At 55.7% G+C, this 56,609-nt stretch carries 52 protein-coding genes and 1 riboswitch (1 of these 53 running past the window's edge); of the genes, 27 read left to right on the top strand and 25 right to left on the bottom strand.

The genetic code is table 11. The features are described from left to right. On the top strand, positions 1 to 405 hold a 405-nt coding region (locus N902_RS19250; RefSeq protein ID WP_161635172.1), incomplete at its 5' end, for a transposase. Here N902_RS19250 and N902_RS0109905 read toward each other — a convergent pair. Next, positions 336 to 1,721 (bottom strand): TonB-dependent receptor plug domain-containing protein, encoded by a 1,386-nt coding sequence (locus N902_RS0109905; RefSeq protein WP_027370807.1) that lies wholly within the window; start codon positions 1,719 to 1,721, stop codon positions 336 to 338. The two genes, N902_RS19250 and N902_RS0109905, sit on opposite strands and share 70 nt — an antisense overlap. Positions 1,722 to 2,223: 502 nt before the next feature. Between N902_RS0109905 and N902_RS0109910 the strand changes: the two genes are divergently transcribed. Together N902_RS0109910 and N902_RS0109915 are read left to right on the top strand one after the other, a co-directional pair. Then, positions 2,224 to 4,308, top strand: a complete 2,085-nt coding sequence (locus tag N902_RS0109910) for a molybdopterin-dependent oxidoreductase (protein WP_027370808.1) — start codon at positions 2,224 to 2,226, stop codon at positions 4,306 to 4,308. 180 nt (positions 4,309 to 4,488) lie between these two features. Beyond that, positions 4,489 to 4,761, top strand: coding sequence for a hypothetical protein (locus N902_RS0109915; RefSeq protein ID WP_027370809.1), 273 nt, complete (start codon positions 4,489 to 4,491; stop codon positions 4,759 to 4,761). Between the two features lie 8 nt (positions 4,762 to 4,769). Here the strand turns inward: N902_RS0109915 and N902_RS0109920 are convergent, their stop codons facing one another. From N902_RS0109920 to wtpA, 3 genes are all read right to left on the bottom strand, one after another. Next, positions 4,770 to 5,828 carry an ABC transporter ATP-binding protein gene (locus tag N902_RS0109920; RefSeq protein ID WP_027370810.1) on the bottom strand — a complete coding sequence of 353 codons (1,059 nt, stop codon included), beginning with the start codon at positions 5,826 to 5,828 and terminating at the stop codon, positions 4,770 to 4,772. Continuing rightward, the gene (locus N902_RS0109925) at positions 5,821 to 6,615 is read right to left on the bottom strand and encodes an ABC transporter permease (RefSeq protein WP_051564493.1); all 795 of its coding nucleotides are present in this window, start codon (positions 6,613 to 6,615) and stop codon (positions 5,821 to 5,823) included. Before N902_RS0109925 ends, N902_RS0109920 begins: the two co-directional genes overlap by 8 nt. Before the next feature lie 172 nt (positions 6,616 to 6,787). Beyond that, positions 6,788 to 7,759: a tungstate ABC transporter substrate-binding protein WtpA gene (gene wtpA, locus N902_RS0109930; protein WP_027370812.1), complete on the bottom strand. Its 972-nt coding sequence runs from the start codon at positions 7,757 to 7,759 to the stop codon at positions 6,788 to 6,790. 415 nt (positions 7,760 to 8,174) lie between these two features. On the opposite strand from wtpA, the gene N902_RS0109935 reads away from it, so the two are divergent. From N902_RS0109935 to N902_RS0109970, 7 genes are all read left to right on the top strand, one after another. After that, positions 8,175 to 9,038, top strand: coding sequence for a DMT family transporter (locus N902_RS0109935; RefSeq protein WP_027370813.1), 864 nt, complete (start codon positions 8,175 to 8,177; stop codon positions 9,036 to 9,038). A gap of 65 nt (positions 9,039 to 9,103) precedes the next feature. Beyond that, a riboswitch (cobalamin riboswitch) is annotated at positions 9,104 to 9,317 on the top strand. 209 nt (positions 9,318 to 9,526) lie between these two features. After that, positions 9,527 to 10,465, top strand: coding sequence for a sirohydrochlorin cobaltochelatase (locus N902_RS0109945; RefSeq protein WP_027370814.1), 939 nt, complete (start codon positions 9,527 to 9,529; stop codon positions 10,463 to 10,465). Between the two features lie 30 nt (positions 10,466 to 10,495). Beyond that, positions 10,496 to 12,478 carry a TonB-dependent receptor plug domain-containing protein gene (locus tag N902_RS0109950; RefSeq protein ID WP_027370815.1) on the top strand — a complete coding sequence of 661 codons (1,983 nt, stop codon included), beginning with the start codon at positions 10,496 to 10,498 and terminating at the stop codon, positions 12,476 to 12,478. 141 nt (positions 12,479 to 12,619) lie between these two features. Continuing rightward, positions 12,620 to 13,357, top strand: a complete 738-nt coding sequence (locus tag N902_RS0109955; RefSeq protein ID WP_027370816.1) for a DUF2162 family putative transporter — start codon at positions 12,620 to 12,622, stop codon at positions 13,355 to 13,357. Between the two features lie 31 nt (positions 13,358 to 13,388). Beyond that, positions 13,389 to 14,066, top strand: a complete 678-nt coding sequence (locus tag N902_RS17350; protein WP_084288165.1) for a MotA/TolQ/ExbB proton channel family protein — start codon at positions 13,389 to 13,391, stop codon at positions 14,064 to 14,066. Between the two features lie 587 nt (positions 14,067 to 14,653). Then, positions 14,654 to 15,016: a DUF2149 domain-containing protein gene (locus N902_RS0109965; protein WP_027370817.1), complete on the top strand. Its 363-nt coding sequence runs from the start codon at positions 14,654 to 14,656 to the stop codon at positions 15,014 to 15,016. Between the two features lie 353 nt (positions 15,017 to 15,369). Next, positions 15,370 to 19,296 (top strand): cobaltochelatase subunit CobN, encoded by a 3,927-nt coding sequence (locus N902_RS0109970; protein ID WP_034622489.1) that lies wholly within the window; start codon positions 15,370 to 15,372, stop codon positions 19,294 to 19,296. A gap of 108 nt (positions 19,297 to 19,404) precedes the next feature. On the opposite strand, the gene N902_RS0109975 is transcribed toward N902_RS0109970, so the two are convergent. Beyond that, on the bottom strand, positions 19,405 to 19,815 hold the full coding sequence (locus N902_RS0109975) for a type II toxin-antitoxin system VapC family toxin (RefSeq protein ID WP_027370819.1): 411 nt from the start codon (positions 19,813 to 19,815) through the stop codon (positions 19,405 to 19,407). Further along, entirely contained in the window at positions 19,803 to 20,030 is a 228-nt protein-coding gene (locus N902_RS0109980; protein ID WP_027370820.1) for a type II toxin-antitoxin system Phd/YefM family antitoxin, read from the bottom strand. Before N902_RS0109980 ends, N902_RS0109975 begins: the two co-directional genes overlap by 13 nt. A gap of 128 nt (positions 20,031 to 20,158) precedes the next feature. Between N902_RS0109980 and N902_RS0109985 the strand changes: the two genes are divergently transcribed. Beyond that, complete coding sequence (locus tag N902_RS0109985) at positions 20,159 to 20,947, top strand: sirohydrochlorin cobaltochelatase (protein ID WP_027370821.1); 789 nt, start codon at positions 20,159 to 20,161, stop codon at positions 20,945 to 20,947. A 184-nt stretch (positions 20,948 to 21,131) separates the two neighbouring features. On the opposite strand, the gene N902_RS0109990 is transcribed toward N902_RS0109985, so the two are convergent. The 8 genes from N902_RS0109990 to N902_RS17355 all read right to left on the bottom strand — a co-directional run bounded on the left by N902_RS0109990 (position 21,132) and on the right by N902_RS17355 (position 28,813). Further along, positions 21,132 to 22,352, bottom strand: coding sequence for an LbtU family siderophore porin (locus N902_RS0109990; protein WP_027370822.1), 1,221 nt, complete (start codon positions 22,350 to 22,352; stop codon positions 21,132 to 21,134). A gap of 110 nt (positions 22,353 to 22,462) precedes the next feature. Next, positions 22,463 to 22,630, bottom strand: a complete 168-nt coding sequence (locus N902_RS19690; RefSeq protein WP_153304188.1) for a hypothetical protein — start codon at positions 22,628 to 22,630, stop codon at positions 22,463 to 22,465. A 95-nt stretch (positions 22,631 to 22,725) separates the two neighbouring features. Next, positions 22,726 to 23,529 (bottom strand): DUF4198 domain-containing protein, encoded by an 804-nt coding sequence (locus N902_RS0110000; RefSeq protein WP_027370823.1) that lies wholly within the window; start codon positions 23,527 to 23,529, stop codon positions 22,726 to 22,728. Between the two features lie 169 nt (positions 23,530 to 23,698). Further along, a complete protein-coding gene (locus tag N902_RS0110005) occupies positions 23,699 to 24,013 on the bottom strand; it encodes a hypothetical protein (protein ID WP_027370824.1) in 315 nt (104 codons plus the stop codon). A 407-nt stretch (positions 24,014 to 24,420) separates the two neighbouring features. Further along, positions 24,421 to 26,904: a ferrous iron transport protein B gene (gene feoB, locus N902_RS0110010; RefSeq protein WP_027370825.1), complete on the bottom strand. Its 2,484-nt coding sequence runs from the start codon at positions 26,902 to 26,904 to the stop codon at positions 24,421 to 24,423. Then, positions 26,901 to 27,128, bottom strand: coding sequence for a FeoA family protein (locus N902_RS0110015; RefSeq protein ID WP_027370826.1), 228 nt, complete (start codon positions 27,126 to 27,128; stop codon positions 26,901 to 26,903). Before N902_RS0110015 ends, feoB begins: the two co-directional genes overlap by 4 nt. Positions 27,129 to 27,607: 479 nt before the next feature. Beyond that, on the bottom strand, positions 27,608 to 27,826 hold the full coding sequence (locus N902_RS0110020; RefSeq protein ID WP_027370827.1) for a FeoA family protein: 219 nt from the start codon (positions 27,824 to 27,826) through the stop codon (positions 27,608 to 27,610). A gap of 435 nt (positions 27,827 to 28,261) precedes the next feature. Next, entirely contained in the window at positions 28,262 to 28,813 is a 552-nt protein-coding gene (locus N902_RS17355) for a metal-dependent transcriptional regulator (RefSeq protein WP_051564494.1), read from the bottom strand. A 213-nt stretch (positions 28,814 to 29,026) separates the two neighbouring features. Between N902_RS17355 and N902_RS0110030 the strand changes: the two genes are divergently transcribed. The 3 genes from N902_RS0110030 to N902_RS17360 all read left to right on the top strand — a co-directional run bounded on the left by N902_RS0110030 (position 29,027) and on the right by N902_RS17360 (position 31,047). After that, positions 29,027 to 29,650 (top strand): LysE family translocator, encoded by a 624-nt coding sequence (locus N902_RS0110030; RefSeq protein ID WP_027370828.1) that lies wholly within the window; start codon positions 29,027 to 29,029, stop codon positions 29,648 to 29,650. 57 nt (positions 29,651 to 29,707) lie between these two features. After that, the gene (locus tag N902_RS0110035; RefSeq protein ID WP_034622476.1) at positions 29,708 to 30,715 is read left to right on the top strand and encodes an AIR synthase family protein; all 1,008 of its coding nucleotides are present in this window, start codon (positions 29,708 to 29,710) and stop codon (positions 30,713 to 30,715) included. A 95-nt stretch (positions 30,716 to 30,810) separates the two neighbouring features. Next, positions 30,811 to 31,047 (top strand): 4Fe-4S binding protein, encoded by a 237-nt coding sequence (locus N902_RS17360; protein WP_034622478.1) that lies wholly within the window; start codon positions 30,811 to 30,813, stop codon positions 31,045 to 31,047. A gap of 194 nt (positions 31,048 to 31,241) precedes the next feature. Here N902_RS17360 and N902_RS0110050 read toward each other — a convergent pair whose 3' ends face one another. Both N902_RS0110050 and N902_RS17365 read right to left on the bottom strand, forming a co-directional pair. Next, positions 31,242 to 31,604, bottom strand: coding sequence for a P-II family nitrogen regulator (locus N902_RS0110050; protein WP_027370831.1), 363 nt, complete (start codon positions 31,602 to 31,604; stop codon positions 31,242 to 31,244). Continuing rightward, a complete protein-coding gene (locus N902_RS17365) occupies positions 31,597 to 32,322 on the bottom strand; it encodes a DUF1538 domain-containing protein (RefSeq protein ID WP_051564499.1) in 726 nt (241 codons plus the stop codon). The genes N902_RS0110050 and N902_RS17365 overlap by 8 nt, the downstream gene beginning before the upstream one ends. 159 nt (positions 32,323 to 32,481) lie before the next feature. Here N902_RS17365 and N902_RS0110060 point away from each other — a divergent pair, with 159 nt between their 5' ends. The 3 genes from N902_RS0110060 (at position 32,482) to N902_RS19695 (ending at position 35,849) form a co-directional block, all read left to right on the top strand. Then, entirely contained in the window at positions 32,482 to 34,446 is a 1,965-nt protein-coding gene (locus N902_RS0110060; protein ID WP_027370832.1) for a monovalent cation:proton antiporter family protein, read from the top strand. 113 nt (positions 34,447 to 34,559) lie between these two features. Beyond that, the gene (locus tag N902_RS0110065; RefSeq protein WP_034622480.1) at positions 34,560 to 35,285 is read left to right on the top strand and encodes an ATP-binding protein; all 726 of its coding nucleotides are present in this window, start codon (positions 34,560 to 34,562) and stop codon (positions 35,283 to 35,285) included. Positions 35,286 to 35,342: 57 nt separating this feature from the next. Further along, on the top strand, positions 35,343 to 35,849 hold the full coding sequence (locus N902_RS19695) for a hypothetical protein (RefSeq protein WP_153304189.1): 507 nt from the start codon (positions 35,343 to 35,345) through the stop codon (positions 35,847 to 35,849). Between the two features lie 232 nt (positions 35,850 to 36,081). On the opposite strand, the gene N902_RS20640 is transcribed toward N902_RS19695, so the two are convergent. Beyond that, on the bottom strand, positions 36,082 to 36,900 hold the full coding sequence (locus N902_RS20640) for a DUF192 domain-containing protein (RefSeq protein WP_084288180.1): 819 nt from the start codon (positions 36,898 to 36,900) through the stop codon (positions 36,082 to 36,084). Between N902_RS20640 and N902_RS0110085 the strand changes: the two genes are divergently transcribed. The 3 genes from N902_RS0110085 (at position 36,800) to N902_RS0110095 (ending at position 39,152) form a co-directional block, all read left to right on the top strand. After that, entirely contained in the window at positions 36,800 to 37,702 is a 903-nt protein-coding gene (locus tag N902_RS0110085) for a DMT family transporter (RefSeq protein WP_027370836.1), read from the top strand. The two genes, N902_RS20640 and N902_RS0110085, sit on opposite strands and share 101 nt — an antisense overlap. An 11-nt stretch (positions 37,703 to 37,713) precedes the next feature. After that, on the top strand, positions 37,714 to 38,562 hold the full coding sequence (locus N902_RS18790; RefSeq protein ID WP_051564495.1) for a DUF6930 domain-containing protein: 849 nt from the start codon (positions 37,714 to 37,716) through the stop codon (positions 38,560 to 38,562). Positions 38,563 to 38,717: 155 nt separating this feature from the next. Then, on the top strand, positions 38,718 to 39,152 hold the full coding sequence (locus N902_RS0110095; RefSeq protein ID WP_027370837.1) for an FKBP-type peptidyl-prolyl cis-trans isomerase: 435 nt from the start codon (positions 38,718 to 38,720) through the stop codon (positions 39,150 to 39,152). 328 nt (positions 39,153 to 39,480) lie between these two features. On the opposite strand, the gene N902_RS0110100 is transcribed toward N902_RS0110095, so the two are convergent. The 3 genes from N902_RS0110100 to N902_RS0110110 all read right to left on the bottom strand — a co-directional run bounded on the left by N902_RS0110100 (position 39,481) and on the right by N902_RS0110110 (position 43,043). Further along, complete coding sequence (locus N902_RS0110100; protein ID WP_027370838.1) at positions 39,481 to 41,031, bottom strand: DUF4139 domain-containing protein; 1,551 nt, start codon at positions 41,029 to 41,031, stop codon at positions 39,481 to 39,483. 61 nt (positions 41,032 to 41,092) lie between these two features. After that, entirely contained in the window at positions 41,093 to 42,679 is a 1,587-nt protein-coding gene (locus N902_RS0110105) for an imidazole glycerol phosphate synthase HisHF (protein WP_027370839.1), read from the bottom strand. 16 nt (positions 42,680 to 42,695) lie between these two features. Continuing rightward, entirely contained in the window at positions 42,696 to 43,043 is a 348-nt protein-coding gene (locus tag N902_RS0110110) for a DsrE family protein (protein ID WP_027370840.1), read from the bottom strand. Positions 43,044 to 43,340: 297 nt separating this feature from the next. Here N902_RS0110110 and N902_RS17375 point away from each other — a divergent pair, with 297 nt between their 5' ends. Genes N902_RS17375 through N902_RS0110125 form a run of 3 tightly spaced genes read left to right on the top strand, consistent with a single transcriptional unit; the run spans position 43,341 to position 46,265 of the window. Next, complete coding sequence (locus N902_RS17375; protein ID WP_244147403.1) at positions 43,341 to 44,441, top strand: iron ABC transporter substrate-binding protein; 1,101 nt, start codon at positions 43,341 to 43,343, stop codon at positions 44,439 to 44,441. Between the two features lies 1 nt (position 44,442). Beyond that, positions 44,443 to 45,510: a FecCD family ABC transporter permease gene (locus N902_RS0110120; protein ID WP_027370841.1), complete on the top strand. Its 1,068-nt coding sequence runs from the start codon at positions 44,443 to 44,445 to the stop codon at positions 45,508 to 45,510. Continuing rightward, a complete protein-coding gene (locus N902_RS0110125) occupies positions 45,507 to 46,265 on the top strand; it encodes an ABC transporter ATP-binding protein (protein ID WP_027370842.1) in 759 nt (252 codons plus the stop codon). The genes N902_RS0110120 and N902_RS0110125 overlap by 4 nt, the downstream gene beginning before the upstream one ends. Positions 46,266 to 46,283: 18 nt before the next feature. On the opposite strand, the gene N902_RS0110130 is transcribed toward N902_RS0110125, so the two are convergent. From N902_RS0110130 to N902_RS0110145, 4 genes are all read right to left on the bottom strand, one after another. Continuing rightward, positions 46,284 to 46,742 carry a hypothetical protein gene (locus N902_RS0110130; RefSeq protein ID WP_027370843.1) on the bottom strand — a complete coding sequence of 153 codons (459 nt, stop codon included), beginning with the start codon at positions 46,740 to 46,742 and terminating at the stop codon, positions 46,284 to 46,286. Next, positions 46,739 to 47,413 carry a DUF4126 domain-containing protein gene (locus N902_RS17380; protein ID WP_051564496.1) on the bottom strand — a complete coding sequence of 225 codons (675 nt, stop codon included), beginning with the start codon at positions 47,411 to 47,413 and terminating at the stop codon, positions 46,739 to 46,741. The genes N902_RS0110130 and N902_RS17380 overlap by 4 nt, the downstream gene beginning before the upstream one ends. Positions 47,414 to 47,416: 3 nt before the next feature. Beyond that, on the bottom strand, positions 47,417 to 47,794 hold the full coding sequence (locus tag N902_RS0110140; protein WP_027370844.1) for a hypothetical protein: 378 nt from the start codon (positions 47,792 to 47,794) through the stop codon (positions 47,417 to 47,419). A 265-nt stretch (positions 47,795 to 48,059) separates the two neighbouring features. Next, positions 48,060 to 49,352, bottom strand: coding sequence for a class II fructose-bisphosphate aldolase (locus N902_RS0110145; RefSeq protein ID WP_027370845.1), 1,293 nt, complete (start codon positions 49,350 to 49,352; stop codon positions 48,060 to 48,062). A gap of 245 nt (positions 49,353 to 49,597) precedes the next feature. Between N902_RS0110145 and N902_RS0110150 the strand changes: the two genes are divergently transcribed. The 4 genes from N902_RS0110150 to N902_RS0110165 all read left to right on the top strand — a co-directional run bounded on the left by N902_RS0110150 (position 49,598) and on the right by N902_RS0110165 (position 56,015). Beyond that, entirely contained in the window at positions 49,598 to 50,080 is a 483-nt protein-coding gene (locus N902_RS0110150) for an FmdB family zinc ribbon protein (protein ID WP_027370846.1), read from the top strand. A 174-nt stretch (positions 50,081 to 50,254) separates the two neighbouring features. Then, positions 50,255 to 51,724, top strand: a complete 1,470-nt coding sequence (locus tag N902_RS17385) for a sensor histidine kinase (RefSeq protein ID WP_051564497.1) — start codon at positions 50,255 to 50,257, stop codon at positions 51,722 to 51,724. Between the two features lie 12 nt (positions 51,725 to 51,736). After that, the gene (locus N902_RS0110160) at positions 51,737 to 53,113 is read left to right on the top strand and encodes a sigma-54-dependent transcriptional regulator (protein WP_027370847.1); all 1,377 of its coding nucleotides are present in this window, start codon (positions 51,737 to 51,739) and stop codon (positions 53,111 to 53,113) included. 4 nt (positions 53,114 to 53,117) lie between these two features. Then, positions 53,118 to 56,015: a DEAD/DEAH box helicase gene (locus N902_RS0110165; RefSeq protein ID WP_027370848.1), complete on the top strand. Its 2,898-nt coding sequence runs from the start codon at positions 53,118 to 53,120 to the stop codon at positions 56,013 to 56,015. A 174-nt stretch (positions 56,016 to 56,189) separates the two neighbouring features. Here N902_RS0110165 and N902_RS0110170 read toward each other — a convergent pair whose 3' ends face one another. Beyond that, a protein-coding gene (locus N902_RS0110170; protein ID WP_027370849.1) for a uroporphyrinogen decarboxylase/cobalamine-independent methonine synthase family protein crosses the window boundary here: on the bottom strand, positions 56,190 to 56,609 show its 3' end. The gene runs 660 nt beyond the window's last position; the window shows 420 of its 1,080 coding nt (coding positions 661-1,080); the start codon falls outside the window, past its right edge; the stop codon is at positions 56,190 to 56,192.

Here is a 56,609-nt window from a genome sequence, read left to right on the forward strand (position 1 = left end):
CCATGGAACCTGACTGACAAGCAGGCATCCCGGTTGAGCGCACTTGAAAAGCTCAATCTCAAAATCAACAGGGCCTATTTACTCAAGGAATCATTTCGCCGGTTCTGGTCGTATAAGCGAAGAGCCTGGGCCAAAAAATTCCTCGATAAGTGGTTCTGGTGGGCCACTCATTCCAGACTGCAGCCGATGCGAAATTTTGCCTGGATGCTGCGCCGCAAAGAAGAAAATATACTCAGCTATTTCAAGATGCCGATCAGCAACGGCTCGGTAGAAGGTCTCAACAACAAGGCCAAGATGATAAGCCACAGGGCTTACGGTTTCCGGTCAGCCAAGAACTACATCCGTAATCTATACCATTGCATGGCTGGACTGCCTGAACCCAAAATCATGCACAAATTTGTGTGAGGAGCCAAAATATAGTCTTCTGTGAACACGGTTTTTTCAGCATCAGTGACCTCAAACCAGTCATAGCTTGCGCCAATGACTGCAGTCAGCCCATAATGGGTGAAGAACTCATGCTCCGTACCGATTGAACCGGTATAGGACTTTGATTCATTAAACGGCAGGTAGGTAGCGTCTCGGTCTTCATGGGTGTCTTGTTTGTAGTGGACTGAGAAGTGTCCGGTATACCAATCGACTGGATCGATATCTGCAATCAGTGATCCGCCGGTATAAGAGTCTTCATAGGTGCTTTTGGCCAGTTCTTCATCCAGGTCAGGATTTGAATAGGAAATATAATCGTCTGTATGTTCATGATAAAAAAGTTTTCCCCGCAAGGTGAGCCAGGGCAGTACTTTTTGTTTGCCGCTGAGGTCCAGCCCCCAGTCCTGGTATTCTCCAAAGCGGGCAAAGTTAGAGAATGCCGGATCATCACCACGCTGGGTGAAGACTTTATACTCGTCGGTCTGGTATGGGATCCCTTTTTCAGCATCCAACATGTGCATGCTTAAGAAATATTCCGAATCTTGGGTTGGTGTAATCCCGATCCGACCCCAGAACGAGTCCTGTTCCAAATCGGCGTTGTTGCGAAATCCCCCGTCCTCAGTGATTATTGGATCTCCCATAAATGGGCGGCGTGGTTGTGCCTTGGCAGGATCATAATCATCGGACATCCGCCACCCCTCGGTTTCTCTGCGGCTGTAGCTCAGCCAGTAGTTGACATTGCCGACCTGGTTGCCGTGGGACAAAACGGTGCGGTAGGTATCGTTCTCCCCAATCTCCTGGGTAAAGTTGAAGCTGGGATCCTCGGTCCCCTTCTTGGTCACCACATTCACCACCGCAATCTGGGTGTTGGCTCCGTAAAGGACGGAAGGGGCGTTCTTGCTGATTTCGATCTTGGAGATCATCTCGGTGGGGATCTGGTCCAGGTTCAGCTTTCCATAGTAGGTTTCATAGTAGGGGATGCCATCGATCAGGAAAAGGGACTTTTCCGTGCCGAAGCCGTGGATGGAGATCTCCGGCTCGTTCTTGGCTCCTCGAGTCACAGTAATCCCGGGAGCAAAACGCAGGGCCTCGGCCAGGGTCTTGCTGCCGGTGGCTTCTATATCTTTGCTGCTCATTTCCGTGGTAATGCCGATGTCCTCGACCCCCGGTCGTTTCCCGCTGACCACTACCTCGCCCAGACTGAAGGCGGGTTCTGGTTCCGACTGTGCTCCTGATACGCCGGAACTGAGGAGAACCCCCAGGCACACGATCACACATGTTGTCAGCTTACCATTCATACCTTCCTCCATCTGCAGTTGGTGGGAAACATATTGCGACACCCTCCCAAGGCTTGACCGTTGTGCCCACTTCTCCTGGGCCGGCAAGACAAAATCCGTAACCTGCTGTCTTGGATATGTCAATTATAATACTTCCAAGGAAGGGATTGTGGCAGGGGAGCCGATTAAAAGCCATGAAAAATCTATTCGTGCCACTGACACAATATGCAGTGATATCCCCATAGACATAGGTGTGGCGGCATTGACATACGGGCTGGACTTGGGTAGAGCCGAAAGGGCAAATTACAACGAGAGGTCCAGCAGGGAGAGGTATCCTGGAGTTCATCCGGTACATGAAAATCGGGCCGGGCCATAGCATGAAAACAAGTCAACGGGGGTATGTAGGCCGTCATGCGGGAAAGGGATGCTGTGAAAACCGGTGCTCCGTGTCCGTGTCTGCCTGGGACAGCCGCCGTTCATGACATAGCAGGACATGACGATGAATCTTGATCAAGGAGGAAATATGGGTAAGGAGCAGGTCTACAGTATTTGCGGGATGTGCACTGTGCGCTGTCCCATCATGACCGAAGTTGAAAACGGTGAGGTCTCGTTCATACAGGGAAATCCCCATGCCTCAGGCATTGAGGGGTCGATTTGCGCTCGAGGGGCGGCTGGTCTGGGGCTGCTCAAGGACAAGGAACGTCCCCAAACCCCGCTGATTCGGGAAGGCAAGCGGGGAGAAGGGAAGTGGCGATCGGTGAGCTGGGACGAGGCGCTTGATTATGTTGCCGAGAAGCTGAACAAGGTACGGGATGAATACGGAAGCAGGAGCATCCTGCTCTCGGACCGGGGCGGCCCCTTTCGGGATTATAAGCGGGCATTTCTCCGCGGCATCGGAACCCCCAACTACTGCAACCACGATGCGTCCTGTGCCCGGAATGTACAGCACTCGGCTCTTTCCTTGTTTGGATTCGGCCGAAAAGGCGTATCCTACGATCTGAAAAACTCTCGGCACGTGGTCCTGCAGACCAGAAACCTGTTCGAGGCCATAAACGTTAAAGAAGTCAACGATATGATGACCGCCCTGGACAAGGGATGCAAGCTTACGGTCATCGATGTGCGGGCGACTGTCAGCGCGAGCAAGGCGACCCGTTATTTCCAGATCCGGCCCGGAAGCGACTATGCCTTCAATCTGGCCGTGATCAACGAGCTCTTGGCCAAGGAGCTCTACGACAAGGGATATGTGCGGCGTTGGTTTAAGGATTTCGAGGCCCTGGAGAAATTCATCGAGCCCTATACCCCGGAATGGGCCGAGGAAGAAACCGGCATTCAGGCTGAAGAGCTGCGGGCATTTGTCCAGGAGCTGAGTTCGGCCAAACCGGCTGTGCTTTGGCATCCAGGATGGAATACAGCCAGATACAAGGATTCGTTCTATGTCTGCCGCTCGATCTATATAATCAATGCCCTCTTGGGATCAGTCGGGGCCAAAGGCGGACTCCCCCTGGTCAACAAGCCGGGCGACGTGGGATACAAGGGTCTGAAAAGCTTTATGGACCTGTATCCCAAACCTGAAGAAAAGCGGGCCGACGGCGTGGGCTGGAAATATCCCCAGTTTGAAGAGGGCCCGGGGCTTGGACACCTGGCCTTCAAGGCCATGGAAACCGGAGATCCGTATCCGCTGAAGGCCTACATCGCCTACCGCCACGATCCGCTGATGGCCTATCCAGAGCCGGAGCGGCTGCAAAAGACCTTTGATCAGCTGGAGCTTATGGTCTCAGTCACCTTCAGCTGGTCGGAGACAGCCTGGTATTCCGATGTCGTCTTGCCTCTGTCCACATACCTGGAACGGGAGAGCATCATCGCCACCAAGAATGCCCTCAGTCCGTATTTCTTCCTCCGGAACAGATCGGTTGAGCCTCGTTTTGATTCCAAGGCAGACTGGGAGATCATTTCCGGGCTGGCCAAGCGCATGGGGCTTACGGAACTGGCCTATGACTCCATTGAGGACATGTGGAACTTTCAGCTGCAGGATACTGGAGTGAGCATGCAGGATTTTAAGGCCACCGGCATGGTCCCGCTCACTGACGGTCCGGTATACAGGAAGCCGGATGAACTGAAGTTCAAGACGCCTTCAGGCAAGATTGAAATAATCTCTGAGAAGTGGGAGCAGGCCGGGCAGCCGTCGCTGAAGCCATATAGTCCACCGGAGCGTCCCCCGCAGGGACGTTATCGGCTGACTTTCGGCCGCTGCGGTGTCCATACCCAGGGACATACAGTGAATAACCCCATGCTCTTTGAGCAAATGCCGGAGAATGTGCTGTGGATCCACAGCACGGAAGCCGAGAAGCTCGGCATCCACAGCGGCGATGTTGTGGAGGTGAGCAACGGACAGCATTCCGGGCGGATCAAGGCCATGGTCACGGATATGATCCATCCGGAGGCTGTGTTTATGGTCCACGGCTTTGGGCATACCCTGCCGGTGGAGACGCGCGCCTACGGCAGAGGAGTGGCTGATCACAAGCTCATGTCCAATGGGCTGGATATCTGGGACCCGGCCGGAGGTGCCGTGGCCCTGCAGGAGCATTTTGTGTCCGTATCCAAGGTCTAGACCGGCTTTATGCTCATAAGGTGCCTATAGTCCGAACCGGACCTGCCGGCACATTGCCCTGGGCTGGACGAGAATTGAGCCTCATCGCATCTGGTTCAGCCCAGGGCCAAATGCCGCAAGACTGTGTGCGCTCTAAATTTGCAGAAATCGTTTTATTACTTTAGCCGCGGAGGGAGGCCCATGAAGCTGATCGTTCAGCCCGGCCGGCTCATTCTGGTTCGGGAAAAACTGACTGAGCTGCTTTTGGGGAGTGATGCCAAAGCCCTGGGCCGCCTGATCCATGCCAGGGCAAAGGGCGATGAACATGGATTTGTCGTGGCTCCCTTCCAGGGCCGGGACACGGAAATTTACCTGGATCGGGAGACCGCCCTGAGTATAGGCGGTCTGCTCTGTGCGGACGAGGCGGATGAAGCTGACTCTCGGGCAGAGTACGAAATACTGCAGGCCGGCTAGTTCCTGACCTAGCTGCGGTCCGCATCCGGATCGGCGAATGTATGGACAGCCGAGGCCGGAAAGGCTATATTAACTTCCTGCCCTAAACATACATTTCCTTCCTCCACCTCATGCCTGGTCCAGTAGGCCTCGAACTCTGCCGCCTGAATCCGGATCTTGGCCCGGTAGTAGAATCCTTGGCAGTCCAGATGGAGAATGCGACCCTTAAAATTGTTGGCAAAGGTCGACCCTGCGGGGCCGGCCAGCCTGACTTCCTCCGGCCGGACAGCCAGATGGGTGTGCTTCGAACAGGCTTGTGGTCCGGCCTGGAGCGTAAGTCCCTTTAAATGGGCCTTTCCCTGAAAGACTCGACAAGGGAAGATATTGCTCATGCCCACAAAAGCGGCCACGAACGACGAAGCCGGACGCTCAAAAAGATCTTCAATGCTGCCAGACTGCTGCATCCTGCCTTGTTTGATGACTGCTCCTTTGTTGGCCAAAAACAGGACTTCGGAGAAGCTGTGCGAGACAAGGATGAAGGGAGTGTTCAGCTCCTGGTGCAGGGTCTTGAGCAGCCGCCGGGCATCGTCGCGGAACATTTGATCCAGGGCGGAGAGAGGCTCGTCCAAAAGCAGGGCCCGAGGGTTGAGCATTAACGCCCTGGCCAGGGCTGTGCGCTGCTTTTCGCCACCGCTTAAGGTAGTCGGGCTGCGGTGCAGGAGATCCCCGAGCTTGAGCCGGTCCACGAGCAGTTTGAACCTGGACCTGCGTGTCTCTTGGGGAATGCGGTGATATCTGGTGCCGTAGAGGATGTTTGCTTGGACACTTAAGTGGGGAAATAGGGCGTGATCCTGGTAGACGAGTCCCAGGTCCCTGGATTCCGGGGGCAGAGCGGTTATGTCCTGCCCGGATATTTTGATCTTTCCTTCGGCAACTGGCAAAAGACCCATGGCTGCTTCCAGAAGGATGGATTTTCCAGAGCCGGTGGGGCCGAGCAGAGCAAAAAAGTCGGAAGGCTGCACTGTTATGGAGATGTTCTCCAGAGAGAACCCCTGCAGGCGGACGCATAGCGAGTCTATCTCAAGCATATGCAGATTCCCGGGATCTGGAAAAAAGGCGGATGAGCACAAAGAGGCAAAAGGAAATGATGACCAGCCAAACAGCCACCGGCTGAGAGTACTTTAGCCCGTAGGCTGTGAAGCGCTCGTAGATGAGGACAGGAGCGGTCATGGGGTGGTAGGCCACGATGGCGATGGCCCCGAACTCGCTGATAGCCCTTGCTGTGCACATGATCATGCCCAGAATCATGCTCCGCCAGGCCAGAGGCAGGGTGATCCGGACAAAGGTGGAGGCCATGCCGGCCCCAAGACTTCTGGAGGCCTTTTCCAGCCGGGCGGGAATGGCCTCGAAACCGCTCTTGACCGTGTTCACGTAAAAGGGCAGACCGACAAAGGTGAGCACGGTCACGATGCCGGTATATGAGCCCATGATCTGGATTCCAAGATCGCTGAGGAAGCGGCCGAAGGGATGATATCTGCCGGCCAGACTCAGGATGGCGATCCCGATAACCGGATGGGGGATCATGATCGGCAGATCTACGAGGCCTTCCACCAGCCGTCGGCCGGGAAACTGCCGTCTGGCCAGCAGATAGCTCAAAGGGGTGCCCAGGAGCAGACAGAGCACAGCAGCCGTAAGGGATGTTCCCAGGCTGCGGCCAATGGCTTGCAGGACCTGGGGATCCTTGATCGTGTGCAGCAAGTCGCCAAGCCCCGAAGAAGTAAGCAGCTGTCCTAGTGGGGCTGTGATGAGCAAGAGAAAGGGTAGGCTCAAGAAAAATAGCAGTGGCAAGAACCATTCGCGGGTGACAAAACGCATAGATCATGACCTAATATATCAATCATACACAGGATACCGGAATGTTCAGGATGTGATGAATACGCTGAAGCAGGGCTTGTTTTTGTACTCATCTTCCAAACTGGTCAAGGCGGCAAGCTCATGAAATCTGCCTTAAGGGGAGTGCAGCAAGACGTGCTGCACTCCCCTTATCTTATTCTTTGACCACAACCAGCTCCTTGATTTCCTTCGGCAGTTTCTCCAGCATCTCCTTGTCTGGAATCCGGGCGGGGATAAACGGCGGCTGACCCATGGCTTTTAAGATGCGCAGACCGCCCTGCTTATCGAGCATGTACTGCAGGAAGGCTTTCGCCGCCTCCGGATTTTCGGCGTCATCGGTCATGGTCACACCGTAGGTGATGGACTTGCCGCTTTTGGTGATGGTTGTTCCCGGCTCCTTGCCTGAAACTTCAACTTCAGCTTGTTTGTAGAAGTTGTCGTACCTGTAGTTGCCCAGGTTGATGTGCTCATCCAGGGTCATGTACTTTAGATCGTGCTGCACGGCCACGGAGCGATACTCCCAGGCATAATCCATGTGTCCAGACTTGAGTAGGTTGACCAGCTCAACCGACTTGGGCCGGATATTCTTCTTGGGCCGATTGGCCACAAGGTCATCATATAATCCGTCAATGCCGTAGAACTTTTCGGCCAGCTGCAGGACCATCAGGGACCTATAGCCGCAGGGATCCAGATCGGGATCGGAATGCCCCCATTCGACATCCTCTCGCTGCAGGATCTTGTACCAGTTTTCTGAAGTTATTTCGTTTGCATGTCTGCTTTTGTCTGTGTATGCCAAGACCAGCTCGTTGCTGGCAAAACGGATGTTCCACGTTGCATGATCCGGGATCAGGTTGTTGTCGATAACCTTGAAGTCGGCCGAGGCCATAATATCCGCAGGCTTGCCCACCTCTGAAATCAGACGGGCCATTTTGGTGCTCCCGCCGACTTCTCTTTGCACATCGATGTTCGGATGCTTTGCCTCAAACTCCTTTTCCATCTTTTCCATGGGCACTGCAAGGCTGCCAGCATGGAAGATAACCAACTTGTCCTTGGCTATGGCTTGTCCGGCTCCCAAAAAGAGTAGAGAGACAAGTACGAGCACGATTGACATGAATTTGGAATGCATGGCAATGCCTCCTTACCTTTGTATGTACCGAAAACAGAAACTCACGCAATGTAAAGCGATGAACCAGAAAATCATGTATTGGAATCCTGAGCATGACAACGGATATTTGGGTAATCATGAGGTGATATCATTCTGTCCATAACGCGGGAAAAGCAGGATATTGATTATTTTTTGATATGTCAAACCGTACATATTGCCCCCATGTCCGGGAAGGCGCAGGCATGCTAGCCCTAACGAAGCATACAAATTGATTTGACCTTGGAGGGTGATTTGTATAGTCGTACATCTCGTATGCTTGCCTGATTTCCGGAGGACTTGGCAGTCTGAACTCCGTTTCGAGAAATCATCAATGACCAGGAATACCCAAAGGCTGGCCTATGGCTATAAACTTCAAACAGGGGTGCGGCATTGTTTTATGAATCATTTTGTTCACCTCAAAGGCTACATGTTTATTGCTCTGGCTGCCGTGCTTTGGGGACTCCTGGGGCCGATCTCAAGGCTGGCCCTGGCTGAAGGAGTCACCCCTTTGGAGATTGCCTTTTGGCGCGGTGTCTTGGCCTGGGTTCTATTCGGAGGACAGGCTGTCTGGGCCGGACAGACCCGCCTCAATCTGCGGGATATGCCCGCCCTTTTTCTCTTTGCCTTGACTGGTGTGACCCTGTTCTATGGGTCGTTTCAGCTCTCGGTGCAGAGCGGAGGCGCGGCTCTGGCTGCAGTCCTTTTGTATACCGCTCCGGCCTGGGTAGCGATAATGGCCCGGGTTTTTTACATGGAGCCTTTGACCTACGTAAAGCTGGCAGCCGTGGCCTTGACCATTGTCGGTGTGGCCTGCATTTCCCTAGGCAACAAAGGCATGGACGGCAATGTGAGTATTTCGGCCGTCCTTTTCGGCCTGACCGCCGGATTTTGTTACTCTATGTATTATGTCCTGGGCAAGCCGTTTTCCAAAGGATACACTGCTCCGAACCTGTTTCTTTTTCTCCTTCCTGTGGGCTCTCTGCTCTTGTTGCCCTTTGTCTCCTTTGTGCACAAAACGCCCACTGCTTGGGCTGCACTTGCGGCGATTGCCTTTGTGTGTACCTATTGCGCCTATCATTCCTATTACGCCGGGCTCAAGCTCCTACAGGCCGCCCGGGCATCCATTGTGGCCACTCTGGAGCCTGTGGCTGCAGCAGTGGTCGCTTACTTCTGGTGGGGAGAGACATTTTCTTTTTTGGGCTGGCTCGGTGCTGCGTCCATACTTATCGGGGTTGTGCTTACCATCCAGGAAAGGGCCTAAACGGAAGCTTTTGCCCTGGAGCAATCTTTCCCGGTTGACATAAGGAAGTTTTTGAGCTTAGGTTCCTCAAAACACAACGCTTGGGTGTTTTCCATCCAGCGCACCAGCTGCAAAGGATGGAGGACTGTAAAAGGGAACCCTGTGAAAGTCAGGGACGGGCCCGCCGCTGTAACCGGGGACGAAGGCCGCAACAAGCCACTTTCAGGACAATCCTGGGGGGAAGGCGCGGCTGGAGGATGATCCGGGAGTCAGAAGACCTGCCCAAGTGCTGAAAGAGGTGACGGCTTTCGTGGTCAAAGCCGGCCTGAAGTCGTATCCGAGGATAAAAACGGGAAATCCCCGGATCGAACAAATGTTCGATCCGGGGATTTTTTTTATATTCCATATCCACTCCAACCTGTAGCCGGGAGCAGGGTCGGAGCTCCCTGCGACTCTGCTCCTGCAATTTTCATCCAGGGAACACAAAAAAATAAGAGAAGGAGGACTGTATGCGCAAGGGAAACATTGTCTTGAACACATTGATGCTGGCTTTTTTTCTGGGCCTGATCGTGTCCGGTGGTTCGGTCTCGGCCCATGGGCCCGGTGATAGGCTCGGGCACAGCCATGGACACGGGCACCATGGGCATAAGGAAGACAAAAAAGATAAGGCGGGCATATTGCTGGTGGCCTTTGGTTCCAGCTATCCACAGGCCCAGGCCGCCTTTGACAGCATTGAAGACCAGGTCGAAGAGACCTTTCCGAAGATACCGGTCCGCTGGGCATATACCTCCAAAATGGTCCGCAAAAAGCTGGGCAAAAAGGGAAAAGACCTGGACTCTCCGATCCAGGCCCTGGCCGACATGCTGGATGAGGGCTTTACCCATGTGGCCGTGCAGTCCCTGCATACCATTGCCGGAGCGGAGTTCCACGAGCTGCAGTCTGTGGTTAATGCATTCGAAGCCATGGACAGGTTTGAACGGATCATGCTCGGATATCCGCTCTTATCGACACCTCACAGCCTTGAACATGTGCGCCGGGCCTTGCTGAACAATATCCCTAAAGAGCGGAGCAAAGATGAGGCGGTCATCTTCATGGGCCACGGCACCTATCATCCCAGCAACGCATTTTATCAGGCCATGGCCTATGAGCTGCAGCAAAAAGATTCCAATGTCTATATGGGCACAATCGGGGGATCGTTGTCTTTGGATACAATCCTTCCTGAGCTCAAAGAAAAGGGTATTGAAAAGGCTTATCTTCTGCCCTTTATGGCTGTGGCCGGAGACCATGTCCGAAATGATATGGCCGGGGACGGGAAGAACTCCTGGAAGTCAGTCCTGGAAGAATCCGGGATTGAATGTGAGCCGGTCCTCAAGGGTACCGCAGAGTATGACAATCTCGCAGGTATTTGGGTCATGCATCTCAAGGACGTGATGGAGCATTACAAGTAAATGTTTCACATGGAAATATTGGAGGAAGGGATGAGTTACAAGCTGTATGTGGCCTTGGGTATCTGTGGTTTTTTGCTTCTGACATCCATGCCAGCCGGAGCTTCCGAAGACGAAGACACCATGTCCATGGAAGAGATGGTGGTGACTGCCGGTCGCCTGCCGGAGCCCAAGCGGGAAGTGACATCAAATATTACAGTCGTGGATGAAGAGGAGATCAAGCAGTCCTCGGCACGAGACCTGGGGGAGCTGCTGCTGGAAAAAAATATCGGTCATTTTCAGCACTATCCTGGGGCATTGACGTCAATCGGCATCCGAGGCTTTCGAACTGAAACTCATGGCAATGACTTGGAAGGTCACGTCCTCATTCTGCTCAACGGCCGCCGGGCAGGGACCGGAAATGCGGCCAAGGTCATGACTGAAAATATTGAGCGTGTGGAAATTATCCGCGGTCCGGCCTCGGTTCAGTACGGCTCAGCGGCTATCGGTGGGGTAATCAATGTGATTACCAAGCAGGGTAAAGGCGAGATTTCTGGTCATGTTCGGGGGGAACTGGGAAGTTATGGTTACGAAGAGGAAGCCGCCGGGATATCTGGAGAAATAGGTAAATTCGACTTTTCCGGGGCCATACGTCGGAGCACGCAGGATGACTATGATACAGCGGATGGCGAGGAGTATGAGAATACTGGGTACGACGAAAAATTGAGCGGAAGCCTCAATCTTGGATATGAATTTTTGCCCAACAACCGGATCGGGGTCATCTACACCGGATTTGATGCTGATGAACTCGGCAACCCAAGCTATCTGAGCCAGAATGATCTTGATGACTATAACGATAAGTCCAACGAATCGGTAGACTTTATCTATGACGGAGAGACGAGGGATGGCTTATTTCAATGGAGAGCCAGGTATTTTGTTGGAGAAGACGAAAACACCTGGTACGACCCGATTGGAAGCGATCCCAATGGATTTGATACAGGCGGATCTTCTACAACAGAAACAGATCAGCAAGGCGCTCAGGCCCAGGTAACCTGGAGCCCTGGACAGTATAGGCTGACAGCCGGTCTGGACTGGGTGAACTACGAGATCGACTCGGACAACGATCCGATGAAAACTGAGTACGACAATCCCTCCTATTTTCTTCTGGGCAAGGTCAAATTTTTGGACGAACGGCTTATTTTTTCCGGAGGTGCCCGTTACGACGATTACGAAGTCGAGGTCAAAGAAGGGCAAGGTGGCTCACAAGATGACGAAAACATTGCGCCCAGAGTGGGTGTGGCCTATTTTCTCTTAGATAATGTCAAGCTGCGAGCTAACTATGGTGAAGGATTCAAAATGCCCAGCGCCAAACAGTTGGCAGGAGATTTCAGCTCCGGTTGGTCGCAGTACAAGGGAAACCCCAATTTGGATCCGGAAACAAGCGAAACCTATGAAGCAGGGCTTGATGTGTACTTTGGGGCCTTGGACGCATCGGTAACGTATTTTACCACCGACTTTGAGGATAAGATTCAGCAGGTGGCTGGACCAGGCGGAGTGCAGACCTGGGAGAATATCGGCGAAGCATCGGTTTCTGGTTTTGAAGGTGAGTTTTCTTATGATCTGGCCACATTATGGAATTGGGATTGGCGCATAACGCCTTATGTGAACGTTACGTATCTGACCGAGTACGAAGATGAGGAGACCGGAGAGGATCTGCTCTATATCTCGGATGTGAACCTTTCTTATGGCTTGTCAGTCTCGGACATGAATGGATTTATGGCCAGACTGAACTTTGCCTACACAGGTGATCAAGATGTCCAGGACTGGGAGAGTAGCTGGTCAGGGCCAGTAGTGGAAAAAGGTGGATTTACCGTTGCCAATTTGACTGTCCAAAAAAGAATCCTTGATTTCAATTCCTACGGTGATCTCTCTTTGCGCGGCGAGGTGCGTAATTTGTTCGACAAGGACTATTCGTATGTCAAGGGCTATCCTATGCCCGGGCGAAGCTTTGTCCTGGGTATGGAGTACTCCTTCTAAGCTTGAAGCGTTGCGCAGAAATTCTGCTGTTTGTTGCTGAAGGATTCGGATGACCTGTGAAATACATATGTTCTGACGGATCCCTCAGTGCACATGCCAGACATTTTGACATGTCCTTTCCCTTATTTTGCGTGATTGCATATGGAATTCAAAGCCCTGATCCTCGGACTTGCCTTCTCTTTGAGCATTTTTGCGGTCAAAAACGGCTTGGGCCTGCATTACCTGCTGCAGGCCCGGCTGGGATCCACTTGGGAAAAGGTCATTGCCCTGTGCATCTATGCCGCACTGTATGCCGGGATCTTCTTGTCCTCCTGGTGGATCCTTCAGCAGCTGGTCCTTCTCAACCATTTTCAGACCCTGCAGCATGTGCTCCGCTCCGGAATGCTTGCGCATGTTTTTCTAGCCGCACTGCTTATTATATGGGGGCTTTTGCTGCTCGTTCAAGATAGAGGCGGAAAGGCTGCTGCCTGGGGATGGGCGCTTCTGGTTTTGCCCTGTCCGGTCTGCGCTTTGGTCATTTTTCTCAATGTTTCGCTGCTCCTTTCCCTGTATCCTGTTGCTGGATTTTCTGCCCTGGCCGGAGCTTGGGCCGGTTTTGTCGGTCTGGGGGTTGGAACAGCCATGGTGTTTAGCCTGCTTGCGCGGCAAGAGAACAGCCAGCCGGAATACATGCTTGGCGGGGCCATGCTGGCTATTGCTGCTTTTTTTGTGTTGGCTGTTGTGCTCATGCCTCAGTTTGGACAGCTGGACGAAATCTACAGATTGGCTTCTTATGAAACTGAGAAAACCACTACGACCATGGAGCAGATCCTCGGAGTATCAGGTTGTGTAGTGGTTCTGTTTACAGCCGGTTTTTGGGCTGGATATAAAAGAGAATGAAAATAGATATCACTTATGAAGGACAATGCATATGGATTTTGGCGCCCTATTGAAAACATTTATCTATCTGATCTCTTCCTCCCTTCTGTATCCGGTTTTGTTTTTGCTATCTGTTCTACTGCTCTGGGTCATTGTCTATAGTGGAGGGTTCTTTGCCCAGTGGGTACAACGGATGCGTCTGCCCCGCGTCCCGCCTGAGCAGTTGCCGAATAAGATCCTTTCAGAACAGGGCCAGATGTGTGTGTCTCCCCGAGTCCGCGAGTATGTAGCTAAACTTTATAACCTGAACTTCGACCTGCAGCATACAGATGAAGCAATTGAGAACCTCCTTCAAGATACAGTTTTGAGTATCCAGAAGTCCATGGACCGATTGCGCATCGTGGTCAGGGTGGCTCCGGGCCTGGGCCTGATCGGAACCCTGATTCCCATGGGTACTGGTTTGGCTGCATTGGGTCAGGGGGATATGTCCAGGTTGACTTCGGATCTGGTCATTGCCTTTACCACCACCGTAGTCGGATTGGCCTTGGGCCTGCTGGCTTTTTGCATGTGGACCGTCAAAGCGCGCTGGGCAGAGGAGGATATTAAGAATATCGAGCTGGCTACTGAGGTATTGACCAAGGCGCAACAGGGCAAAGAGGAGCTGACCAAAGGACCCAAGAAAGCCGAGCCGCGGACCATGGAGACCAAAATGGCTGTGCATCAGGGATAGCTCCCATAAAAAAGGAGCTGCTAGTCTTTTGGCAACCACACCACCTCCCAGACCTGCCAAAGCGCAGGTACAATAAAGCATACAACCGTAAGCGTTTACTGGGTTTTTTCTTGTGCGTTTTCTGCGGCCTCTATGGAGTAGCCCACCGCAGAGACGCTGGTAAGCATTCAGGGGATTTGGAAAACCTAAGAATAGACCGTCATTGCGAGCACAGCGAAGCAATCTCCTGGTTTTGTCCGGGACGGTGATGCGCTGGAGATTGCTTCGGCGAAGCCGCCTCGCAATGACCGGTGATACCAACGCTGTCATCACCCCCTGATCGGGTACAGACGCTGAGGACGCAGAAGAGAGGGATTTTTTATTTTTCGCTGAGAGGGCGAAAAATAAATTGGCTCTGTCCTGTGGGCAAATGTTCCGTAAGCTTAGCATGTTAACAATGCTATCTTTCTACTTGCAAAGCAGTGAGCAGTTTTATATTTGCCGTCTATTTCAGCCGCAAAGATAAATAAAACTCAACTCAGCGTTATCAGCGTCTCCGCGGTGCACCATTTTTCATGCAAACAACTTGTATTCAAATGGATGGATGTATGCGTTTTATGCATGCCAAGCGAAGGGTGATTGGCGCTTCGAAGCCTTGTTTTGGAGAGCAGACTGAAACAAGCGATCCATTGACTGGAGTGGCCAATCTGTTTGATGTAGGTTTGGTGTTCATTGTCGGGCTTATATTCACTTTGTTTTCCGCCTACCACCTCCAAGATCTGTTCAGCAAGGATTCAGAGCTGACTATTATGAAGAAAAGCAAAAGCGGGCAGATGGAGATCATCACCAAAAAAGGAACCAAAATCGATGCCAGAAAGGTGACCAAGAAACAGGCCCAGGGCCTTGGGGAGCGCTTGGGCACAGCCTACCGTCTGGAGGACGGAAGCATGGTCTATGTGCCGGACGAATGAATCTCAGGGTCGCCTGGATGTCCCGAGGTTCATATAACCATATGTATAAGGAGTGATCATGAGGCAAAAGCATAGCTCAAGGCTTTGCCTGCATTATACCTGGAGGCTCAATCTATTCCGCTTGTTGCTGTGTTGTTGTTTGGTTGTTGTTGCGTTGCCATCTGCAGCTGAACTTATTGAATTTGCAGACGATGTTGGGAAAGAAGTGGTTTTGCATAGTCCTCCGCAAAGGGTTGTCTCTCTGAGCTTCCCCCAGCCCTGGAGACGGCCTTGAACGGGATTTTGAATGGAGTGCAGTGGCGGGCAATGAGGGAAAAGGCAAGCGGATCTCATCTTTCTGTGAAGTGATAACCATGCTTAAATATGTACTTCTTATCCTTTGTGTATGTGCGCTTCTCCCTTCCTTGTCCCACGCCGACGAGGTTGCCCTTCTGGTTATTGATGCCGATTCCTATGCGGTAAACGAGGCCCTGAAAAAGCTGTATCCGCCAAAAAACATCAAGGTCTGCTTTTTTACCCATGCAGATATTCAAGACAGTCAAGCCGCCCGGGAATTCATCCAGGGCTCGGAGGTCATTGTGGCTGATGTGATGCAGCCTCAAATCACTGACTATCTCCTGGAAAATGTGAATACTCAGTCTAGGCCGGTCTATGCCCTGCGCGGCTCCAATGACGACCAGAAGCTGAAAAGCAAGGGTTTTCGCTTTGAGCCAACGATTCAGGCCTATTTTCAAAATCTTTCGGTGCAAAACATCCACAACATGCTCCGTCGTGTCATCCACGACCAGCTGGATGCATCCGTTGGGTACGATCCAGTGCACAAGCGACCGCAGACCGGCATGTACCATCCTGAGGCCGACTCAACATTTACTAGCTTTTCCGCTTATCACAAATGGTACATGGGTAAAGGGCCTGGAGAGGCAGAAAAGCCCTGGCTGGGATTGATGCTCTTTTCCTCCTCCCTGATTCCGGGGCAAAGACAGGCTGTGGACACCCTGATTCAGGAGGTGGAAAAGGCGGGATGGAATGTGGCCGTCTGTTTCGGCCGGGACGAAGAGGTGCTGACCTCCCTGCTCCTGGATGAAAGCCGTTCTTCCCGGGTGGATTGTATCCTGGCTTTTTCCCTCAAGTTTTATTCGGCAGTAAATAGCTCAGTGCAAAAGGCCCTGCAGGAACTGGATGTCCCGGTTGTGAACGTAGTCAATCTGTATGGGCAGACCATATCCGAGTGGCGGGAAAACCCACAGGGCATCCCGCCCATGCATGTGGTCTGGACCATGGCCAACCCGGAGATATCCGGGCTGATCGAGCCCACGCCCTTGACTGGCCCGGTAGAGGTCACAGACCCAGAAACAGGCCGGAAGATTACCCGTTCTCGGGTGATTACAGACAGTCTGGACCGCCTTCTGCCCAGGCTGCGGATGTGGCGCAAGCTACAGACCATGCCCAACGAGGACAAGAAGGTGGCCGTTTTGTACTACAATCACAGCCAGGGGAAGCAGAACATCGGGGCCAGCTACCTGAATGTTTTTCGTAGCTTGGAGCGGATTTTGCGACGTATGCAGGACGAAGGCTATCAAGTAGATGAAAAGGAGCTGCCAGGAGAAAAGGAGCTCAAGGATCTAGTGCTCAAATACGGGCGAAATATCGGCAGCTGGGCTCCGGGAGAGCTGCACAGGCTACTTGTGGAGGGAAAAGTAATCCGCCTGCCGGTGTCCAGATACAAAAAATGGTTTTCCCGCCTCCCAGCCCAATTCCGGAGCCAGGTCTTGGAACAGTGGGGGCCGGTGGAGAAGTCCTCGATAATGATTAAGGACCGGGAGCTCATCATTCCCGGATTCCGTCTGGGCAATGTATTGCTTTTGCCCGAGCCGGCCCGGGGCTGGGGGGATGAGCCCATGAAGCTGTATCACGATCCCACCCTGCAGCCTCACCATCAGTATATTGCAGCCTACCTGTGGCTCAAGCATGAGTTCGAGGCCGATGCCATGATTCACTTGGGCACCCATGCCACCTACGAGTGGCTACCTGGGAAGCAGGCCGGCCTTGCCCCATCCTGTCCTCCGGAGGTTATGCTCACAGACATCCCCAACCTGTATCCCTACATTGTAGACGACGTAGGCGAGGGGATTCAGGCCAAGCGCAGAGGCCGGGGGGTGATCATCGACCATCTGACTCCGCCTCTGCGCAAGGGCGGTCTGTATCAGGAGTACCGTCGTCTCTACGATCTGATCAACGGCTACAACCGCTCTCAGGCCATGCAGAGCCAAACTGCCGAGGCCAAGCTGGAGGAGATCAAGGCCGTAACCCGTAAGCTGGGTCTGGACACGGATCTGGGAATTACTACCTATGATTCCAACGCCTTGGAGGAAATCGAGCATTATCTTCTTGAACTCAAGGGCAACCTTATGCCCTATGGTCTGCACACCTTCGGCCGCTCGCCCCAAGGTCAGGCCCTGACCGATACCGTAGAGACCATCACAGAACATATTACAGACAGCTCGCCCGCTAAGATCCGCAGCTCGCTTGCCGAGTCTGGAAATTTGGAGATCGAACGGCTGCTTGCGGGTCTGGAAGGCAGATACATACCGGCCGGTGAAGGCAACGATCCGGTGCGCAACCCCTCAGCTGTCCCCACGGGGAAGAACTTTTTCGGATTTGATCCCCAGAAGATCCCCTCGCGTTCAGCCTGGAAGCTGGGCAAAAAAGCGGCCCGGCAGATGATCAACGCCTCCCTGGAAAAAAACGGGACCTACCCCCAGAAGGTGGCTGTGGTGCTGTGGGCCACAGAGACTATCCGCAACGAAGGGGTCAATGAAAGCACTATCCTCAGTCTTTTGGGGATTAAGCCCACCTGGGACGTCTCGGGCCGGGTGACCGGGACCGAGGTTATTCCCGGTCGGGAGCTGGACCGTCCTCGCATTGACGTCCTGATCAATCCTTCTGGGCTGTACCGGGATTTGTTCCCGAACAAGATGCGCTTTTTGGACAGGGCAGTGCAAAAGGCGGCGGTGCAGACCGATATCAAAAATCTTCTGCGCGAGCACAGTGCCAGCCTCAAACGTCGGTTGCGAGCCCAGGGGATGACAGAGGAGAAGGCGGACAGACTGTCTACAGTGCGTATCTTCTCTGAAAAGAGCGGGTCCTACGGCACCGGGGTCTCGGAGATGACCGGAGCCTCCGGGCTTTGGAAGTCGGAACAGGAGATCGCCGAGGTCTATGAAAACCGGGTGGGGTATGCCTTTGGTCAGGGCATGTGGGGCCAGTCGGCCCAGGAGGTATTCAAAGACAACCTTGCCTCTGTGGATACCACAGTCCATTCCCGGTCTTCCAATGTGTACGGAACAATGGACAACGACGATATGTTTCAGTACCTGGGCGGGTTGTCCCTGGCCGTGCGCACTGAAAGCGGCCAGGCCCCGGACACCTTGATCACCCAGCAGCAAGAGGCCGGGCAGGTAGAGGTGGAAGATGCGGCCAAGACCCTAGGACGGGAGCTGCGCACCCGGTATTTGAACCCGGAGTGGATAGAAGGGATGAAAAAGGAGGACTATGCCGGAGCCCGGGAGATGTCCAAGTTTGTGGACTACATGTGGGGCTGGCAGGTGACCACACCCCAGGCTGTGGACGAGGCCAAGTGGGAACAGACCTATGCGGTCTATGTCCAGGACAAGTACGGCCAGAATGTTAAAGAGTTCATGAATGAATCCAATCCCTGGGCCTACCAGTCCATCACGGCCCGCATGCTAGAGGCGGTGCGCAAAGGGTATTGGCAGGCTGAAGACAAGGTGAAAAAGAAGCTGGCGGCTGAGTATGCCTTAAATGTGGTAGACAAGGGCGTGGCCTGTTGTGACCACACCTGCAACAACCCCATGCTCAATCAGATGGTGGTTAACGTCATCTCCCTGCCTGGGGTCATGTCTCCGCAGATGGTGGAAGAGTTCAAGCTGGCTGTGGAGCAGGCTACGGGGCAAAAGCTGATCCAGCAGGTTCAGGCCCGGGAAGCCCTGCAGCAGAAGCTGCAGCAAAGCCTGCAACGACCCTCCCGCAAGCAAAGCAAGGACCAGCCGCAAAAGAAAAGGGTCAATGACTCAGAACAGAAGACGTCCGGGGGCGCAGAACAGCAGGAGGTCACAGGATACAAGATGGAAAGAAAGGATAAACAGGACAAGAGCACGCAACTGGCCTCCTCCGGCGTGCAGTGGTTCGCCTCTTTGATCATCCTGCTCATCATCGGACTGTTCGGGCTGGGGATGCGAAGGGGCAACACGAGAGATTGATCCAAAACCAATGCACCAGAGCATTGTCGGGGTGATTATCTCCTGGTAAAAATGCAGCTGACGCTTTGTTTTTACATGTCAGCTAGTTAAGGAAAGGAGACACCTTGTTTACCAGGCCAGTTCTACAGAGTAGTGGGCAAAGGCCGGATCGGAGGTGACGATAGGCAGGTCCTCAATCTGGCCCTGGGCAATGAGCATACGGTCAAAGGGGTCTCGGTGGGGTCCCGGCAGTGCTCCTGCGGCCAAAGCATGTTCCATGGTCATGGGCAGGGTTTCCATACGTGCCTTGTGCAGAAGTTGGGGCAGACGAGTTGCTGCGTCCGATGCGTGAGGCAGCTTTCCCAAGCGGTATTTGGTTGCAATTTCCCAGCCTGAAGCACTGCTGACCAGGATTGCATTGTGTGGGGCTTGAATTATTTCAAAGGCCCGGGCGGATAGCTTGGGATCATTGGTCAGCCACCACAAAAGGGTATGAGTATCCAAAAGATACGCTGATTTGTGGCCGCTTATTGATCCCATGCATTCAGCTCGTCTTCCGGAAGAGACTCAAAGAAAGAATCATCTATCCATCCGTCTATAAGGCCTGGAACCCGGGGCTGCATGTCTTCCAGGGGGAGAAGTCGGGCATACGGTTTGCCGTCCTTGGCCAAGATTATCTCCTCCCCTTCATGGGCCCTTTTCAACAATTTGGAAAGATGGGTTTTGGCTTCATGGACATTGATAATCGTTGGCATAATGACCTCCGTGTGCAAGCATGGACTAAGTGGAAGACTAAGTCAAGGCACGTTCTGGACTGATTCGCTCCCAAAGAAAGCAGGAACTTCCTTCCAGCGTAGCTGAGGGCATAAGCATGAGAGAAAAGATGAATATACCTATCGTCATGGCCGCCTTTGGGACCACGACCCGGGCCAGGCGGACCTATGATCTTTTGGACGCCAAGGTAAAGGAGAGCTTTCCGGATCATCCGGTGCATTGGGCCTTTACCTCCCGCATGGTCCGGGACCGAATACAAAACAAGCAAGGTCACACGTATCAGCATCCGCATCAGGTACTGCATGAGCTTTCTCAGGCCGGGCATGCGTGGGCCGTGGTCCAGTCCCTGCACCTGGTCTGCGGGCACGAGTTCGACCGTTTGGTGGATGAGGTCAAAGATTGCTCGGTGCGCACATCCATCGGTCTGCCTTTGCTGGATTCGCCCCAGGACTATCTGGCCGCGCTTAGGGCTCTGCTGGATGAGGTGCAGGCGGATGAGGATGAAGCCCTGGTTCTGGTCGGACACGGGACAGATCACGCGATCTGGGCCGCCTATCCGGCCCTGGAGCGCATGGCCCGCAAGCATCTGCACGGCCGGGTCTTTGTGGGGGCGGTTGAGGGCTGCCCCGAGGCCGAGGAGGTTGTCGATGATGTGCTCAAAGCCGGATTTTCCAAAGTCTGCCTGGTGCCTTTCATGCTGGTGGCCGGGGTGCATTTTCAGGAGGATTTGTGCGCAGCTGAGGAAGATTCCTGGAAGTCCATGTTTGAAGCCTCCGGAATAGGGGTTCGTCTGGATTCCCGGGGCATGGGTGAGCTGCCGGGTATCGGGAATATCTTCTGCAGTCACATTCGGGAGGCCCTGGATGTGATTCCTGATCGAGTCGAGGAGGCGGGATAACTTTGTGCGAAAGGCGGCCTGCCTGAAGTGTCCATTCCGGCAGGCCGCTTGCAGAGGGGTGCTAGCTGGAATGTATTTCCCGCGCAGCTGAGTGTAGCCTGCAAAGAGTAAACACCTTTGTGCCCTCATGAGCAGATGCCCCCCCGGGCAACAAGGTCTTTTGGAAGAAACCGGTGCTCTCCGCCTAGAACTCCACCGCCAGCTGGGTGGTTATCCGATCCTGCTCGTCGTCGTTTTCAAACTCCCCATGCAGATACTCCACAGCCAGGGCTGTGTTTTCAAACAGGCTGTAGCTGACCGCCGCCCCGTACTGGGTCTCGGGCAGAAAATCGCCCAGGTCGTCCCCGCCTTCGTAGCGGGCGGCCAGAGTCCATCTCTCTGCAGGGGCAAAGGCCAGTTCAAAGTTCCAGGTCTGGGGCTCCATGTGCTGTCCCGCATCAAAACCAAGCTCGCCGGCTTCAAAATTGTCCAGGGCCCCGACGTATTCTGCTTCCAGAAAAATGCGTTCCTCATACGACAAGCTCAGGAAGGCTCCCAGGCCGGGGACATAATCCGCGAGATCTCCTGAGACCTCGCCCTCCAGGCCGTCGCTGTCCGCGATGTTGGAGATGTAGGACCCTCCAAAGCTGATATTCAGACCGGGGAGGGTGTTTTCCGGCAGGCTAACCGCCGCATTGGCCACATAGCTTTCCACATGGTTGTCCTCTCCAGATTCATCCACATCCCCGTTGAACACAGCAGCACTGATATCGAAATAATCGTTGCCCCAGCCGGCCTGCACCGCGCTTTCCCGAGTTTCCCCCAGCTCCAGGGTCAGGGGATCGCTGATGAAATGGGTGCCAAAGTTGCCAAAGGGGACGTAGAGCTTTCCGATATTGGCGTACATGGGCAGCTTGTCCGCACCGTCCAGGGTGATGTAGCCCTCATCCAGATCCACCGGCTCGGTGTCGTCCTCTTCCCACAGCAAGAGGACATGTCCGCTGACGTACTTGGAAATATCGGCGTCAATTCCCAGTTCCACTGTGGCCAGGGTGATATCGCTGGAGTCTTCATCCTCTTTGCTTGGATCGTCATAGTCCGTGTCTTCATAGCCGGCCTCAGCCTCAATAACTCCGCTGATGCTCAGGCGATCGGACAGCCCGCCCAGTAGGGGGGTGTCCTGGAGCTTGTCCTCCACCTTGCGTATTCGCTCGGAAATGCCCTGCAGGTCGCGGGGGCTCTCTTCGACCTGTGAAGGAGAAGAATCTTGTCTATCCCGCAGCTCCTGCTCCAGCTTCTGCAGCCTGTTCTGGGTCTTTTTCAGCTCCTGCATCAGCTCGTTGTTGGACATGTCCTGGGCCATGGTCGGCCCAGCCACCATGCCCAAGGCTGCTGTCCAGATCAGGGTATGAAAAATTTTGTTCATGTTTTTTTCCTTCGTTGGGATTTGAGTTATTGTGTTCTCTTCAGGCCCTGAAAGAGCCACGCAACCTGGTTCGAGGCACCTTCCCGGAAATGGAGGCCACATTACGTGTCTCAGTTGCAGATGCTATCTCGGTTGTGCTCCTCCTCTGCTGCCGGAGCTTCCCGGCAGATGCAGCACCCGCAGCAGCCCCCGGATTCGACCTTCATGGTCCGGTACAGGCGTAAAGCAAGATATCCTGCGGCTATCGCACATATGAGCATGAGAAGAGCGGTCTGCATGAGAGCCTCCCAAAAAGGTCCCTGGAAAGATATATCAATCATAATTAGAAATTTCTAACCGCGGCCGCAAAAAAAAAATGCGGCCGCGGGTTTGCTTATTCCATGTCCCGGGCCTGGACCCAGATCACGGCATCCTGGGACAGGGCCTTGCCTTTGTATTCGGTGTCCGGTCCTGTGCCTAAGGCGCAGAAACCCCACCAGCCTTCCTCAGGAAGAGCGTAGGTAAACTCCCCGTTCACATTAGCCTTGATGGTCTGGGTCACAAAGGCGTCTTGAGGCGCCTCGACCTCGGCTTCCTGGGCAAAAGCGTTTTGGTCCATCAGCGGTTCATGATTTAAGTACTCAACCTCGATCTCGGCATGAGGCACCGGCTTGCCGTCGCTTTTGACCACGCCGCGAAAGACATTGCCGGTCCACAGGGCGTAGGGCTTGTCCAGGGGTACAATCTCGGTGGGCAAGCCGATCTCCGAATCCCAGTCCGTGGGAAAGCCGGCCGTATTGACTACCACCTTGGTGATCTGCTGGATGTAACTGTCTTCCTCGCCTTCGTAATACGGTGCAGGGGTGAGGCAAAAGACATTGTCCCCCATGCCCCGCAAGCGGTAGCTGGCTTCATAGGCCTTGCCGCTGTTGTCCAGGCTGGTCCAGGTGATGGGTTTGAGGGAGTCCATCAAGTCAGTTTTTCGTCCCTTGCGGAGGACAAAGAACTCTTCAGGCTTGTGCATATCCATGGTATGCCCGGCTTTAAAGGGGTGGGTAAAGAAGATTTTAAGCTCAATGGCCCCTCCCCGCTCCAGAGCAGACTCGGGGGTGTAGATGGTCTGAAAATGGGCCTGAACCGGCAGGCTCATCCAGAACAGAACTCCCAGGACTGCGGTGCACGTGAACAGCTTTTTCATGTAAAAACCTCCTGTTGTAGGTATTGGTTATCTGTTATTAGTTACCAGGCAATCGTTGATGGCTATAAAATGGAACGAATTCCCATATATAACTCATACCTGTTGCCAGACAACTGTTCCCTCTTGTCGGTTAATATGTGTCCTTTGGTTGATGGTTCGTGTACGATGGTTAGTAAATTTCATTGCCTTTGATCTTCACCTTGTGCCCCTTACCGGCATCAAAAACTACTGTGTAGTTCCCACCGGGCTCCTCAAAGGTAAACTCGGAGAAATCGTCCATTTCTCCAGAGATAACTTTATTCCCGTTCTGAAGGATATACATGTCCACCCCAGCGGCACTGGAGCCATCGGAGAAGCCACCTTCGCAAGTGATGGTTCCGTCTCCATTGTCCCAGCAGGAGCACAACGGGGTGTGAGCCAGGGCTCCGGTGGCTGTCAAGACGAACAAAGCTGCGGTTAAAAAGGACAAATACAACGTACGCATAACGAACCTCCTGTGATTTTAGTTTGTTGGTTGATGTCTTGCCGGTTCAAAGTTCTAGGTTTACGGTTCACGGTTATAAAAATAAAATCAACAAGATAGGATGAAAATTACAACATCCGGCTTGTCCCTAGACTATCGTTGATAAAAACAAATGCCTATGTAATAGCTTTTGACTGTCGAATTCGTTAGAAGCCGCCAGTTTGATCCAGGATGAAGCTGGCGCATCAAGAGTAGGGGCGAATAATCATTCGCCCTCTTGTGCCTGGACGGACATCCAGTGAAATGCCCTAACGGGATCAGATTTCACCGGGCAAGCAAGGTCCCGCCCCTACGGCTGATATCCCAGTCGTAGCTGAAAAACCGTAGGGGCCAAGCATGTCTTGGCCCACGAGGCGGAGAAACAAAAGTCATCTGTCATCTTGCTGACGCTTCGCATGAGGTATAAGCCCCATCCCGATGGTTATCAGGACCATCAGGGCGTAGAATCCGAACATGGCCTGCAGGCCGCTCAGGCCCAGGGCCTGTCCGCCGGAAAAGATCAAAACAGCCACCCCGATACCCAGGCTGATCTGATAAGCTAGGGAAAAGAGCATCCACTTGGTGGACAGGGTCTGGATCTTGATCCCGATCAAGGTGGCCAGACAGGGCGGATACAGGGCCATGAACAGGATCAGGGCCAGGGCGTGCAAAGGGGTGTAGCCCTTTTCCTGTTCCTTCATCCTGGATTCCAGGCTGCCTGAGCTGTCCTCATCCTGCTGGTAGATGGCTCCCAGGGTGGCCACCAGGGATTCCTTGGCCGCTAAGGCGCTGAGCAATGAGACATTAATCCGCCAGTTAAATCCTGCCCACTGAGTCACCGGCTCAAGGGCCCGTCCGATCTGGCCCAGAAAGCTGGCATCTATCCGTTGAGAGCGGATTTCACGGCGCAGGCTCATGCGCTCCCGGTCCAGGGTCTGTACGGCCCGGCCGGCCTGTCTGGCTGCAGCCGGTTTGCGGCCCCGTTTGACAATGGTGTAGAAATCCGGGTTCTTGGCTTCAAATTTTTTATTGATCTGCTCTGATTCCTGCCGGCTGCCGACCTGTCTGCGGGCCTGCTTGTATTCATCCTGGAAGCGGAGCAGGCGCATCACAGCCGTTTGATCCGGCAACTCTCCGGCATAGGGCGTGCCCTGCAGGGCATCTTGAAAGGCAGCTACTGCCTGGCCGGCCCGCTGGGCATAGTCTGCCTCCTGCTGTTCGTTTAAGCCTGGAAAGCGCAGGAGGACAAAGACAATGACCGCTACGGCAGCCACAATGGTCACGATTTTGCGCACAAAGAGCCAGGTCCGTTCCAGGGAGCGGCCCAGGACCCCCTTGACCGTCGGCAGGTGATAGCTGGGCATTTCCATCAGAAACGGGGCGGTCTCCCGGTTCTTGAGCACGGTCATGCTCAGGATCTTGGCCACCGGCAGGGCCATGAACAGGGTGATGGTGGAGATAAAGAACATGGCCAGGCCTTTGTGGCCCGGGAAGTAGGCATTGACCAGCAGAATATACAGGGGAACCTTGGCCAGACAGTTGAGCATGGGAATGATCAAAATGGTGGCCAGCCTGGCCCGGTCGTCCGGAATGCCCTTGGTGGACATGACCGCCGGGACCGCGCATCCGCCCACATAGACCCCGCCCAGGACCATGGGCAGGGTGGACTGCCCGTGCAGGCCGAAGCGCTTGAATAGGCGGTCCATGAGAAAGGCCATTCTGGGCATGTAGCCCACATCCTCCAAAAAGGCGATCAGGGCAAAAAGGATGAGGAAGATGGGGATGTAGTTCAAAAGGGCATTCACACTGTCCATGAACCACAGGCCCAGGCTGCGGAGCACGGGATCAAACACAAATCCTGACTGGGGCAGGACCGAGGCTACCAGGCCCTTGATCCATTCCAGGATGGGCCAGGTATAGTTGGTCACCTTGTACCCCTGGACAATGGACAGCTGATACAAAAGATAGATGACCGCCACCAGGATGATCGGCCCCAGGAGCTTATGGCAGACAATGCTGTCGATGCGGTCCGTGAACCTGGCCAGCCTGGTGCTCTGGGCTGAACTTATTGCGTCGTGGATTTCTTTGGCCCGGTTGTAGCGGCACAGCCCAGTATGCTGCTGCACAGACTGACCATGGTCCTGGGCAAACTCCCGGCTCCTGGAATCGGCTTCGGCCAGGAGCTCCTGGGCCTGATCAGCATGCTCTTGCAGCCATTCCCTGGCCTGAGTGTCTCCCTCCAGAAGCTTGACTGCCAGCCAGCGGGAAGTAGCCGGGGACGCGACATTGAACTGCTCCAGACTGAAGCGCAGAGCCAGGATATCCTTCTCCAGGGACCCATAGTCCACAGGGTTTGCGGCAATAGATGCTTTTCCCTGCACACTCTGGTGGATAGCCTCCTGCAGCTCCTGTTTGCCCTGCCCGGAAGAACCTACGGTGGGGATGACCGGCACCTGGAGTTTGTCTTCCAGGGCTGAAAGATCAAGTTGTATGTTGGCCCGCCTGGCCACGTCCATTTTGTTCATCACAGCCAGAACCGGGCGGCCCATCTCCATGACCTGGAGCAGAAAGGCCAGATGCCTGGTCAGATTGGAGGCGTCCACGACCCCAACTGCCAGATCCGGCTCCTGGGAAAAGAGGAAATCCCGGGTCACTCGTTCTTCCAGGGAATAGGAGGTCAGGGCGTAGGTCCCGGGAAGATCGACGAGTTCATAGCTCTGGCTGTGAGCCGTGAAGATGCCGGTTTTTTTCTCCACCGTGACCCCGGGATAGTTGGCCACGTGCTGGCGGGCTCCGGTAAGCATGTTGAACACAGTGGACTTTCCGCAGTTTGGCTGACCGGCCAGGGCGACCACCGCAGGCTTGGATTTCATGCCTGGACCTCCACCTGAGCGGCCTCCTCCCGGCGCAGGCTGACCAAGGTGTTGCCCACCTCCACTTCAACCGGGTCTTTCAGCGGTGCATTGCGCAGGACTGTGATCTTTTGCCCTGGAAGCAGACCGAGATCAAAAAGACGCTGTCCCAGGCCGCCGTCGGCTGATATTGCGGTAATGGTGCAGCTGTTGCCGGGCAGGATATGCCTTAAGGTCGTAGACATCTCGTTGTTTCTCCAAGTTTATTGCCTTTTTTCAGCTGAGCGCCCAAGTAGAGGACACTTTGCCAGGACCCGTGATCTCTTTGTATGGCAAGCCAACAATTATTAGATAGTTCTAACAAGTAAAGAATAAAAAAAGGTAAGTTGAGTTACCTTTTCAAGCCGATTTTGTCCTGAGCGTGGGCCAAGATGGTTTGTATGAAAAACTGTTATGAGTTATTGGTTAATAGTTATCAGGATCCGATTGGGTAACCACTCCCAGTCGGTATCGGTATGGAAATCGTTTGTATGCTTCGGTGCGCAAGCGTGCCTGCGCCTTGGCTGGCATGTCGGTTTGTCAAGAAAAAATGGGGCTCTTCGACGCAGCCTGTGGAATTGCCTACAGAAGAGATGGCAAACTCCAAAGATCCACAGGCTATGTCGAAGAACCAAAAAAATTATGCCTGCACTGCTGAGCTCTTTCTGCACATATCGAATGTCTGTCAGCTGCAGACACAGCCCCATATATGCCTGGCCATGCCCCGGCCCAGTCCGATGCGCGAGCCCTGCACAGAGATTACTACCGGCCCTCGGCCGGAATTGCTGATCACTGTGAGAATAACCCCGGGTACCAGGCCCATCCCGTACAGTTTGCAGCACAGCCCATGGCCCTCGCTGACCCGGGCGATGCGAAAAAATTGACCGGGACGAACTTGATCCAAGCATTTTTCTCCTTCATCTGCCCTGTTTTGGGGTGAGGGAACCGAAGGACCGCAGCACATTGCTCGACGCAGAATTGATCCCCATCTGCCGGGAGCATCCCTGGTTTGAAACATTGATTATCTCCACAGTTCTTGTGAACTGGCTGGTCATGGTCCGTGCAAAGCCCAGCCGTTCATGAACGCATGCAGCATAGGTAAAGAGTTGCAAAACAAAGTTAGAAATCCCTTTTGCGAAAAAACACACTATGACCAGTTTGTGACACTGTCAAGAAAAAGTTCGGCCTTCCAAACATTTTGTGTGCCAAAGGACCAAGGTGGTCCGGCAAAGCATGTGCCCAGGATTGAAGGGCTTAGAATTGCCCATCACCTGGCAGGGCCTTCTCGGGCCTGGAGCTTTGCTGACCTTGGAGGCGAAGGATATCGAAATGGGGGTCGCTAGGACTCTGGGTCGGACACGGATTTGATTTGATTGACAAACTCACAGGAGAAGTCCTTGCCTCTGGCTCGGCATTTGTCCGGACTTTTTCCTTGCTGCCTGTACTCTTCGAAATATTCAAGCCACTTATCTCCAGCCCGGGGACAGACCTGGATAAAGTGCATAAAATCGGTCAGGCTGCTCAAGGTCTCTTCGCTCAGGGCGTGCTCCATCTTGCAGGCCTCCTGGTCAGCTACCTGGGGCTCGATTTTGAGCACATGGGTCAAAAACTGAAGCAATATTTCATGTCGCCGGCGCATCTCCCGTCCAACCTCGGTACCGGTCGAGGTCAGCTCGACATACTCGTACTTGCCGTAGTGGACCAGGCCCCGCTCCCGCAGGGTCTTGAGCATGCTGGTCACAGTGGGCATCTTCACGTTCAGCCGGCCGGCGATATCCTTGACCCGGACAAAAGTTTTTTCCTGCCCGATGTCGTAGATGGTCTCCAGGTAGTCCTCCATGACCGGAGTCAATGGCCTGTGATTTGCCGAGTGCCGCATATCTGAAGCCATGGGGTGACCTCGTAAAAGTTAGATCTTACAAACATCAATTGAAAATTGTATAGGTTGTTCGGACGGGAAAAGTCAAGGCCGATGCTGCGGGGGCACTGCCTTGACCGGCCGATGGATTGGTGCCAATCTCTGTGTCCGTCTGCAACGGCTAGGGTTTCGAGAAGGCGAACAGGACTTTTCAAGACGTGCGTAGTCCTTTATAGACACTGGGTTATGTTTGACCAATCCATATTGTTGGTGTTCATTCCTACCTTTTTTGGGGTCTCGTTCCTGCCTGGACTGTGTATGACCATGGCTATGACCATGGGTATGTCCGTGGGGCTTCGCCGTTCCTTTTATATGATGTGGGGTGAGCTTTTCGGCGTCGGCCTGGTGGCAACCTCGGCCGTACTGGGCATCTCCGCCTTAATGCTCAACTTCCCCCTGGTGTTTACCATATTCAAGCTGGCCGGTGGCGGCTACCTTCTCTTCCTGGGCATTTCGATGTGGAGGGACCAGGGCAGCGTGGATCTGGATCAGAGTCTGCACAAGATGAGTGCTACCTCCAGAAAGACCCTGATGGTTCAAGGCTTTGTTACCGCAATAAGCAATCCCAAGGGGTGGGCCTTCATGGTCTCGCTGCTTCCACCCTTTATCAATTCATCCCAGCCCCTTGTCCCGCAATTGAGCATCCTGCTTTTTCTTATCCTGCTCATCGAGTTTGTTTGCCTGGTAATCTATGCCAGCAGCGGAAAAACCCTGAGGATTTTTTTGGAAAAGAGCGGCTATTTGTGCGTAATGAACAAGATAACAGGAACTTTGCTGGTGGGGCTGGGCATTTGGCTGGCCCTGGAATAATCAGATTTTTGTCTCTGACTCTTAAACCGTATGTTGAAGGTGAGAAGAGAAAACATAATGGATGAACTCCAAACAGGTAAGATTGATTCTGCTGTCCTTGATCGGCTCATTTCCAAGTACACACATCCTCACCCCCGAATCGTGCTGGGGCCTGGCATTGGCGAGGATGCCGCAGTCATCGACATGGGCGATCGCTGTCTGATCGCCAAGACAGATCCGATCACCCATGTGACGGGTGAGATCGGTTATTATGCTGTGCATATAAATGCCAATGATATCGCAGCCACAGGGGGAACCCCGGTCTGGTTTCTGGCCACGATCCTCATGCCTGAGCAGACCAGGAGCGATGAGCTTGAGCAGGTTTTTGCCCAGATTTCCACCAGCTGCAAAAACCTGGGAGTCACCTTTTGCGGCGGGCATACTGAGGTGACCAGCGGGGTGAACAACCCCATCGTCGTCGGGCAGATGCTGGGGGAAGTGGACAAATCCAGGCTGAAACCGACATCCGGGGCGAAACCCGGCGACGATCTGATCATGACCAAATGGGCGGCGATAGAGGCCACATCGATTATGGCCATTGATTGCGGTGCAGAACTCACAAAGCGTTTTTCAGAGGATATGATTGCCCGGGCCCGCAGGTACCTATACGACCCGGGCATCAGCGTGATTCAGGATTCCCGAATCGTCGCCGGGTATCCGCAGGTCCATGCCCTGCACGATCCAACCGAGGGCGGCATCGCCACCGGAATTCATGAGATGGCTTATGCCAGCAAATCAGGTGTTGAAGTCTGGTACGATCAGATCCCGATCAGTGAGGAGACGGCCGCCTTGTGCGGGTTCTACGAAATCGACCCCCTGGGCACCTTTGCTTCCGGAGCCCTTTTGATCGCTTCAGATCCTTCGGTATCCGATGAAGTCATTGACCAATTGCGAGCCGGCGGGATCAATGCCGCCCGGATCGGCAGGTTTACAGATCCTGAGGCGGGTATATACATGGTCAAAAACGGCAGCCGTGAGCCCCTGCCGCATTATAATCAGGACGAGATATCCAAAATATTCGGATAGATCATCCACTCTCGCCTGCAATCAATCTTGATCATGCCTGCCAAAGCACAGGACCTTGCTCAGGAGAGCACAAGAACAGATAAGAAGGACAGGGTATGAATCTGCAAGCCAAGAAGTCTTTTGCCATGGTGGATTATGAAACATGCAACCCGGAACAGTGCGATCCGGAGAAGGGGGTATGCGCGGCGGCCAAGGCCTGCACCTACAAGGTCATGAAACAGATCGACGGGCCGTTTGAGCCGCCCATGGTCTTTCAGGACATGTGCATGGGCTGCTGGGAGTGCATCGAGGCCTGCCCGCTGGGGGCGGTTTCTATTCGGGAGACGACGTGATGCCGATGTTCGTCGCTTTATTGTGTATCCAGGAACGGATTCTGAATGGGCACGCCTTCAATGCACTGATCCTGAGAGAGATCTTCCGTCAAAATCGAGATCGGGATCCCGAGAGCGATTTCGATCCCGAAGAAAGAAGATCCCAACAAACGGATTCACCAGACGCTCATTCTTCGCGCCAGAGATCCTTGGCGTTACTCATCTGAGGAGCCTTGCAGGGACTGCTCTGACTCCTCCATGCAGAGATGGCAGATTCCGGCTACATTTTTCAGCTCCAGGACAAAGAGGATGCCGGCTCCGGGTTGATCCAGCTCTCCGGCCCGGATGATGGCCTCCTGGACCTGGTTGGTTATATCCTGAGGCACGATGGTCAGGATGAGCTCCTTTTCCGGCTCAATGGGGATGCCGAACAGGGTCTTGTTCTCATGTATCCCTGTTCCCCGGCCGTAGACAATAGTCCCCCCTTCCGCTCCCGCCTCTTTGGAGGCCTGCAGGATATCCGCGGACATATTCTTATTCACAATAGTGACGATGAGGTCGAACGTATCCCTATTCATTGCGGGTTCCTTTTCGTTTGGACTGTGTGGTTAGGAGTAGTCCCACACTCATGACCGAGAGGATGGGGGCCAGGGCCACCAGGGCGATGAGCCCGAATCCGTCCTGGACCGCACTTCTGCCCTCCAGGGCATCGGCCAGGCCCAGGGCAATGGCCATGACAAAGGTGACCGTCATGGGGCCGGTGGTCACCACTCCGGCGTCAAAAGACACGGGAACAAAGTCCGCAGGAGTGAAAAAGGACAGAACCAGGATCAGGCAGTATCCGGCGGCCAGGATATAAGCAATGGGCACATTGAGGACTATGCGCAGCATGGCCAGGGAGACGAAGATGGCCACGCCCAGAGCCACGCAGACAACAAGGGCATACTTGGAGACAGCTCCACCGGATGCTGTATCCACATAACCGGACAGGACCCAGACATCGGGCTCGGCCATGGTCACTGTCAGGCCCAGGATAAAGGCAGAAACGAGCAGAAAGGGCAGAGAGCCCCGCTTGGGGAGTTCCGCACCAACGGCCTCGCCCATGGGCAGAAGCCCGATTTTCACCCCTTGCAGGAAGAGCAGCAGCCCGGCCGTGACCAGGACGACACCCAGACCAAAGCGGGCAAACCCTGTCCAGGGCATGGAGATAAGAAAGATCTGCAGCAGAAGAACCACCCCGGCAATGGGCAGCACGGCCTGCACAACGTCCAGTAGCTCTCTCTTCAAATCAGTCATGACAGACATAGTATCCCAAGGAAGTGATCGCAGCAACTGGCTTGTCGGTGTGGGCATAACCGCAAGATTGACAGGCAGAAGTGGTCCGTATATGTGCAAAATAACTTTCAGGGATGAGGTTTCTCTGCCTCATCAATACCTGCTCAGGGGGGGGGCGTTATGGAAATTCCCATTCTTAAAGAAGTGGTCATTATCTTCGGCCTGTCCATCGGGGTGATCATTCTCTGTCATCGGCTGCGTATTCCGCCGATTATCGGTTTTCTGCTCACCGGCCTTCTGGCCGGGCCGCATGGTCTGGGTTTGGTCCAGGCCACCCACGAGGTGGAGATGGTGGCCGAGATCGGGGTTATTCTCCTTTTGTTTGTCATCGGTCTGGAGATGTCCTTTGACGAGCTGTTGCGCCTGCGCAAGCCGGTTTTTTTAGGCGGCGGGGCCCAGGTCCTGCTGACCATCATTATTTTCGATGCCTTGGCATTGTTTTGGGGTGCATCTCCGGCGCAGGCAGTATTTTTCGGATTTTTGGCCGCCCTGTCCAGCACGGCCATAGTCCTTAAGATGCTCAATGAGCGGGCTGAGCTCAATGCCCCGCACGGACGGGTCAGCCTGGGCATACTCATATTTCAGGACATTATTGTGGTCCCTATGATGCTCCTGGTCCCTTTGCTGGCCGGTCAAGCCGGAAATTTGAGCCAGACGCTGCTTATTTTGGCCGGGAAGGCCCTGCTTATTGCCGGCTCCTTGTACATACTGGCCAAAAAGGTTCTGCCCTGGGTCCTGTACTGCGTGGTTCGGACCAAGAGCAGAGAACTGTTTTTGATGACCACTCTGGGGTTGTGCTTTTCCATCGCCCTTTTGACCTCCAAGTTCGGCCTGTCTCTCTCCTTGGGGGCATTTCTGGCCGGTCTGCTCATTTCCGAATCAGAATACAGCTTGAATGCCCTGGAGGGCATTCTTCCTTTCCGGGACGTGTTCACCAGTCTGTTCTTCATCTCCATAGGCATGCTTTTAAATGTCGGCTTCTTCCTGGACCATATTCTCATCGTGGCCGCGATTTCAGGACTGGTTATCCTGGTCAAAAGTGTGATTGCGACCGGGGCCGGACTGGTTATCGGTTACCCCCTGCGGGTTGCCGCCCAGAGCGGCCTGGGGCTGGGACAGGTCGGTGAATTTTCTTTTGTCCTGGCCGGTGTGGGCTTGAGCGCTGGGCTTATTGCCGGAGAGGAGTACCAGCTCTTTCTGGCCGCCTCGATTCTGACCATGGCCCTGACCCCGCTCCTTATCGCCTTTGCTCCCAGGGTTGCCGCCCTTCTCCCCTGGGGCGCGGGGCCACTTTTGCCCGACGGCCAGAGAGAACCGGGCGAGTTGGAAGATCATTTGATTATTGTCGGTTTCGGAATCGGGGGCCGGCATCTGGCTCGTGCGGCGAAGATGGCCAATGTGCGCTATGTGGTTGTGGAGATGAATCCGGATACCGTGCGCCAGGAAAAGGCCAAGGGGGAACCCATATTCTACGGGGATGCGGCCCACAACGCCGTCCTGGAGCATGCCGGAGTGCGCAAGGCCCGGATCCTGGCCCTGGTCATCGCCGATCCGGCCGCCATCCGGCACATCACTGACACGGCACACAGGGTCAATCCCGGGCTGCACATTGTCGCCAGAACCCGTTTTGTGAGCGAGATTGAGCCCTTGCGCGAGCTGGGAGCCAGAGAGGTCATCCCAGAAGAGTTCGAGACCTCGGTGGAGATCTTCAACCGGGTTTTAAGCGCCTACCTGGTTCCCCGCCGGGATATCGAACGGTTCACAGCCGAGGTCCGGGCCGAGGGATACGGCCTGTTGCGCCGGGTTGAGAGTCAGTGGGATCCTAGTTGTGATATGAGCGGGGTGTGCTCCGGGTTCGATGTGGTGGCCATGAAGCTGGATCCCGGATCCTTCCTGGACGGAAAGAGCCTGGAACAAGCAGAGCTGCGCAAGGTGCACGGGCTCAACGTCGTCGCCGTCCAGCGGCACGGACAGATGATCGCCAATCCGGAGGCAGGATTTCAGCTTCAGGCCGAGGATGTGGTGTATATGTTTGCCGAGCAGGTCCAGGTGGTGAATAAATGGCACCTTTTTTCTGGGACATAATATTTTGAGCTGAGGTTTTGATCCAGATCAAGGCATGGGTTGTATTTTGGGCTATATTCGTACTCAAGCGAAGCGATGAGTTTGATGCAGAAATCCCATAAAGGAGCCTGAATATGACCACGCGGCAGATTATAGAAATCGATGAAGAGTTATGCGACGGATGCGGGCAGTGCGTTCCGGCCTGTGAAGAGGGAGCGATTCAGATAATTGACGGGAAGGCCCGTCTGGTTGGGGAAAAGTACTGCGATGGTCTGGGCAACTGCCTCGGGGAATGCCCTACCGGTGCCTTGCGGGTCGTGGAGCGCGAGGCGGAGCCCTTTGACGAACAAGCGGTTCAGGAGCTTTTAAACGGAAAGCAGGCAGCGGACACAACGATCACCGGATGCCCTTCGGCCGGACTAAAGCAATTTTCCCCCTGCCAGAGGGCCAATATCCCCAAGGAGCAGTCCGGTTCGGCCCTGTCCCACTGGCCGGTGCAGATCAGGCTGGTGCCGCCACACGCCCCGTTCCTGGAAGGAGCAGATCTCTTAATCACTGCGGACTGTGCGCCGGTGGCCAATGCAGAATATCATTCCCGGTTTTTGCCCGGAAAGGTGGCCCTCATGGGCTGTCCGAAGTTTGATGATGCCCAGGCCTATGTGGACAAGTTCGTGGAGATATTCGATCGGGGAGATATAAACAGCGTCACGGTCCTGTCTATGGAGGTTCCTTGCTGTTCCGGGCTGTTGGGCATGGTCAAGAAGGCCAAAGAGCTTTCCGGAAGCCGGGTGCCTATTCGGCATGTGATTGTGGGCACCAAGGGGGACGTCATACAAGAGGTGGATCTTACTGAGGAGTAGAAATCCGGCAGGCTCACAAGAAGCAACGGACCGGGTTTTCTGCAGACAGCAGGCACAGTGAAAAGAGCTTTATCTTCTGGAGCCGGGTCTGGAAGAGATGACCGTAAAGCACACAAAAAAAGGGATCTGAAAAAGATCCCTTTTTTTGTGCCGTTCATGTTCTCTGATGGTGAGTCAAATCTTGCGGACGCGAAAGGAGGCCGGCCGAGCACCTTTGTAGGATATGCTGTTCGGGTTCTGCATCAAATTGCGTGCACGCTGAGACAAGAACTCTTTCATGTCCTTTTCGCCTTTGCAGTAAGGCTCGGAATAAATAACGTTGCTGTTTTGATCCATGAGATCCAAGACATAACCCTTCATAAAAATCCTCCCTTTGTAATGAGTATTGAATGGATGATTTGCTGCTTTGAATTTAAGACGTATTGGAAAATAATGAAAGCTTTAAATATTTATAAAAAAATATTTTTCTTCGTTTTTGCTTTGCATAGAAAAAGAGACAGCCAATCGCAAAAGGCAATAAAAGAATATTCGTTGAGTAACAAAAAGTCAAGACTCTTCTGTTAAAAAATATATTGCTTTATCAACAAATGTGGAACAGTATTATAATTTTATTGACAGATTATTTTTATACTCATCTATAAAAAAGTAGTAGAAAATAGATGTATGCATTTTTATTTTTATTTAACGTAATATAAGAGAGGGCTATTTTGCTCTTATACTTATGCAATTTTGTGGTAATTTTGGATTGTTGAGCAGGATGTATCATCCAATGAGGGCAGGTCTAATGCAGAAAAAGCTATGGAATGCGAGTTTGGGAAGGATGTTGCGGTGATATCCATTGCAAATGCATTCCTGGCTGAATTTTGTCAGCCAGTGCAGAGTCGGAGCGCATTTCAAGGACATGTCTGCAATGTACAGGGCTGGTTCTGGCCGGCACGCTGTTCTGCCCAGTCCCGGGGTGATGGGGGAGACTGCGCTGTACATCAATAACTTTCAGGTTTTGGTCCAGGAAGAGGATATCCAGATCAAAGTGGGTATTTCGCATCCAGAATACTCTGGATCCTGAGCTGGGGTAGGCAAAAAACATTCCCTGATCAGGGGCGAAGTGTCCCGGCTGGACATCAGACAACCCTTGGATATGTTCAGAGCGGGTATGGGCTATGAAAACCTGTATTCGGTCTCCGTCCGGAAGGGCCAGCACGCCTTGCTCCAAACGGGGGAGTTGTCCCCTGGGGGACGGTTCGATTCCCAGGCAGCTGCTTAATAGGCAGGCCCAGAAAACTACTCTCAAGGCTACGACAAGAGGGCGCATACACATTCCGGTATGATACTGTTCCGGTCTGGATATGGCAACGCCGGTCCCTGGGGCGCAGTCGATTCGTGGTGCTGGGCAAATGCCCGCCCTTTGCTGCCTTGCTCCGTCCTTGACCGGGGAGCATCCTGCCCTGTACTCTGGCAGGCATGAAGAACAGTCTTGATCAAGGGCTGGACGCCGGGTGCGAGGCAGCAAGACGATGACCCACAGGGCGTGGCATCTCGTGCAGTCTTCCAAGGTCCAGGGGGCAGGAATGGCCGTGCTGGCCGCATTCCTTTTTTCCTGCCTCAATGTGGTCATCCGGTTTTCCGAGCCCTATCTAACCATCTGGCATATGCTGTTCGGCCGGAGCTTGTTCGGAGTCGTCTTCCTGGTCTGCATGGCCCGCACTCTGGGGGTCGGACTGGCAGGCCGCAGCAGGATCATTCTGGCGGTTTTGGGATGTACCGGCAGTGCCGGAGTCTTGCTGCTCACAGTGGCTCTGTTGCGCATCCCTCTCTTTCAGGCCTTGATATTGTTTTACACCTATCCAGTGGTAGCCGCATTGATCTCGCCCTGGCTGACTCCGGATACCAACAGCCTGCGGGACTGGATGTGCATTGCCCTGGCCTTTGTCGGAACCGGCCTGACCCTGTGGTCCGGCGGAATGAGCGGACTGGATCTGGAGATCGGACATGCTGCCGGGTTGGGGGCCTCGGCCTTTATGGGGCTGACCTTGACTCTGGTCCGCAGGGTGAGCACTGTGAACAGCCCGTTGACCCCGATTTTCTACATCAGCAGCATCGGCATGCTGGCCAGCATTTTTCCCATGCTGCATCCAGATGTTGGATTTATGGTTCCGGCTCTGGGGTTCGTCTGGGTTGCTGCCATCGGGCTGTTTGCCGTTTTGGCGCATATTGCAACCAATAGGGCCTTGGCCTTTATCGCTTCGGCCAAGGTGGGGAGCATCAGCATGCTGGAGGTGGTCTTCGGGGCTGTATACGGATATGTGCTGTTTTCTGAAACCCTGGGATGGAGCACTGTGTCCGGCGGAGGATTGATTATTGCCGCCAGCATCGGGCTGGCTCAAAGCGAACCCAGCATTCCCGGGACAAAGAGGTGAGCAGGCAGGCTATGGATACCAAGCTGAATTCAGCCCCCCGAGTTGACGAGCTGCGTTTGCAACGGATCAAAAAGCATGCGGTGCAAAACGGCAGCTGGGAAGGGATGTGTTTTGCCCTGAACACTATTGTGCAGGAAGAAGGACAAGAGCCCTACGCCCCCTTGGTGGCTGTCTGGGCGGATGTCGAGAGCGGAATGATCCTGGATCATGCAACGGACCGTCCGGAGAATGGACCGGGTATCCTGCAGACCTCATTGATTCGAGCCATGGAAGACTCTGGAACAATCCCCGAATATGTAGGGGTGCATACATCCGTCGCGAGCCGGATCGTACAGCCGGTGGCCAGTCAGCTGGACATTGCGGTCAGCATCATGGATGAACTGCCTGCTGTTGAAGCAGCGGTCCACTGGCTGCAGACATGCACGGCCCCGGCCGTCGACAATCGCAGTGCGGATGACACCGATGGAGAGAAAAAGGATCTGCTGCTCCAGGTGGAAAACGCGAATTACGAGCTCCTGGCTCTGTTCGAGAGCTGGCTTAGTGCACAGGGGCTGCAGCAGTCCACCCGGGTGCGACACCTGAAGACCGTGGATCTGTTTCTCAACTCCTATCTTATGGACATCGGCCCCATGGCCCCGGATGAAGGCATATTCAAGCTGGATCAATTCTTCGGGCGCTGGCTGCCCAAGGCTGTGCCATGGCTTTCCGAGTCTGCTGTCCAGGGTATGGTGCCGGGTCTGAAAAAGTTCGCCGTGTGTCTGCACCAGCAAGGGCTTTTGGCTCAGGAGGATCTGCAGGATTTCCTGGCCATGATCAAGGCCAGGCGCAAATCCTGGGAACAGGCAGGAAACGGGGATTGAGCGGATGGAAACAGGGTTCTCCGCCGTCGACAGGCAGCCGCTTTTAGCCGGACTCTCTGCGGCCCAATTGCGGATGGGTGTTGACTGGCGGTAAAGAGTACTTATTGTATTGTGTTCACGGGCAAGGACCCAAACTCAAAAGACAAGGAGAGTGTATGTCAGCGGCCAAAAGCGGAGACCTGGTCAAGGTGCATTACCGGGGTACGCTCCAGGACGGGACGGTTTTCGATTCCTCTTATGAGGGAGAGCCTTTGGAATTCACCCTGGGACAAGGCCAGATCATCCCCGGCTTTGAAGAAGCGGTGGAAGGCATGGCCCCGGGAGAGAACAAAACCGTGCAGGTGGAAAAGGCTCAAGGCTACGGGGATTATGATGAGAGCAAACTGATCAATGTCGAGCGTTCCAATCTGCCGGACAACATCAATCCGGAAGAGGGAATGGTCCTGCAGGTCAACTCGCAGGACAACGACGTGTTTTATGTCACTGTCAACGAGGTCAAGGACGAAGAGGTTGTCCTGGACGGGAACCATCCCCTGGCTGGGAAGGACTTGACCTTTGAGATAGAGCTTGTCGATGTGCAGGCAGCGTAGGCTATTGCGGCCTGACGGGTAACCGTCAGGCCGTTTTTTTATGGTTCTTCGACGTAGCCTATGGATTTTTGAGTTTGCCATCTCTTCTGTGTGCCCACTTTCGGCCCGGTATTTTCTAAGCCCCGCCAAAGGGGGATCCCTGCCCCCTCCCGGCTACTCACGTGCAGGTCACTGCTTTCTGTTTGACTAAGCGTATCATACACGTGAGTGCCGGGTTTCCCCCTTTTGGCGGGACCAAGAAAATGTGCGGGCCTGCCGTTTAAGGCACACAGAAGAGACGGCAAACTCTTGTGCATGCAATTCCACTTACTGTGTCGAAGAGCCTTTTTTATCTGGGGCTGATCAGGTCCATGTCCGGGGGAGCGGTGACAGTGACCTGAAGAGGAACGGAGCGTTTCTCTCCGGCTTTTAGCTCCAGCTCCCAGATGATCCTGTTGTCCTGGGGGTGAAATTCATGGCCCGGGGAGGCCAGCTCGATGTCGATATCATCATGTCTGGACTGAGGCCTGGTCTCTTCCAGCCGGACCTGTACCGCCCGGTCTTTGCCGTTTTCCAGGTCAAATCGATAGCTCCAGCTCATTTTCTGCTTGTTTTTCAGAATTCCCTGTTCTCCCTCCTTTTTGGCTTCCAGGATCCTGGTTCCTGTGACCTGAGGATCCGGTCCGAAGGAAAGCTCCGCATCCTGACCGGTGAATGAAAATTCGCGCGTGCCAACTGTCCGCCCCTGAACCAGGTACATGGCCTTGCCAGCAGGTATGTGCTGGGCTTCTTCAGCCGAAACATCGGCCCGGAGATAGGCTCGGCTGTCCACAGCAGGGCGAAGAATGCGCTCGAACCGGGCGGACCAGACGGCCCGGGTGATGGGGATCAGCTGCTCACGACCGGGATAGACGGTCTGACGGCCGACATCCCAGAGGTCATACGTTTCATATCCGGACTGTACCGCATCGTTTCTGGATGCCGCGCCTGCGACGGCCGCGTCCATTGTTTGCATGCGGCCGGCCTTCTCGGCTAGGGGCCTGGGCTGAGGACGGGGCTGAATAATCCAGTCCCGGAGATCCGGCGGGGTCACCCGCTGCTGCATGCGACCGGTGCTGATCTGAAGCGGGGCATCGTTCCAGACCCGGCCGCTTTTTTGAACTATTTCCGCCTGCCAGCGGAAATGAACCTCGTTTTTGTCGGGCAGGGCTTCCAGGGTATACGCCGGGCGCCACCTGCTGTGCTTTGCATGATAGGAGATGGTGACCGGAAGCTCCTGTCCGGCGGCCAGATCCGGCGCGGCGAGCAGGACCCGGACCTCCAGCTGGGTGTCCGGATTATCCATACTTTGCTCCAACTCTTTCTGGACCTCAGCAATATTGGCCTTCACTTCTTTGAGCTGAGCGGTTTTTGCGGATTTGTCCCGGTTCAGGGACGGCAGAACCTGCTCCAGACTGGCTGAGAGATTGTGCAGGTCTTCAAGCCGCGGTTCGGTTTCGGGAACAGTTCGGACTGCATTTTCCCACAGCTGTATACGGCTGGTGATACCGGTCAGGGCGGCGGAGATCCCGTCTCGGGTTGCGCTTAGCTCCCGGAGCTGTTTTTTGAGCTCGGCGATCCGTTTCGAATCATGGGCCCGGACCTGGGTGTGTCCGATGTTCTGGATGGATGCCTCCGGGATCTTCAGGGGATGAATACGCAGCGAATCTGGGTCTGCCGAGGACGGAAGATGCAATACTGCCTCCCAAAGGTCAGCCCCGGCTTTGCTCACAGATGCGGATTCGGTTTGGGTGATTTGGCATCCGTCGGGAAAGAGGATGACCTGGTCCACACCGGCCCGGACCGGCAAGGCATGGATACACACAACGAGTACAAGGGACAACAAGAATACTGTTCGCATGGGCGGTTTCTCCAGTAAGGATATTGGGGGCGTTCGAAGCTGGGGCGCAGTGCTCCCGGCCTCAGGCTGCACAGGCCGGATCGTGGAGTCGAACCGGCACATGTCCGGCCAAGGCCTTTTTGACCTCAGCAATGGGGACTTCCCGGCGATGAAAGATGCCAGCGGCCAGAGCTGCTTCGGCCTCGGTCCGGGTGAAGACGTCCACAAAGTGCTGGGCCGCGCCCGCACCGCTGGAAGCAATAACCGGAATGGTGACCGCCTGACGTACGGCCCGGATCAGCTCCAGGTCGAAGCCCAGGTTTGTGCCGTCCCGGTCGATGCAGTTGAGCAGGATTTCTCCTGCCCCCAGACGCTGGCATTCCCGGGCCAGGGTGACGGCATCGAGATCACGGCCTTCCCGGCCGCCTTTCACCGTGCATTGGTACCAGCAGTGCCTCTGTCCCTGCGGCCCTGGAAAAGCGGTCTCAATGACCTGGTGGTTGGTCTCGGCCGGGGAGTGGACATAGACCCGTCTGGGATCCACGGAGATGACCACGGCCTGGTTTCCGTAGACCCGGGCAATGCTCTCAATGGAGCTTTGTCCGCAAGGTCCGAAGCGCAGGCTGTTTTGGACGATGTCCACGGCATCGCTGCCGATGGAGATCTTGTCTGCACCGGAGCGGAAATAGGCGGCCGCCACATCCACAGCTGAGTGATAGGTGCCGTTAACATCGGTGTAATCTCTGATCCCTCCGCCAATGGTCAAGGGGACAAAGACGTTGGCCGAGGTCCGGCGCAGAACCTCCAGCATGGGGACATCGCTCAGCGGATAATCCCGGAAGGCGGTAATGTTCAAAAAGGTTATCTCATCCGCCCCCTGCTGGTAATATTCCTGAGCCAGGTCCACAGGCTTGCCCAGGTTGCGGACCTCGCCTTTCTCCCGCACGTCGTACTGGTCGCCCTTGGTGACCACCAGATCGCCCTGGTCGTTGGACCGTACGTCCAGGCAGGCGACGATCCGTTTGGCCAGGGATGTGGAGGTCAGCTCGGTGCGCGGCCGGGTGGGGGGCTTGTTCTGGAGAAAGTTCTTCAGGATCTGCAGGCCGACGGGACCGCTTTTTTCCGGATGAAACTGGGTTGCGCAGATGTTGCCCTGTTGCACTGCACTGACAAAGGATTGTCCGTAGTCAGTGGTGGTCAAAGCCAGGCCGGGATCATCAGGGACCACGTGATAGGAATGAACAAAGTAGAGATGCTCATGGCCCTTGAGTCCGTGCAGCAGTCCGGAGTCTTTGTGCGCCCGGATCTGGTTCCAGCCGATATGGGGAACCGAGAGACCGGTCCGAAAATGCTGCACCTGTCCAGAAAATATGCCCAGGCCGGGTATCCCCGGGGCTTCTTCACTGCCTTCAAACAGGGCCTGCAGGCCCAGGCAGATGCCCAAGAAGGGCCGATTCGCCCTCAGATAGCTGCGCAGGGGAGCAACAAGCCCTTTGTCCTGGAGGATGCGCATCATGCTCCCAAAGGCACCGACCCCGGGGAAGACCAGGGTTTCGGCGTGTAAGATGTCCTCAGGCCGATGAACCAGGCGGATCGACTCCCCCAGGTGTTCGAGGGCGTTGATCACGCTGCGCACATTGCCGGCGCCGTAATCCAGAAGGGTAATCATGTCCCGTTTTTCTCCGTCATATGGTGAGGACCTTCTTGTCCGCCTTCAGCCATTCGGTGAGGAACTGTCCGGTGTAAAAGACGTTGATGTCCAGGGCCTCCAGGTCCTGAACCAGGTCCAGCTTTTCAGCGCAGCGCTTGCAGGCGATGGCCTCCACCCCAGCCTCTTGAGCCTTTTTGAGCTCGCCTTGCAGGCCACTGTCCTGGGCGATGAGCCGGGTGGCTCCGCCCCAGATGAGCAGAGTGACCCGGTCCCACCAGTTGTTGCGCATTGCGTTCTGGGCGTACATAAAGACCATGTTTTCCGCACTGTCAGGATCAGGGGTGGTCCACAGGATCAGAAGCTCCTTGGGATCTGTACTCATTGGTGGAAACCTCCGGGATAGATATGTGGTATTTGTTCAGGGGGCTGAACGATTGCGATACGTGGGCTGAGTAGAAAGATTCTACCAGGACCGGGGAAAAAACGAAAGGTGGCCCGGGATTGACTCCTCCCGGCGTTGCAGATACGCTGAGCATCGTGTTACAAAAAAAAATATCGTAACAGGGAGTACCATGAATCGGCCCGGTGTGCTTCGCTCCTGCCGGAGCGCCTCATTCCCCGGCCGCCGTGGGTCACAGTCTCCATACAGCAGGTCAGATGCCTTATGCAAGGACGGTATGTGAAATTTTTCCAGATGGTCTGCGGACTGCTCGCAGTGCTGGCCGCAGCTGCAACAGTGCAGGCCAGGATTGTTGTCGACACGACCGGCCGGAAGGTGACTGTGCCGGATCAGGTGGACCGGGTCTATTGCTCCGGTCCCGGCTGCCTGCGGCTGTTGACCTATCTGCAGGGCCAGGACAGGGCGGTTGCGGTGGATGAATTGGAGCGGCAGGAACAGTCCCTGGAGGCCAGGCCCTATGCCCTGGCCCATCCACAGCTGCGCCGGCTGCCGCTGGGCGGTGAGTTCCGGGGGCGGGACAACCCGGAGCTTTTGCTCAGCCTCTCCCCGAGCCCCGAGGTCATCTTCAAGACCTTTCCCCGCATGGGCATGGATCCAGAGACGCTGCAGGACAAAACCGGCATCCCGGTGGTGGCCCTGAACTATGGAGACCTGGGGGCCGGCCGGAAGCGGATGTTTCACAGCCTGCGGACAATGGGCAAGGTTTTGGGATGCTCCCAGCGGGCCCGGGATGTGATCCAGTTTTTTGAGCAGCAGATAGCAGAGCTGGAGTCCAGGACAGAGTCCATTCCGGCCTCTGAGCAGCCCTCGGTCTATGTCGGTGGAGTGGCCTTCAAGGGACCGCACGGGATGCAGTCCACTGAGCCTGGCTATCCACCGTTCAGCTTTGTTCCGGCCGAGAATCTTGCCGGCCGGGCCAGTCCCGCCGGCCCTGAACTCAGGCATTCCATCGTGGCCAAAGAGCAGATTATGCTCTGGGATCCGGATGCTGTGTTCATTGATCTGGCCACGCTCCAGCTCGGAGGAAAGGAGGGGGGACTGTATCAGCTCAGAAATGATCCGGCCTATCGGGCCCTGTCAGCGGTTCAGGGTTCACGGGTATACAGTCTGCTGCCCTACAACTGGTATGCGACGAATTTCGGCTCTGTCCTGGCCAATGCCTATTTTATAGGCTCTGTTTTGTATCCAGACCGATTTTCGGACCTCAATGTCCAGGCCCGGGCGGACACGATATTTTCCTTTCTGGTCGGTTCTCCTGTGTACAAAGCCCTGGACCGGGAGCTGAACGGCATGGTCTTCGACACTGTCCGGGTTGACTGATATGCATTTCGACGATGGGGAAGTTCCCAGGGAGTACACGAGATATATCGGCCGCAAGATTCTGTTCATCCTGGCCCTGGTCCTGGCCCTGGCCGCGAGCCTGGTTGGGGCCGTATCCCTGGGATCGGCGGTGATCTCCTGGCCGGAGGTTCTCAAGGCACTGTTCCGGATTCCCACTGACCAGCGCTTTGAGATCATCATCTGGAATATCCGTCTGCCTCAGGCCCTGACCGCAATCGTGGCCGGTGCCGGACTGTCCGTGGCCGGAGCAGCCATGCAGTGCATCCTGCGCAACCCTCTCGGATCGCCCTTTACCCTGGGCATTTCTCATGCAGCGGCCTTTGGTGCGGCTTTATCCGTGATGCTTCTGGGCACAGGCTGGATGGAGGCAGGGCAGAGCGGGGCAGCAGTGATCAGCCCGGTGCTGACAACCCTGTGCGCGTTTTTGTTCAGCCTGGCTGCGGCCGGGGTGATTATTGCCATCTCCAGGCTGCGGGGAGCCACCCCGGAGGTTATGGTCCTGACCGGTGTGGCCCTGGGGGCCCTGTTCACGGCCGGAACCATGTTCCTGCAATACTTTGCCGACGATCAGGAGCTGGCGGCCATGGTCTTCTGGACCTTCGGGGATACCGGCCGGGCCGGCTGGGAAGAGCTGGGGCTCTTGGCGGCAGCCTGTGCCGCGTCCTCCCTGTTTTTCGTGGTCCAGGCCTGGAGCTACAATGCCATTGACGCCGGGGACGAGACGGCCAAAGGCCTGGGAGTGCGGGTGGAACGGGTGCGGATGATCGGGATGCTGGTAGCGTCCCTGCTCACAGCCGTCATCATTTCCTTTTTGGGCATCATCGGCTTTGTGGGCCTGGTGGTTCCGCATATGATCCGGCGGCTGATCGGCAGCGACCACCGCTTCCTGCTTCCCTCCTCCATTCTGGGGGGAGGGCTGCTTCTCCTGCTGTCGGATACTGCGGCCCGGCTGATCATTGCCCCCAATGTGCTGCCGGTCTCCGTGCTGACCGCCTTTTTGGGCGCCCCAGTGTTCATAGCCTTGATTATCCGAGGGAGAACCCGATGATCCTCCAGGTACAGGGACTTCGATTCGCTTACAACAGCACTCCGATATTGCGCCAGGTCAGCTTTGACGTTCGCCCCGGAGAGCTGCTGGCCATCCTGGGGCCGAACGGGGCGGGCAAGACCACCCTGCTCAAGTGTCTAAACGGCATCATGCGACCTGAGGGAGGATCGGTCCTGGTCCAGGAGCATGACGTCTATCGGCTGCGTCCCCTGCAGGTGGCCAAGACTATCGGCTATGTGGCCCAGCAGAGCGAGGCGTCCAGGCTGACAGTGTTCGACGCGGTGCTTATGGGCCGCAAACCCTATGTCCGCTGGTCGGTTTCCGACCACGATCTGAGCGTGGTGGATGCAGCCTTAAAGCGTCTGGATCTTCATCACTTGTCCCTGCGGCTCATCGATCAGCTCAGCGGAGGAGAGCTGCAAAAAGTCTCCATGGCCAGGGCCCTGGTTCAGGAACCCAGCCTTCTGCTCCTGGACGAGCCCACGAGTTCCCTGGATCTGAAGAATCAGATGGAGATCCTGGGTATCATCCGCCGGGTGGTCAGCGAGCATTACGTGGCCGGGGTGATGACCATGCACGATCTGAACTCCGCCCTGCGGTTTGCAGACAATGCCCTGCTGCTCAAGGAGGGAGAGATTTACTTCGCCGGGCCGGTCAGCCAGGTCACGGAAGAAATGGTGGAGGCAGTCTACGGTCTGGCGGTCCAGATCCACACTGTGGGCGGGCAGCCCCTGGTGGTGCCCAAGGCCGCATAGCCTCTGTCCAGGCCGTATCTACTCCGGATAGGCAGGGGGAATGGAGCTTTCGTCGGTGCCGGAGAGGAGATAGGCATAGATGCTGCCGTCAAGGCGCAGATACCCGTGCAGGGCTGTTGGTCCAACCCGTCTCCAGAGTGCGGTCTCCTCCGGGGTCAGGGGCCGCAAGGGGCCTTGGCGCTGGTCCTGGAACCAGCAGAGCACTCCCTCTTGATCATAGCGGGTACAAGCAGGGGGAAAGAAGCGTTGTTCCGGGTGGAGCATCGCGCAATCCCCCTGCTCTATACTTTCAATCTCCCGCCCGTCCCGTTCGTCCTCAGCACTTAGCTCCCGGCCCCATCTGACCTTGTTGATCAGGGACAGCAAGCGGTACAGCTCGTTGGCCCGCAAAATCACCTTCGGCCCGGTCCGCTCGGGGGATGCCTTGGACTCCATCCTCGCCTTGAGGTCCAGGATTCGTCCCTTGGCCGTGCTCATTTGTCCCTCTCTATGGCCCGATTGTCTGGGTGAGGCAGTGGAATCGCTGCTTCATGGTCCGGGGTTTTCCGGGAGCGCCAAAAACACAACCGCTGCCATAAGGCTCGTATCCCCCGCCAGATTTTGGGCAAAAGCCAGATCATGGCTCCCAGCAGCAAGGCCAGCAGGAAGCAGAAGGCCAGGGGATGGTTCAATGCGGTCCAGACCCCTGCCACCACCACTGCGTCCTCGGTCACGGAAAGGGCCGAGTTGGTGAACGGTTCAGGAGAAGAGTTGATTAAAAGACGGCCCGAGGCCTTGGTCAGATGGCTGCCGGCTGCCAGGCCGCCGCCGATTATAGCCGCCGCCACCTGGGCTGCCGGGCCTATCTCCATGCTGGCTGCCGCGGCCAGGACCGCAGCGGCCGGAATGCGGACAAAGCTGTGGATCACGTCCCAGCCGGTGTCCACTCCGGGAATCTTGTCCGCGAAAAACTCCACGGCATACATCAGGCCAGAGGCGTAGAGGACCATGGGGTGGGTGAGGATCTCCAAACCCGGAGGGAGCTGGGCATGGCCGGTCGCCCCCAGCAGCCCAAGGGTAAGCATGGCTGCGTAGAGGTTTATCCCGCTGGCCCAGGAGACCCCGAGGGTGAGGGCGATAATCTGTACCAGTCCTTGGGCCTGTTCCATGCATTACCTTCCCACGATATTGTCCATGCGCTGCTTCAGGTATCTGAGCAGGACAAGGCCGGCTTTTTCCGGGGCATCCTGGGCCTGAACCTCGGGCAGGAGCTCGTTGTTTTCCTCCTGGTCGCCGGAAGGCTCCAGAATGGACAGGACAAGGCTCGGCTTGTCCTGGATCATGTGCACGATCTCCTGCAGGTGGTGCGAATCGTCCTGACCAAGATCGCTTTTTTTGGTCTGCAGGGTCCAGAGCATGAGCTCCGGGGCCCCGATGGTCCCCTGATTCACCACCTGCCCTGCCTCTTCCAGCAGGCTGCGGCAGTGAACATTCAGAGGCCTGGTGCGTACCTTGGATAATTGGCGCAGGGAGATAGGGGATGTATGCATAGGATCTCCGGAATGAATCGATGGCGGATCAGAATCCCAGAGCGGCTATCCTCCGGGAGTCAGCTCTTGCTCGCACGGCTTGCTCCGCAGGCCATGGAGACAGCTCCCTCTCCGGTCCCGGGCAGGGCCAGGCGAGAGGGAGCTGGGTCTGGTTCTGATCACAAGTCTCATGCCTTGGCCTGAATCCGCTGTCGGAAAAAGCCCCCCTGAGTCATGGGCACCGCTGTCTCCCTTGAGGGGGATGTTCGGACCACGGGGCACGGCACTAGTCGTCAAAATCCCCGGCCGGACCCTTGTCGGCATCCAGGGTTTTGGCCCGCTGCACGATCTTTTCCCGGGTCCAGTCCTCCGGATCCTCGATCCGTTCCGCCTTGGGCCCCGGATCCGGTGATTTGGCGGTCAGGATGTCCTCGACAACCAGGGGAGCTGTGTCGTTGGCCTTGAACACGTCCGTGATCAGCCAGGCAGAAAAGTCGGCCACGGCCTGGATCATCCGGTCCCGGATCTCTTTGGGCTGGCCGAGGAGCTTGTTCTCGAACGGCAGATTCAGCTTTTTGTAGTCTCCGCCTTTGAGCCCTTTGTCTGCGGCATAGGCGGTTATCTCCTCCCACAGGGAGTCGCTCATGCCCTGGTCGGGCATCTTGATGAAGTTGCCCTGCTCGTCCTGGATGGCATTGCCGTAGTCGTTGACCTTGACCCCCCAGGAGATCATCTGCAGGGCAGTAGCCACATTGGCTTTTGTGGTCCTGGTTTTTTCAGCGATCTCCCGAAGATGCTCGGAGCTGTTTCCGGACGTTCCGTGCTGGGCCCCGGAGATCTGGTATGGGGCAAGTGCCTCGTGAATGCGCTGGGTGAGGCCGACATCGATATCATTGCCGGTAGCCTCCAGTCCGTGGGTCGATCCGTTGTTCAAGGCGATCCAGTCCGGGAAGATATTGTGGGCATTGAGCCCGCGGACGAGAAAGAGGGCCTCTTCAGGGGTGGACAAGCCGGCCTTGCCTTTGATCTCCCCGACCTCGGTCTCCAGTCCGGCCCATTCCGGGACCAGGGGGTTGAGATCGATGCTGGCCAAAAGGTTCTGATCGTCGGGCAGGTGGGAGGCGTCTATGGCAATAGAGGTAATCCCGGACTCGAACAGGGTGGGGATCTCGGTCTTGGCCGCGGCCAGGTCGGATTCCTTCTTGATCCCGTAGTGATCGGCATGCACAGCCACGGGAACAGTTATTCCCAGCTCATTGCAGGCCGCATCCACCTGCCGGGCGATATTCCACAGGCTGACTGGACAATAGGCGTTGGCCCCGCCCTCGCTCTTTGCGATTTCAATGATCAAGCAGGCGTTGGCCCGCTGGGCCCCGAGCAGGGCTCCCTTGAGCACAAAGCTGTTTCTGGCGTTGGCGGCCAGGCAGATGGCCTGCCCCTTGCGCAGCATGGCCCGGTCGATGTATTTGCCGCTGATAATCAGGGCCTTGGAGTTGGGAAAGAGGGTGCGTACATTCGGGGGGCGGCCGACTTGCAGGCACTGCTCGAAATCAGCCGTATTGATACCTGGTGATGACATACAAACCTCCGCAGGGTATTATGAATTGACTGCAGGGAATACGCTCCTATTGCTTTGCATATACCTGAAATCGGTTTGATCGTCTAGAATGGGCCCAAATAAGAGTCCTCCGTACGTTTCGAAAGGGACCTGCTGCCACAATCCGTAAATCGCCAGGGATGCTTGTCAAGAAGACAGAGCTGGAGGGAAACGGGGCCGGACATCGCCGGCCGGGTGCATGAACCATGGTTTAAAGGAGATTGCGTATGCCCATCTATGAGTTCTATTGTTCAGATTGCCACATGATCTTCAACTTCTTCAGCCCCAGGGTGGATACAACCTCCCGCCCGGACTGTCCCCGCTGCCGCCGAGCGGGCCTGGAGCGCAGGGCCTCGATGTTCTCCATCTCCAAGAACCGCAGCGAGGGGGAGCAGGACGGGATGCCGGATATCGACGAATCAAAGCTGGAGCAGGCCATGCAGATGATGGCCAGGGAGGCTGAGGGAATGGATGAAGACGACCCCCGCCAGGCGGCACAGATGATGAAAAGGCTGTGCTCTGCTACCGGCCTGGAGCTGGGCCCGGGCATGCAGGAAGCAATGCGCCGGCTGGAAGCCGGGGAAGACCCGGATCAGGTCGAGGCCGAGATGGGGGATGTTCTGGAAAACGACGAGCTGTTCACCATGGCCAGGAAAGGAGGGAGGATCTCCCGCCCGCCGAAGACCGACGACAGGATATACGACTTGTAGTCACCGCCAGACCCTGCGAGGCGAGGAGCTCTAGCAGTTCCGGAGCTGTCGTTCTGCGGTCTTGGGCTGAGGACCAGCTTGCATTGTCCGGGTTTTCGTTCTACCTTCTCCCGTCCGCAAGGACAGATCCTCAAGCCAGGATGCAAAACCAAACCGTTATTCGTGCAGGTGTGTGTGCGTACCCCATTTACTCCCAATCCGGCTCATCCCTTTCAGCTGGTCAAGTTTCTGTCCCTGAGTTCCCTGCTCCTGATCCTGGGCGCTTCGCTGTTCATGGTGGTGGTGATTGGCAATTACGCAGAGAGATCGGTCATGGCCAAGGATAAGGAATTTTCCCGTTTGTTGGCCGAGAATCTCAATCATCAGATATATCAAAGGTTCACTCTTCCGACTGTTTTGGGGTTCGGCAAGGTGGAGCTGAAAAACAAGGCCCAGTATGAACGGCTGGACCAGATCATCGAATACACGATCCATGGGTTCAAGATCCTCAAGCTGCGGATATACGATCTCAAGGGCCGGGTTTCCTATGCAGAAGACAAGGACTTGCTGGGCAAGGATGTTTTGGACCAGCGGGACATAGAGCCCGCCCTGGACGGAGAGACCAGGTATGTGGTCCAGAATACATCCCAATCCTGGTGGTCCTATCTGCGGCTCGACCTCCCCCCCCAGAGCTATGTGCTGAAAACCACCTTCCCCCTGCGCACAGAACAGAGTCTTTCCCCTGCGCATCAGGGGGTGATTATCGGCGTTTTGCAGTTCACCCAGGATATTACCGAGGACTATGAAAAGATACGCTCCTTTCAGGCCCTGGTCACCTCGGTCATCCTGGTTTCGGCCATGATCCTGTTCTTTCTCCTGTATGTCATTATCCGCCGGGCCGATCGGCTGCTTGGGGAGCGGATCCAGGAGAAGGAACGCCTGGAGCGGGAGCTGCATCAGAACGAGAAGCTGGCCAGCATGGGACGGATGCTGGCCAGCATCGCCCATGAGATCCGAAATCCGCTGGGCATCATTCAAAGCAGTGCCGAGCTGTTGGCCAAGCGGTCGGCCAAGGCCGAGGACACGGGGTACAACAGGCTTTCCCAGGCAATCTTTGATGAATCCAGGCGGCTGAGCAGAACGGTGAATGACTTTCTGGACTACGCCCGGCCGAAGGAACCGAAGATGAACCCGGTTTCCCTGGGCACAATTATTGGCCAGGCGGTTGAGTTTCTGGATCATGAGCTGACCAAGAGCGAGATCCGAATCGTGAACGACGTGCCCCAGACAGCCGTGGTCAGCGGGGACAAAGATCTGTTGTATCGGGCCATATACAATCTGCTGGCCAATGCCTGCCAGGCCATGCGCGGATCGGGCCGGATCACGGTTGAGTGGAACGAGGAACGCAGGGCGTTGACCATTGATGATCAAGGTCCGGGGTTTGATACAGACATGGATCAAAAATACGTGGAGCCGTTTTTCACCACCAAAGATACCGGCACCGGACTGGGCTTGGCCATAGTCTCCACCATCATAGGCAACCACCGGGCTGAGATGCATCTGGGCAAGAATCCCGACGGCGGGGGCCGGGTGGAAATTGTCTTTCCCCGGGATGCCCGGGAGGAAGGCAACGCGCAACCGAGCGGCACAGGACCAAAGACATAAGGAACTGCAATCATGCCTGCCCACATATTGGTCATCGACGATGAACAGAACTATCTGCTGCTTCTGGATACCCTGCTGGCAGACGAGGGCTACAGCCTGACCACGCTGCAGGATCCGGAGCTGGCCCTGGAGTACCTGGTGGAATCGGATGTGGATGTGGTCATCACGGACATGAAGATGCCCCGGGTCAGCGGTCAGGATGTTTTGGAGCACATAAAGAAGAACTACCCGCATATTCCGGTTCTGATCATGACCGCATACGGGAGCATCGACGGCGCGGTTCAGGCCATGCGTTGCGGGGCTTTTGACTATATCGCCAAGCCGTTTTCCAACGACGAGCTCCTGCTTTCGGTGCACAAGGCGGTGAAGATGAGCGAGGCGGAGCAGCAGAACCGTCTCCTCCGCCAAAGCCTGCAGGAGAAGCACGGCTCGCACAATATTATTGGCCGCAGCCAGGGAGTCCGTCAGATTCTGGATCTTGTGGCCCGGGTGGCGCCGAGCACAAGCAATGTCTTGATCACCGGGGAGTCCGGGACCGGGAAGGAGCTCATCGCCAAGGCCCTGCACTATGGATCAAACCGGCAGAACGGACCATTCATCTCGGTCAACTGCATGGCCCTGAACCCCGGAGTCATGGAAAGCGAGCTGTTCGGACACGAAAAGGGGTCGTTCACCGGAGCGACGGTGAAAAAGAGAGGCCGGTTTGAATTGGCCCATACCGGAACCCTGTTTTTGGATGAAATCGGAGAGCTGTCCTTTGATACGCAGGTCAAGCTGCTGCGGGTGATTCAGGAACACTCCTTTGAGCGGGTGGGGGGCAGTGAATCAATCCATGTGGACATCAGGCTGGTGGCGGCGACGAACAAGGATCTGCAGCAGGAAGTGGAGGAAGGAAGGTTCCGGGAAGATCTTTTTTATCGCTTGAACGTGGTCAATATCCACATCCCTCCCTTGCGGGAGCGGGTGGAGGACATCCCCCTGCTGGCAGCCCATTTTCTGCATACCTTCAGCCAGGAGAACAATAAGGATGTGCAGGGGTTTTCTCCCCAGGCCATGCAGGCCCTGACCGCGTATCATTGGCCGGGGAATGTGCGGCAGCTGGAGAACATCGTCGAGCGGTGCGTGGTCCTGGCCCGGGGGGCGACCATCGGACTGGAGGACCTGCCCGCTGAGTTCAAGGAAGAGTCCACTCAATACAAGAGCGCCGCAGATCTTTTGCCCACAGAGATTAATCTGGGGGAAACCCTGGAAAAGATTGAGGCCGCCCTCATCCGCAGGGCCCTGGTCCGCAGCAACTTCGTGCAGGTGAAGGCGGCGGAAACGCTGGGGATTTCCAAGAGCCTTTTGCAGTACAAGCTGAAAAAATACAATATTTCCGGAAAGCAGTAGCTTCATGCACGCATCAATTCAGGCCTTTGTCCAGGATCTGCAGGACATGGAGCAGGTGGGCCCGCATATTGTGCATCAGGAGGTGTTCCCCGGATCTCCTGCTGCTGTTCAGGACGTGCACGCACCGTGGCCTGCTGAGATCCAGTCCCTGCTTGAGACCATGCACATTCACGGCCTGTACTCCCACCAGGCCCGGGCCATTGATGCCGTCCGGAACGGACGGCACACAGTGATTGCTACGCCCACGGCCAGCGGCAAGAGCCTGATCTATTCCCTTCCTGTCCTGGAGCGGATTGCCAGGAATCCGATGAGCCGCTCCTTGTTCCTGTTTCCCCTCAAGGCCCTGGCCCAGGATCAACTGCGGGGCATAACGGATATGACCGCAGAGTGGACCGGCGCAGACAGACCCCGGGCCGCGGTGTACGACGGAGACACCCCTGCCCCTCAGCGGGCGGCGGTGCGCAGGCAGCTGCCGCATATGCTCTTGACCAACCCGGAGATGCTTCACCTCAGTCTTTTGTCCTCCCACCGGAAGTGGGCCGGATTGTGGTCCAACCTGGACTTTGTAGTCGTGGACGAGGTGCACACCTATCGGGGGGTGATGGGCTCGAATATGGCCTGGGTGTTTCGCCGCCTGCTGCGCATCTGCGCCGAGTACGGGGCCCGGCCGACCTTTGTGTTCTGCTCCGCCACCATCGGCAATCCGGGCCAACTGGCCCAGAATCTGACCGGGCTTCCGGTTCAGGTGGTGGAGAAGAGCGGAGCCCCCCAGGGACAGCGCTATTTCCTGTTCATCAATCCCTTGCACGGAGCGGCCCAAAGCGCCCTGCATCTGCTCCAGGCCAGCCTGGACAGGGGGTTGCGGACCATTGTCTATACCCAGTCCCGGAAGATGACCGAGCTCATCGCCCTGTGGGCCAAGCGGCGATGCCCGGAGCAGGCCAAGCGGATCAGCGCCTATCGCTCCGGCTTTCTTCCCCGGGAGCGCCGGGAGATCGAGGACATGATGAGCCAGGGGGAGATTCTGGCCGTGATCGCCACCAGTGCTCTGGAGCTGGGCATCGATATCGGAGGGCTGGATGTGTGTATCCTGGTCGGATACCCAGGTTCGATAATGGCCACCTGGCAGCGGGGAGGCCGGGTCGGACGCCAACAACAGGACAGTCTGGTCGCTCTGATCGGACACGAGGATAATCTGGACCAGTATTTCATGGCTCATCCCCAGCGCTTTTTTCAGCTCCCCCCGGAAGATGCTGTGATCAATCCGCACAATCCGGTGATTATGGATACCCATATCCAATGCGCCGCTTCGGATAAGGCCCTGCACAGAGAAGAGCCCATGCTGGCGGAATCCGGGGTTGAGGATGCGGTGTCCAGACTCCTGGACAGGGAGCTTCTGGGGCGGAGCAGGGACGGGCAATTGCTGTATGCCCTGGATCCTCAGGTGGCTGGCCGGGTCAATCTCCGGGGGTCGGGGCGGAATTTGAGCATTCTGGATCAGTCCCAGGGCAGAGTCATCGGGAGCATCGATCATTTCCGGGCCTGCCAGGAGACCCATCCCGGGGCGGTGTATCTGCACCGGGGAAAGACCTATGTCATTGAAGACCTGCAGGCCGAGAACGGTGCGGTTCTGGCCCGGCCGGACAAGGTGAACTACTATACCCGGGTGCGCACGGAAAAGGAGACCGAGATCCTTTCCCAGGAGGCAAGTGCCCAGATAGGGGAGGCCCAGGTTTCCTGCGGGCGTCTGCGGGTGACAGTGCACATAATCGGATACGAAAAGCGCCTGACCCGGGGCCACAGACTGGTGGACGTGGTTCCCCTGGATCTGGACCCCTTTGTGTTTGAAACCGATGGTCTCTGGCTGCAGATCAGCTCCGGGATACGGGAAAGGATCGAGGCTGAAAGCATGCATTTCATGGGCGGCATCCATGCCCTGGAGCACGCCATGATCGGGCTCATGCCCCTGCTGGTCCTGGCCGACCGCAATGACCTGGGCGGGATTGCCCAGCCCTATCATCAGGCTTTGGGAACGGCGGCGGTCTTTGTCTACGATGGTATTCCGGGCGGGGTTGGATTGACCAGGCAGGCCTTTACCAAGGTCCGCTCTCTCCTGGAGCAGACCCTGCACGCGGTGACAAGCTGTTCCTGTGAGGCCGGGTGCCCTGCCTGTGTGCACTCCCCGAAATGCGGGGCAGGAAATCGTCCCCTGGACAAGACTGCGGCGGTTCACATCCTCTCTTTGTGCCTTGGACGGTCGGTTTCAACGGGGCAGACCACAGGGGCCCGGGTACGGGAGGCCGGTGCAAGGCAGCAGAAGCTGGGCGGGTCAGAGCAGCAGGTGAGGTTTGCGGTCTTTGACCTGGAGACCCAGCGTTCGGCCCAGGAAGTGGGAGGATGGAACAGGGCCTCTGAGATGGGGGTCAGCGCCGCTGTGCTCTATGACAGCCAGAGCAAGGAATTCGTGCGCTATACCGAAGAGGAGGTCCCGAAGCTGATCAGTCAGCTGCACGAAGTGGACCTGGTGATTGGCTTTAATGTCCTTCGTTTTGACTACCAGGTGTTGCGCGCCTATACCCGCACCTCCCTCCAGCGCCTGCCCACCCTGGATCTTTTGCAGAGCATCAGGTCCCGTCTGGGCTATGGCCTGTCCTTGGATCATGTGGCCGGAGCCACCCTGGGGACATCGAAGATCGGCAACGGGATGCAGGCGGTGCGCTGGTGGAAGCAAGGAAAGATGGAGAAGCTCCTGGATTATTGCCAGGAGGATGTCGCCCTGACCCTGGGGCTGTATATGCACGGCCGGGACAACGGCCATATCCTGTTTCAGAACAAGGCCGGAAAGCTGGTCAAGCTGGCTGTGGATTGGCCGGGTCCGATCGAGAGGAAGGATAAGGGATGAGGGGGCTCAGTTCAGCACACGACAGTCCTGAACGTTATTGGGGTCTTCGACGTGGTCTGTGGATTTACTCTATGGGTGCGAAATGTTCTTTGCATTGCGCTCCCATACTTCCATCCGGCCCTCCCGCCGGGAGCGCGGGAGGGCCGGATGGGTCATGAATTCCGGGAAGAATCCTCAGGCCTGCAGCTCTTGGCGCAGGGCCCGGGAGACCTCTTTGGTCAGGGTGAGCACCTTTTGGGCGTGCTCAGCCGACAGTGACCCGGTTCCACAGCTGGGGGTGATCAGGGATTGGGCCAACAGCTTGCTGCGGTCTATGCCCAGTTCCACCAAGTGGTCAATCTTGGATTGAAGCTGAGAAAGCAGGGACTGGGCGGTCTCTCGGTCGATGTTTTCCGGCTCCAGGGTGGGGACGATTCCCCAGGCGATGATGCCGCCCCGGTCCAGGAATCTGGTCAGGTCCTGACTGAAGATGGCCAGCTTGTCGAAATAGGTATAGGCATCGAAGCTTAAGATGTCGGCCTTGGAATCCAGGATCACGGACCAGTCGGCGTTGGCGCAGACATGGACCCCGGCCAGCCCGTTGCGCTGATGGAT

It is taken from the genome of Desulfovermiculus halophilus DSM 18834 (assembly GCF_000620765.1).
Taxonomy (GTDB): domain Bacteria; phylum Desulfobacterota; class Desulfovibrionia; order Desulfovibrionales; family Desulfothermaceae; genus Desulfovermiculus; species Desulfovermiculus halophilus.

What these genes read in the sequence shown, in the direction of transcription:
- N902_RS0110150 (WP_027370846.1), top strand. Translation starts at nt 49,598, where the DNA reads ATGCCCATCTATGAGTTCTATTGTTCAGATTGCCACATGATCTTCAAC.
- N902_RS0110130 (WP_027370843.1), bottom strand. Translation starts at nt 46,742, where the DNA reads ATGAGCACGGCCAAGGGACGAATCCTGGACCTCAAGGCGAGGATGGAG.
- wtpA (WP_027370812.1), bottom strand. Translation starts at nt 7,759, where the DNA reads ATGCATTCCAAATTCATGTCAATCGTGCTCGTACTTGTCTCTCTACTC.
- N902_RS0110030 (WP_027370828.1), top strand. Translation starts at nt 29,027, where the DNA reads ATGTTTGACCAATCCATATTGTTGGTGTTCATTCCTACCTTTTTTGGG.
- N902_RS0110065 (WP_034622480.1), top strand. Translation starts at nt 34,560, where the DNA reads ATGACCACGCGGCAGATTATAGAAATCGATGAAGAGTTATGCGACGGA.
- N902_RS0109980 (WP_027370820.1), bottom strand. Translation starts at nt 20,030, where the DNA reads ATGCCAACGATTATCAATGTCCATGAAGCCAAAACCCATCTTTCCAAA.
- N902_RS0110035 (WP_034622476.1), top strand. Translation starts at nt 29,708, where the DNA reads ATGGATGAACTCCAAACAGGTAAGATTGATTCTGCTGTCCTTGATCGG.
- N902_RS0110095 (WP_027370837.1), top strand. Translation starts at nt 38,718, where the DNA reads ATGTCAGCGGCCAAAAGCGGAGACCTGGTCAAGGTGCATTACCGGGGT.
- N902_RS17360 (WP_034622478.1), top strand. Translation starts at nt 30,811, where the DNA reads ATGAATCTGCAAGCCAAGAAGTCTTTTGCCATGGTGGATTATGAAACA.
- N902_RS0110050 (WP_027370831.1), bottom strand. Translation starts at nt 31,604, where the DNA reads ATGAATAGGGATACGTTCGACCTCATCGTCACTATTGTGAATAAGAAT.
- N902_RS17380 (WP_051564496.1), bottom strand. Translation starts at nt 47,413, where the DNA reads ATGGAACAGGCCCAAGGACTGGTACAGATTATCGCCCTCACCCTCGGG.
- N902_RS0109945 (WP_027370814.1), top strand. Translation starts at nt 9,527, where the DNA reads ATGCGCAAGGGAAACATTGTCTTGAACACATTGATGCTGGCTTTTTTT.
- N902_RS0110005 (WP_027370824.1), bottom strand. Translation starts at nt 24,013, where the DNA reads ATGCGTACGTTGTATTTGTCCTTTTTAACCGCAGCTTTGTTCGTCTTG.
- N902_RS0110060 (WP_027370832.1), top strand. Translation starts at nt 32,482, where the DNA reads ATGGAAATTCCCATTCTTAAAGAAGTGGTCATTATCTTCGGCCTGTCC.
- N902_RS0109935 (WP_027370813.1), top strand. Translation starts at nt 8,175, where the DNA reads ATGAATCATTTTGTTCACCTCAAAGGCTACATGTTTATTGCTCTGGCT.
- feoB (WP_027370825.1), bottom strand. Translation starts at nt 26,904, where the DNA reads ATGAAATCCAAGCCTGCGGTGGTCGCCCTGGCCGGTCAGCCAAACTGC.
- N902_RS19690 (WP_153304188.1), bottom strand. Translation starts at nt 22,630, where the DNA reads ATGCAGACCGCTCTTCTCATGCTCATATGTGCGATAGCCGCAGGATAT.
- N902_RS0109985 (WP_027370821.1), top strand. Translation starts at nt 20,159, where the DNA reads ATGAATATACCTATCGTCATGGCCGCCTTTGGGACCACGACCCGGGCC.
- N902_RS0110105 (WP_027370839.1), bottom strand. Translation starts at nt 42,679, where the DNA reads ATGATTACCCTTCTGGATTACGGCGCCGGCAATGTGCGCAGCGTGATC.
- N902_RS17365 (WP_051564499.1), bottom strand. Translation starts at nt 32,322, where the DNA reads ATGACTGATTTGAAGAGAGAGCTACTGGACGTTGTGCAGGCCGTGCTG.
- N902_RS0110085 (WP_027370836.1), top strand. Translation starts at nt 36,800, where the DNA reads ATGACCCACAGGGCGTGGCATCTCGTGCAGTCTTCCAAGGTCCAGGGG.
- N902_RS0110110 (WP_027370840.1), bottom strand. Translation starts at nt 43,043, where the DNA reads ATGAGTACAGATCCCAAGGAGCTTCTGATCCTGTGGACCACCCCTGAT.
- N902_RS0109925 (WP_051564493.1), bottom strand. Translation starts at nt 6,615, where the DNA reads ATGCGTTTTGTCACCCGCGAATGGTTCTTGCCACTGCTATTTTTCTTG.
- N902_RS0110015 (WP_027370826.1), bottom strand. Translation starts at nt 27,128, where the DNA reads ATGTCTACGACCTTAAGGCATATCCTGCCCGGCAACAGCTGCACCATT.
- N902_RS0109910 (WP_027370808.1), top strand. Translation starts at nt 2,224, where the DNA reads ATGGGTAAGGAGCAGGTCTACAGTATTTGCGGGATGTGCACTGTGCGC.
- N902_RS0109990 (WP_027370822.1), bottom strand. Translation starts at nt 22,352, where the DNA reads ATGAACAAAATTTTTCATACCCTGATCTGGACAGCAGCCTTGGGCATG.
- N902_RS0110000 (WP_027370823.1), bottom strand. Translation starts at nt 23,529, where the DNA reads ATGAAAAAGCTGTTCACGTGCACCGCAGTCCTGGGAGTTCTGTTCTGG.
- N902_RS0109950 (WP_027370815.1), top strand. Translation starts at nt 10,496, where the DNA reads ATGAGTTACAAGCTGTATGTGGCCTTGGGTATCTGTGGTTTTTTGCTT.
- N902_RS17350 (WP_084288165.1), top strand. Translation starts at nt 13,389, where the DNA reads ATGGATTTTGGCGCCCTATTGAAAACATTTATCTATCTGATCTCTTCC.
- N902_RS20640 (WP_084288180.1), bottom strand. Translation starts at nt 36,900, where the DNA reads ATGACCACATTGAGGCAGGAAAAAAGGAATGCGGCCAGCACGGCCATT.
- N902_RS0109965 (WP_027370817.1), top strand. Translation starts at nt 14,654, where the DNA reads ATGCGTTTTATGCATGCCAAGCGAAGGGTGATTGGCGCTTCGAAGCCT.
- N902_RS18790 (WP_051564495.1), top strand. Translation starts at nt 37,714, where the DNA reads ATGGATACCAAGCTGAATTCAGCCCCCCGAGTTGACGAGCTGCGTTTG.
- N902_RS0109955 (WP_027370816.1), top strand. Translation starts at nt 12,620, where the DNA reads ATGGAATTCAAAGCCCTGATCCTCGGACTTGCCTTCTCTTTGAGCATT.
- N902_RS0110140 (WP_027370844.1), bottom strand. Translation starts at nt 47,794, where the DNA reads ATGCATACATCCCCTATCTCCCTGCGCCAATTATCCAAGGTACGCACC.
- N902_RS0110165 (WP_027370848.1), top strand. Translation starts at nt 53,118, where the DNA reads ATGCACGCATCAATTCAGGCCTTTGTCCAGGATCTGCAGGACATGGAG.
- N902_RS0110125 (WP_027370842.1), top strand. Translation starts at nt 45,507, where the DNA reads ATGATCCTCCAGGTACAGGGACTTCGATTCGCTTACAACAGCACTCCG.
- N902_RS0109975 (WP_027370819.1), bottom strand. Translation starts at nt 19,815, where the DNA reads ATGGGATCAATAAGCGGCCACAAATCAGCGTATCTTTTGGATACTCAT.
- N902_RS17355 (WP_051564494.1), bottom strand. Translation starts at nt 28,813, where the DNA reads ATGGCTTCAGATATGCGGCACTCGGCAAATCACAGGCCATTGACTCCG.
- N902_RS0110160 (WP_027370847.1), top strand. Translation starts at nt 51,737, where the DNA reads ATGCCTGCCCACATATTGGTCATCGACGATGAACAGAACTATCTGCTG.
- N902_RS0109905 (WP_027370807.1), bottom strand. Translation starts at nt 1,721, where the DNA reads ATGAATGGTAAGCTGACAACATGTGTGATCGTGTGCCTGGGGGTTCTC.
- N902_RS0110120 (WP_027370841.1), top strand. Translation starts at nt 44,443, where the DNA reads ATGCATTTCGACGATGGGGAAGTTCCCAGGGAGTACACGAGATATATC.
- N902_RS0109915 (WP_027370809.1), top strand. Translation starts at nt 4,489, where the DNA reads ATGAAGCTGATCGTTCAGCCCGGCCGGCTCATTCTGGTTCGGGAAAAA.
- N902_RS0110145 (WP_027370845.1), bottom strand. Translation starts at nt 49,352, where the DNA reads ATGTCATCACCAGGTATCAATACGGCTGATTTCGAGCAGTGCCTGCAA.
- N902_RS0109970 (WP_034622489.1), top strand. Translation starts at nt 15,370, where the DNA reads ATGCTTAAATATGTACTTCTTATCCTTTGTGTATGTGCGCTTCTCCCT.
- N902_RS0110100 (WP_027370838.1), bottom strand. Translation starts at nt 41,031, where the DNA reads ATGCGAACAGTATTCTTGTTGTCCCTTGTACTCGTTGTGTGTATCCAT.
- N902_RS0109920 (WP_027370810.1), bottom strand. Translation starts at nt 5,828, where the DNA reads ATGCTTGAGATAGACTCGCTATGCGTCCGCCTGCAGGGGTTCTCTCTG.